Annotated in this window: 53 protein-coding genes, 1 tRNA gene and 1 pseudogene (2 of these 55 only partly in view); 11 read left to right on the top strand and 44 right to left on the bottom strand. The window is 65.3% G+C overall.

Annotated elements, in window-relative coordinates; genetic code table 11:
- The 10 genes from B0E47_RS03565 to B0E47_RS03520 form a co-directional block, all read right to left on the bottom strand.
- Positions 1–1,029, bottom strand: the 5' portion of a protein-coding gene (locus B0E47_RS03565; protein ID WP_077512601.1) for an ABC transporter permease. It extends 279 nt beyond the left edge of the window; 1,029 of the gene's 1,308 nt are visible here — the first part of the coding sequence; it begins with the start codon at positions 1,027–1,029; its stop codon lies off the left edge, out of view.
- A 141-nt stretch (positions 1,030–1,170) separates the two neighbouring features.
- Positions 1,171–2,415: an FtsX-like permease family protein gene (locus tag B0E47_RS03560; RefSeq protein WP_077512599.1), complete on the bottom strand. Its 1,245-nt coding sequence runs from the start codon at positions 2,413–2,415 to the stop codon at positions 1,171–1,173.
- Between the two features lie 10 nt (positions 2,416–2,425).
- Positions 2,426–3,763, bottom strand: coding sequence for an ABC transporter permease (locus tag B0E47_RS03555; protein ID WP_077512597.1), 1,338 nt, complete (start codon positions 3,761–3,763; stop codon positions 2,426–2,428).
- A 150-nt stretch (positions 3,764–3,913) separates the two neighbouring features.
- Positions 3,914–5,170 carry an ABC transporter permease gene (locus tag B0E47_RS03550; protein ID WP_077512595.1) on the bottom strand — a complete coding sequence of 419 codons (1,257 nt, stop codon included), beginning with the start codon at positions 5,168–5,170 and terminating at the stop codon, positions 3,914–3,916.
- A 166-nt stretch (positions 5,171–5,336) separates the two neighbouring features.
- Positions 5,337–6,653, bottom strand: a complete 1,317-nt coding sequence (locus B0E47_RS03545) for an ABC transporter permease (protein ID WP_077512593.1) — start codon at positions 6,651–6,653, stop codon at positions 5,337–5,339.
- Positions 6,654–6,783: 130 nt separating this feature from the next.
- Positions 6,784–8,022: an FtsX-like permease family protein gene (locus B0E47_RS03540; RefSeq protein WP_077512591.1), complete on the bottom strand. Its 1,239-nt coding sequence runs from the start codon at positions 8,020–8,022 to the stop codon at positions 6,784–6,786.
- Positions 8,023–8,032: 10 nt separating this feature from the next.
- Positions 8,033–9,343: an ABC transporter permease gene (locus tag B0E47_RS03535; RefSeq protein WP_077512589.1), complete on the bottom strand. Its 1,311-nt coding sequence runs from the start codon at positions 9,341–9,343 to the stop codon at positions 8,033–8,035.
- 176 nt (positions 9,344–9,519) lie between these two features.
- Positions 9,520–10,242: an ABC transporter ATP-binding protein gene (locus tag B0E47_RS03530; RefSeq protein ID WP_077512587.1), complete on the bottom strand. Its 723-nt coding sequence runs from the start codon at positions 10,240–10,242 to the stop codon at positions 9,520–9,522.
- Between the two features lie 223 nt (positions 10,243–10,465).
- Positions 10,466–11,737: an efflux RND transporter periplasmic adaptor subunit gene (locus B0E47_RS03525; RefSeq protein WP_077512585.1), complete on the bottom strand. Its 1,272-nt coding sequence runs from the start codon at positions 11,735–11,737 to the stop codon at positions 10,466–10,468.
- Positions 11,738–12,002: 265 nt separating this feature from the next.
- The gene (locus tag B0E47_RS03520; protein WP_077512583.1) at positions 12,003–12,974 is read right to left on the bottom strand and encodes an aldo/keto reductase; all 972 of its coding nucleotides are present in this window, start codon (positions 12,972–12,974) and stop codon (positions 12,003–12,005) included.
- Between the two features lie 222 nt (positions 12,975–13,196).
- Between B0E47_RS03520 and B0E47_RS03515 the strand changes: the two genes are divergently transcribed.
- The gene (locus B0E47_RS03515; protein ID WP_254422786.1) at positions 13,197–14,171 is read left to right on the top strand and encodes an alpha/beta hydrolase; all 975 of its coding nucleotides are present in this window, start codon (positions 13,197–13,199) and stop codon (positions 14,169–14,171) included.
- A gap of 22 nt (positions 14,172–14,193) precedes the next feature.
- On the opposite strand, the gene B0E47_RS03510 is transcribed toward B0E47_RS03515, so the two are convergent.
- The 5 genes from B0E47_RS03510 to B0E47_RS03495 form a co-directional block, all read right to left on the bottom strand.
- Complete coding sequence (locus tag B0E47_RS03510) at positions 14,194–14,583, bottom strand: VOC family protein (RefSeq protein WP_077512579.1); 390 nt, start codon at positions 14,581–14,583, stop codon at positions 14,194–14,196.
- A gap of 91 nt (positions 14,584–14,674) precedes the next feature.
- Positions 14,675–15,133, bottom strand: coding sequence for an aldehyde-activating protein (locus B0E47_RS03505; RefSeq protein WP_077512577.1), 459 nt, complete (start codon positions 15,131–15,133; stop codon positions 14,675–14,677).
- A 59-nt stretch (positions 15,134–15,192) separates the two neighbouring features.
- The gene (locus tag B0E47_RS03500; protein ID WP_217318891.1) at positions 15,193–15,579 is read right to left on the bottom strand and encodes a VOC family protein; all 387 of its coding nucleotides are present in this window, start codon (positions 15,577–15,579) and stop codon (positions 15,193–15,195) included.
- Between the two features lie 83 nt (positions 15,580–15,662).
- Positions 15,663–16,031, bottom strand: a complete 369-nt coding sequence (locus tag B0E47_RS16690; RefSeq protein ID WP_139351319.1) for a hypothetical protein — start codon at positions 16,029–16,031, stop codon at positions 15,663–15,665.
- A 68-nt stretch (positions 16,032–16,099) separates the two neighbouring features.
- A complete protein-coding gene (locus B0E47_RS03495; protein WP_217318890.1) occupies positions 16,100–16,705 on the bottom strand; it encodes a dihydrofolate reductase family protein in 606 nt (201 codons plus the stop codon).
- A gap of 136 nt (positions 16,706–16,841) precedes the next feature.
- Between B0E47_RS03495 and B0E47_RS03490 the strand changes: the two are divergent.
- Positions 16,842–17,036: pseudogene (locus tag B0E47_RS03490) on the top strand (IS5/IS1182 family transposase); the annotation flags it as partial.
- Positions 17,037–17,216: 180 nt separating this feature from the next.
- Here B0E47_RS03490 and B0E47_RS03485 read toward each other — a convergent pair.
- From B0E47_RS03485 to B0E47_RS03450, 8 genes are all read right to left on the bottom strand, one after another.
- The gene (locus B0E47_RS03485; protein ID WP_139351318.1) at positions 17,217–18,008 is read right to left on the bottom strand and encodes a hypothetical protein; all 792 of its coding nucleotides are present in this window, start codon (positions 18,006–18,008) and stop codon (positions 17,217–17,219) included.
- Positions 18,009–18,564: 556 nt separating this feature from the next.
- Positions 18,565–19,089, bottom strand: coding sequence for a phosphatidylglycerophosphatase A (locus tag B0E47_RS03480; protein ID WP_077512571.1), 525 nt, complete (start codon positions 19,087–19,089; stop codon positions 18,565–18,567).
- On the bottom strand, positions 19,086–20,054 hold the full coding sequence (thiL, locus tag B0E47_RS03475; RefSeq protein ID WP_077512569.1) for a thiamine-phosphate kinase: 969 nt from the start codon (positions 20,052–20,054) through the stop codon (positions 19,086–19,088). Before thiL ends, B0E47_RS03480 begins: the two co-directional genes overlap by 4 nt.
- A 17-nt stretch (positions 20,055–20,071) precedes the next feature.
- A complete protein-coding gene (locus tag B0E47_RS03470; RefSeq protein ID WP_077512567.1) occupies positions 20,072–20,617 on the bottom strand; it encodes a GNAT family N-acetyltransferase in 546 nt (181 codons plus the stop codon).
- Entirely contained in the window at positions 20,617–21,063 is a 447-nt protein-coding gene (gene nusB, locus B0E47_RS03465; RefSeq protein WP_077512565.1) for a transcription antitermination factor NusB, read from the bottom strand. The genes B0E47_RS03470 and nusB overlap by 1 nt, the downstream gene beginning before the upstream one ends.
- Positions 21,063–21,524, bottom strand: a complete 462-nt coding sequence (ribE, locus tag B0E47_RS03460) for a 6,7-dimethyl-8-ribityllumazine synthase (RefSeq protein ID WP_077512563.1) — start codon at positions 21,522–21,524, stop codon at positions 21,063–21,065. Before ribE ends, nusB begins: the two co-directional genes overlap by 1 nt.
- A gap of 41 nt (positions 21,525–21,565) precedes the next feature.
- Complete coding sequence (gene ldcA, locus B0E47_RS03455) at positions 21,566–22,516, bottom strand: muramoyltetrapeptide carboxypeptidase (RefSeq protein WP_077512561.1); 951 nt, start codon at positions 22,514–22,516, stop codon at positions 21,566–21,568.
- Positions 22,517–22,628: 112 nt separating this feature from the next.
- Positions 22,629–22,907 carry a DUF2007 domain-containing protein gene (locus tag B0E47_RS03450; protein ID WP_077512559.1) on the bottom strand — a complete coding sequence of 93 codons (279 nt, stop codon included), beginning with the start codon at positions 22,905–22,907 and terminating at the stop codon, positions 22,629–22,631.
- A 119-nt stretch (positions 22,908–23,026) separates the two neighbouring features.
- Here B0E47_RS03450 and B0E47_RS03445 point away from each other — a divergent pair, with 119 nt between their 5' ends.
- The 4 genes from B0E47_RS03445 to B0E47_RS03430 all read left to right on the top strand — a co-directional run bounded on the left by B0E47_RS03445 (position 23,027) and on the right by B0E47_RS03430 (position 28,127).
- A complete protein-coding gene (locus B0E47_RS03445) occupies positions 23,027–24,790 on the top strand; it encodes a glutamine--tRNA ligase/YqeY domain fusion protein (protein ID WP_077512557.1) in 1,764 nt (587 codons plus the stop codon).
- Positions 24,791–24,802: 12 nt separating this feature from the next.
- Positions 24,803–25,363 (top strand): nucleoside deaminase, encoded by a 561-nt coding sequence (locus B0E47_RS03440; RefSeq protein ID WP_077512555.1) that lies wholly within the window; start codon positions 24,803–24,805, stop codon positions 25,361–25,363.
- The gene (locus B0E47_RS03435) at positions 25,360–26,073 is read left to right on the top strand and encodes a VTT domain-containing protein (protein WP_077512553.1); all 714 of its coding nucleotides are present in this window, start codon (positions 25,360–25,362) and stop codon (positions 26,071–26,073) included. The genes B0E47_RS03440 and B0E47_RS03435 overlap by 4 nt, the downstream gene beginning before the upstream one ends.
- A 218-nt stretch (positions 26,074–26,291) precedes the next feature.
- Complete coding sequence (locus tag B0E47_RS03430) at positions 26,292–28,127, top strand: hybrid sensor histidine kinase/response regulator (protein ID WP_254422785.1); 1,836 nt, start codon at positions 26,292–26,294, stop codon at positions 28,125–28,127.
- Between the two features lie 75 nt (positions 28,128–28,202).
- On the opposite strand, the gene B0E47_RS03425 is transcribed toward B0E47_RS03430, so the two are convergent.
- From B0E47_RS03425 to B0E47_RS03330, 20 genes are all read right to left on the bottom strand, one after another.
- Positions 28,203–28,278: transfer RNA gene (locus B0E47_RS03425), tRNA-Lys, on the bottom strand.
- 78 nt (positions 28,279–28,356) lie between these two features.
- Positions 28,357–29,043 (bottom strand): 7-cyano-7-deazaguanine synthase QueC, encoded by a 687-nt coding sequence (queC, locus tag B0E47_RS03420; RefSeq protein WP_077512548.1) that lies wholly within the window; start codon positions 29,041–29,043, stop codon positions 28,357–28,359.
- Positions 29,044–29,177: 134 nt separating this feature from the next.
- Positions 29,178–29,870, bottom strand: coding sequence for a 7-carboxy-7-deazaguanine synthase QueE (gene queE, locus B0E47_RS03415; RefSeq protein WP_077512546.1), 693 nt, complete (start codon positions 29,868–29,870; stop codon positions 29,178–29,180).
- 8 nt (positions 29,871–29,878) lie between these two features.
- Positions 29,879–30,697: a tol-pal system protein YbgF gene (gene ybgF, locus B0E47_RS03410; protein ID WP_077512544.1), complete on the bottom strand. Its 819-nt coding sequence runs from the start codon at positions 30,695–30,697 to the stop codon at positions 29,879–29,881.
- 41 nt (positions 30,698–30,738) lie between these two features.
- Positions 30,739–31,245: a peptidoglycan-associated lipoprotein Pal gene (gene pal / locus B0E47_RS03405; RefSeq protein ID WP_077512542.1), complete on the bottom strand. Its 507-nt coding sequence runs from the start codon at positions 31,243–31,245 to the stop codon at positions 30,739–30,741.
- A 255-nt stretch (positions 31,246–31,500) separates the two neighbouring features.
- On the bottom strand, positions 31,501–32,817 hold the full coding sequence (tolB, locus tag B0E47_RS03400; RefSeq protein ID WP_077512707.1) for a Tol-Pal system beta propeller repeat protein TolB: 1,317 nt from the start codon (positions 32,815–32,817) through the stop codon (positions 31,501–31,503).
- Between the two features lie 8 nt (positions 32,818–32,825).
- Complete coding sequence (gene tolA, locus B0E47_RS03395; protein ID WP_077512540.1) at positions 32,826–33,770, bottom strand: cell envelope integrity protein TolA; 945 nt, start codon at positions 33,768–33,770, stop codon at positions 32,826–32,828.
- Positions 33,757–34,221: a protein TolR gene (tolR, locus tag B0E47_RS03390; protein ID WP_077512538.1), complete on the bottom strand. Its 465-nt coding sequence runs from the start codon at positions 34,219–34,221 to the stop codon at positions 33,757–33,759. The genes tolA and tolR overlap by 14 nt, the downstream gene beginning before the upstream one ends.
- A gap of 14 nt (positions 34,222–34,235) precedes the next feature.
- Entirely contained in the window at positions 34,236–34,922 is a 687-nt protein-coding gene (gene tolQ / locus B0E47_RS03385; protein ID WP_077512536.1) for a protein TolQ, read from the bottom strand.
- A 37-nt stretch (positions 34,923–34,959) separates the two neighbouring features.
- A complete protein-coding gene (gene ybgC / locus B0E47_RS03380) occupies positions 34,960–35,376 on the bottom strand; it encodes a tol-pal system-associated acyl-CoA thioesterase (RefSeq protein ID WP_077512534.1) in 417 nt (138 codons plus the stop codon).
- Positions 35,369–36,427, bottom strand: a complete 1,059-nt coding sequence (gene ruvB / locus B0E47_RS03375) for a Holliday junction branch migration DNA helicase RuvB (protein ID WP_077512532.1) — start codon at positions 36,425–36,427, stop codon at positions 35,369–35,371. The genes ybgC and ruvB overlap by 8 nt, the downstream gene beginning before the upstream one ends.
- Before the next feature lie 183 nt (positions 36,428–36,610).
- Entirely contained in the window at positions 36,611–38,506 is a 1,896-nt protein-coding gene (locus B0E47_RS03370) for a potassium transporter Kup (protein WP_077512530.1), read from the bottom strand.
- 42 nt (positions 38,507–38,548) lie between these two features.
- The gene (locus B0E47_RS03365; protein WP_077512528.1) at positions 38,549–40,471 is read right to left on the bottom strand and encodes a potassium transporter Kup; all 1,923 of its coding nucleotides are present in this window, start codon (positions 40,469–40,471) and stop codon (positions 38,549–38,551) included.
- A 15-nt stretch (positions 40,472–40,486) separates the two neighbouring features.
- Positions 40,487–41,083, bottom strand: a complete 597-nt coding sequence (gene ruvA, locus B0E47_RS03360; RefSeq protein ID WP_077512706.1) for a Holliday junction branch migration protein RuvA — start codon at positions 41,081–41,083, stop codon at positions 40,487–40,489.
- A 37-nt stretch (positions 41,084–41,120) separates the two neighbouring features.
- Positions 41,121–41,684 (bottom strand): crossover junction endodeoxyribonuclease RuvC, encoded by a 564-nt coding sequence (gene ruvC, locus B0E47_RS03355; RefSeq protein ID WP_077512526.1) that lies wholly within the window; start codon positions 41,682–41,684, stop codon positions 41,121–41,123.
- A gap of 28 nt (positions 41,685–41,712) precedes the next feature.
- The gene (locus B0E47_RS03350) at positions 41,713–42,441 is read right to left on the bottom strand and encodes a YebC/PmpR family DNA-binding transcriptional regulator (RefSeq protein WP_077512524.1); all 729 of its coding nucleotides are present in this window, start codon (positions 42,439–42,441) and stop codon (positions 41,713–41,715) included.
- A gap of 86 nt (positions 42,442–42,527) precedes the next feature.
- On the bottom strand, positions 42,528–43,157 hold the full coding sequence (locus B0E47_RS03345) for an alpha/beta hydrolase (RefSeq protein WP_077512522.1): 630 nt from the start codon (positions 43,155–43,157) through the stop codon (positions 42,528–42,530).
- Between the two features lie 40 nt (positions 43,158–43,197).
- On the bottom strand, positions 43,198–44,970 hold the full coding sequence (gene aspS / locus B0E47_RS03340; protein ID WP_077512521.1) for an aspartate--tRNA ligase: 1,773 nt from the start codon (positions 44,968–44,970) through the stop codon (positions 43,198–43,200).
- A 140-nt stretch (positions 44,971–45,110) separates the two neighbouring features.
- A complete protein-coding gene (locus B0E47_RS03335) occupies positions 45,111–45,659 on the bottom strand; it encodes a DUF3011 domain-containing protein (protein ID WP_077512519.1) in 549 nt (182 codons plus the stop codon).
- Positions 45,660–45,751: 92 nt separating this feature from the next.
- Positions 45,752–46,078, bottom strand: coding sequence for a zinc ribbon domain-containing protein (locus tag B0E47_RS03330; protein WP_077512517.1), 327 nt, complete (start codon positions 46,076–46,078; stop codon positions 45,752–45,754).
- 480 nt (positions 46,079–46,558) lie between these two features.
- Here B0E47_RS03330 and B0E47_RS03320 point away from each other — a divergent pair, with 480 nt between their 5' ends.
- The 3 genes from B0E47_RS03320 (at position 46,559) to ggt (ending at position 52,384) form a co-directional block, all read left to right on the top strand.
- Positions 46,559–47,290: a CsgG/HfaB family protein gene (locus B0E47_RS03320; RefSeq protein ID WP_077512513.1), complete on the top strand. Its 732-nt coding sequence runs from the start codon at positions 46,559–46,561 to the stop codon at positions 47,288–47,290.
- Between the two features lie 765 nt (positions 47,291–48,055).
- On the top strand, positions 48,056–50,545 hold the full coding sequence (locus tag B0E47_RS03315; protein WP_077512511.1) for a TonB-dependent receptor: 2,490 nt from the start codon (positions 48,056–48,058) through the stop codon (positions 50,543–50,545).
- 63 nt (positions 50,546–50,608) lie between these two features.
- Complete coding sequence (gene ggt / locus B0E47_RS03310) at positions 50,609–52,384, top strand: gamma-glutamyltransferase (RefSeq protein ID WP_077512509.1); 1,776 nt, start codon at positions 50,609–50,611, stop codon at positions 52,382–52,384.
- Between the two features lie 42 nt (positions 52,385–52,426).
- On the opposite strand, the gene clpB is transcribed toward ggt, so the two are convergent.
- On the bottom strand, positions 52,427–55,012 hold the full coding sequence (clpB, locus tag B0E47_RS03305) for an ATP-dependent chaperone ClpB (RefSeq protein ID WP_077512507.1): 2,586 nt from the start codon (positions 55,010–55,012) through the stop codon (positions 52,427–52,429).
- A gap of 333 nt (positions 55,013–55,345) precedes the next feature.
- Between clpB and B0E47_RS03300 the strand changes: the two genes are divergently transcribed.
- Positions 55,346–56,653 carry a tetratricopeptide repeat protein gene (locus tag B0E47_RS03300; RefSeq protein ID WP_077512505.1) on the top strand — a complete coding sequence of 436 codons (1,308 nt, stop codon included), beginning with the start codon at positions 55,346–55,348 and terminating at the stop codon, positions 56,651–56,653.
- Positions 56,650–56,731: the 5' portion of a 2OG-Fe(II) oxygenase gene (locus B0E47_RS03295; RefSeq protein WP_254422784.1), read on the top strand. It continues 524 nt past the right edge of the window; only the first 82 of its 606 coding nucleotides appear in the window; the start codon lies at positions 56,650–56,652; the stop codon falls past the right edge of the window. The genes B0E47_RS03300 and B0E47_RS03295 overlap by 4 nt, the downstream gene beginning before the upstream one ends.

Below are 56,731 nucleotides of genomic sequence, written 5' to 3'. Positions count from 1 at the left end.
ACGCACGCCCAGTTCGGCGGCGCGGCGCATGAACTTGGCCAGCATCAGTCCTACCGTGTTGACCAGGCATACCAGCAGGAAGCCGAACGCCAGTCCGGTCTGCAGACGCACGTCGCCCGGCACCACCATCTGATAGTCGAGCCACTGCATCACGTTGCGCAGGCGCACATTCGGCGCACGCTGGAAGCGCCCCAGCGCCTTCTGTTCCTGTGAGTAATGCACCAGGAATTCCTTGTAGGCCGCCGCCTTGGTCGGCGTATCCAGTTGCACCCAGAACTGCAGCCACACGCAATCGTCGGATGGCAGGATGTTGCCGACGCCGCCACCGCCGTTGCCCCAGCAGTCGGTCGAGCCATTGCGATCCAGGCGCAAGTCCAGCATGGTCTGCAAAGGCAGGAACACCTGCTCGCCATAGTCGTAGCTGCCGGTATTCAGGTCATAGAAGTGCGGGTTGGGCCGCCACTTGTCGAGCACCCCCACGATGCGCCAGTCCACCCCGGCCATGCGCACGATGCGCCCCACGCTGTCGGCGCCTCCGAACAGCTTGTCGTTGAGCGAGCGCGCGATCACGACCTCGCGTACCTTGGCCTCGCCATCGGCTTCCGTCCAGGCGTGCCCGAACAAAAACGGTGCATCGAACATCGGGAAGAAATCCGGTGTGGTATAGCGTGCCTCCACGTAGAACGGATCCAAGTCGGTCTTCTGCGGGTCCAGCGGCACCGAGCCCCCGCTCATCAGCGCCTGATGATCCGCGCGCCCGGCATGCAGCAGGTTCAGTCCGTCGATCAGGGTGACCTGCTCCGGTGGCTCCTTGTTCGGCTGCATGCCCTTGAGATCCTGCGGATCGATCTGCGGGTAATAGATTAGTGCGCTCTTCCCCGGCAGCGGATCGCCCGACAGCACATGCAGTACGGTGAGCATGGTCATGCTGGCGCCGATGCCCAGCGCGATCGCCAGCACCATCAGCGCGGTGAGCGACTTGTTGCGCTTCAGGCTGCGCAGAGCCAGGTCGAGGTAGTAACCGAACATTCCGTCCTCCTGAATATTGCTCCCCTCCCCCATCGGGGGAGGGGCAGGGGGAGAGGGTTCGGCCAGCGCACAACGCTGCGCTTCGAACGTACCCTCTCCCGCCCTCTGGGCACCCTCCCCGAAGGGGGAGGGAAAAAACATTCACGTCGCTCTTGTCGCCACCACGGGCGGCACGTGCGACGCACGCCGTGCCGGCCCCCATACCGCGAACTGGCCCAGCGCCAGTACCGCCAGCACGCCGACGAGCAGATAAGCCGGCGGCAGTCGCGGCATCGCGTAGTGCGCCATCAGCCACAGGTTCAGCAGCGCCGCCAGCAGCGCGCCGAGCACCACGCCAACGCCGGCGATCAGCAGGTTTTCGACCTGGAAGTAGCGCACGATGTCGGCCTTGCGCGCGCCCAGCGCCCGGCGCACGCCGATCTGCTTGCGCCGTTGGCCGACCCAGAAACTGGTCAGGCCGACGATGCCGGCGGCGGTGACGCCGAGCAGGATCACGCAGATCACCGTCATCAGCAGCGCCATCGCGTGATCGGCGCGATAGATCTTGGCGCGGATCTGCGACAGCGACTGGATGCCCCAGCTTTCCGGCATCACGCGCAGTGGATTGACGGCCAGCAATGCCTTGCGTGCCTCGCGCATCACCGCCTGTTCGCGCCCCGGCCGCGCGCGTAGCGCATAGCTGGCCGAGGCACCATCCAGACGCACCGGCTCCAGCACCGAGTTGTAGTCCCAGCTGCTGCCCCAGGCCTGGGTGGTCGGCGTCTGCAGGCGCTCGACGATGCCGACGATGGCGGCCGGCTTGCCATCCTGGTAGATCGTCTTGCCCAGCGCATCGCCTTGCGGGAACAGTTTGTCGGCCACCGGCTGGCTGACGATGACCACCGGCGACACCGCGTCGCCGGAGATGCCGTGATGCAGGATTTCATCGACCTTGAAATCACGCCCGGCGACCAGGCGCACGCCCAGCGTCGGGCGCAGGCGCTCGTCGCCGTAGTAGTAGGCAGCGGTCACGTTCAACCCGCTCTGCTGCGGGTTCAGGCTGAGGTTGCCGCTGTAGATCATCCCCTGCAGCGGCATGCTGGTCGACGCCGCCGCATCCTGCACATCGGGCAGCGCGCGCAGCGTGGCCAGGTCCGCTCGCTGCATCGCATCGAGTTTTTCGATGGCCGCGGCATCGTCGCCGCTCGGCGCACCGAACCAGGTTTGCGAGATGCGGATCAGGCCATCCTCGACCGCGCCGGTGGGGCGGCTCGCCCGTTCGATGCGCTGCTGGATCAGGAAGATCGCGTTGCACACGATCGCCAGCGTCAGCGCGATCTGCAGCACGATCAGCACGACGCCGGCCTTGTGCCGTCGCAGCGCGGAGATGACGGGATGCAGGCTCATCGACGCATCCTCAATGGGTTTTCAACTGCCACGCGGGCAGCACGCGCGCGGCGCGAAAGGCGGGATACACGCCGGCCAGCACGGCGGCGAGCACCGCAACCAGCAGGGTCAGCGCCAGCAGCGACGGATCGATCTGCGCGAGATCGGCAAGCCGCGGCGGCAACATCCGGTTCACGCCGAACACGCCGATGCCGGTCAGCAGCAGGCCGAGCGCGCCGCCACCGACGCCGATCACCGCCGCCTCGGTCAGGTATTGCGCATGGATCGCGCGACGCGATGCGCCCAGCGCGCGGCGCACGCCGATCTCGCCGCTGCGGCGCAGGAACTTGGCCAGCAGCAGGCCGGCGGTGTTGACCAGGCACACCAGCAGCAGGCCCAGCGCCACCAGCAGCGACACGCGGGTATCGTCCGGCACCACGTGCTGGTATTCGAGGAAGCCGCGCAGGTCGCGCAGGCGGTTGTTCGGTGGCCAGCCGAAGCGGCCAATCGTCTGCTGGCTGCGCGCGTAATCGTCCAGATACTGCCGATAGCGCTGCACTGCCGCCGCATCGTCCAGCTCGACCATGTAGGCCAGCCACACGCAAGCCGACTGCTGCAAACCTGCATAACCCGCGCCGGGCTGCGTGCCCTTTGGGCAATTGACCGCGCCGACATTCTCCATGCCGCTGGCGATGGCGCGCTGCAAGGGCAGGAACAGCGCCGGACCGTCGCTGCTGAAGCCACCGGTGTCGACCACGTCGAAGAACATCGGTTGCGGGTTCCACGGCTTCATCACGCCGATCACCCGGTAATCCCTGCCGTCCAGGTCGAGGCTGCGCCCGACGCTGTTGGCGCCGCCGAACACCTGCTGGTTGAGCGTATCGCTGATCACCACCACCGGCGCGCCCTGCGTGTCGTCATCGGCGCTCCAGCCGCTGCCGTAGCGGAACGGCACGTCGACCAGCGGAAAGAATTCGTCGTACACCGCGAACCCGAATACCGGAATCGGACTGTGCCCCGTGCCGGTCGGCAACACGGTCGGCCCCACCGCATAGATCGCCGACTGCCGGCTGCCGCGGTGATCGTGGATCAAGGCCATGGCATCGGCGTAAGTCAGCGCATCCGGCGGCTCGTTCGTGCCGCTGCGCGCGCCCGGCCCCGACATCTGCACCGGCCCCCATGCGTCGATCTGCGGCACGAACAGCTGCGCCGATTTCCATGGAATCGGATCGCCGGATACACCGCGGAACACCGCATACGTCGTCATCGATCCGGCCACCCCGAAGCCGATCGCCAGCATCATCAATGCCGTCAACCCCGGGCTGCGCCGCAGGCTGCGCAGTGCCAGGCCGAGATAGTAGGCGAACACCCCGTTACCCCGCCATCCGTGCGAACCGCACGTCCACTGCAGGAGCCCGCTCGCGGGCGATGCTCCTGGTCTTGCTCCCATTCGCACCGGGCCAATGCCAAGGCATCGCCCGCGAGCGGGCTCCTACGCACGGGGATGGCCGGGGCGTCATCACGCGGCCCTGGTCGCCGATACAGGCGACACGTTGGACGCGCGGCGCGCCGGCACGAACACGGCGGCCTGACCCAGCACCAGCACCGCGATCACGCCGACCAGCACGTAGAGAACCGGCATGCGGGTCATCTCGTAATGCGTCATCAGCCAGGCGTTGAGGCCGAGCGCCAGGATCACCCCGATCACCGCACCGACGCCGGCAATCAGCCCGTTCTCGATCTGGAAGTAGTGCAGGATGTCGATCTTGCGCGCGCCCAGTGCACGGCGCACGCCGATCTGCCGATGCCGCTGGCCGACCCAGAAGCTGGTCAGGCCGACGATGCCGGCGGCGGTCACCGCGATCAGGATCAGGCAGATCACGCCCATCAGCACCGCCATGCCCACGTCGGCGCGGTAGGCCCTGGCGCGAATATCGGAAAACGGCCGCACGCTGTCGTCATCAAGCACACGCAGCGGGTTCACCTTGTACAACAGAGGCGTCACCGCGTGCATCACCGCATCCAGCTGGCCGGGCCTGGTGCGCACGGCATAGCGCGCGAAGTTCGCGTCCAGCCGGGTCGGTATCAGGGTGGAGTTCCACGCGAAGTCGCTGCCGAAGCTGCCGCTGGAGGGGATCTGCATGCGCGTCACCACGCCGACGATCGTGGTCGGTGCGCTGCTGCCATCGCTGTACATCACCTTGCCCACGGCACCGCCCTTGGGGTACAGCTTGTCCGCCAGCGCCCTGGTGATGATCGCCACCGGGCGATCGCGATTTTCGCGAAATCCCTGGTGCTGGACGTCGCCCGCGTTGAAGGCGCGACCGGCCACCAGCTTCAGGCCCAGCGTGGGGAACACCTGCTCGTCGGTGAAGTAGTAAGCGGTGCGGGTCCCCGTCTTGTCGCCGATCTCGGCACCGGACTTGAGCGAGACCGAACCGGTCCAGGAGGAGTTGAGCAAGGGCAGCGAATTGATCGGTGCGACCGAGGCCACGCCGGGCAGGTTGCGCAAGGCAGCGAGGTCCTCGCGCTGCATCGCGTCGAGCTTCTCCACGCCATCCGGCGTGTCCGCGCTGGGCGCGCCGACCCATTGCTGGCTGACGAAGAACAGGTTGCTCTCGTCCAGCCCGGTGGCTCGATTCACGCGCTGGATGCGCTGACCGATGATGAAGATCGCGTTGCACACGATGGCCAGGGTCAGCGCGATCTGCAGCGCGATCAGCACGGTGCCGGCCTTGTGCTTGCGCAATGCGGCGAGGATGGGATGCAGTTTCATGGCGTTACTCCGCAAACGTGTAGGTCTATATGTTCCGTTCGTCCTGAGCGTAGGCCCGGAGGGCCGAAGTCGAAGGACCCGACGCTTCGACTTCGTTCGCTGCGCTCACTACGCTCAGCGCGAACGGTTTCATGGCGTTCTGCCACCCTGGACATGCGCACCATCCTCAGTTCGATTTCAACTGCCACGCGGGTTGCACGCGCGAGGCACGGTAGGTGGGATACAGGCCGGCCAGCATCGTGGCGACCACGGCCACCAGCAGGGTGAGCGCGAGCAGCGACACATCCAGCCGCGCCAGCGCGGCGATGTCCTTGGGCAGCACCCAGCCCACGCTCGCCACGCCGGCACCGGTAAGCACCAGGCCGAGCACGCCACCGGCGGCACCGACGATGCCGGCCTCGGTGAGGAATTGGGTGTAGATCGCGGCACGCGGCGCACCCAGCGCGCGGCGCACGCCGATCTCGCTGCTGCGCCGCAGGAACTTCGCCAGCAGCAGGCCCACCGTGTTCACCAGACACACCAGCAGCAGACCCAGCGCCACCAGCAGCGACACCTTGGTGTCGCTGGGCACCACATGCTGATTGTTCAGCCACGCCGGCACGTCGAGCAGGCGATTGTTCGGCGCCCAGGCAAAGCGCCCCGCCTGCTGCTGATCGCGCGCATAGCCGTCCAGATAGTTGCGGTACGCCTGCACCGCCGCCGCGTCGTCCAGCTCCGCCATGAAGGCGATCCACGCACAGGCCGAATGCTGCAAGCCGACGAAGCCCGACTCCTTGGGCACCGCGTTGCAGTTGGTGTTGCCGTCGTTCGAAATATTGGCCTGGATCGCCGTCTGGAACGGCAGGAACACATCGTCCGCATCGGTGGCGAAGCCGCCGCTGTTGACCACGTCATAGAAGCGAGGCTGCGGATTCCAGTGATCGAGCACGCCGACCACGCGATAGTCCCTGCCTTCGATGTTGACGCTACGGCCCACGCTGTTGGCACCGCCGAACAGCTTCTGGTTGAGCTTGCTGCCGATCACCGCGACCTGCGCACGATTCGTGTCGTCGCTCGTGCTCCAGCCACTGCCGAACTCGAACGGCACATCGAGCATCGGAAAGAACTCGCCATAGACCGCGTGCCCGCTGACATTCAGCGGATGCTTGCCGGCATCCGCCGGTACCACCGACGGCGAGATCTGGTACATCGCCGACTGCAACTTGGCGCGGTGGTCGCGCATCAGGGCCACCGCGTCGGTGTAATCCATCGCATTCGGAGGCGAGCCGTCTGCGTTGCGGCCATTCGGACCCCACATGTCGATCTGCGGCACGAACAGCTGCGCGGATTTCCACGGGATCGGATCGCCCGACACCGCGCGGAACACCGACCACGAGGTCATCGATGCCGCCACGCCGAAACCGATCGCCAGCACCATCAGCGCGGTGAGGCCGGGGCTACGCTTCAGGCTGCGCAGGGCCAGTTCAAGATAGTAGGCAAACATTTCGCATCACCTCAATGGATTCATTTTTCCTGTAGGAGCCCGCTCGCGGGCGATGCTCTTGCTCTGACGCACAACCTAGATCAAATCAAAAGCATCGCCCGCGAGCGGGCTCCTACGTGTTCTTCGTTCATCACACCGATCGTGTAGCCTCCACCGGCGATACGCGCGAGGCACGCAGCGCCGGCGCGAACACCGCACCCTGCCCCAGCAGCAGCAAGGCGAGGATGCCGACGCCTACATAAAGCAGTGACATCCGATCCATCTCGAAGCGGGTCACCATCCACAGGTTGATGCCGATCGCCAGCACCGCGCCCACGATCACACCGGCAAGACCGATCAGCAGGTTCTCGGTGAGGAAGTAGTGCAGGATGTTGTTGCGTGTGGCACCCAGTGCACGCCGCACGCCGATCTGCTTGCGCCGCTGGCCGACCCAGAAACTGGTGAGACCGACGATGCCCGCCGCGGTGATCGCCAGCAGCACGGCGCTGATGATGCCCATCAGGATCGCCATGCCGCGGTCGCTGTCGTAGGCACGGTGGCGGATCTGCGCGTAGTCGAGCAGGCCATCCTTCGGATCGATGATACGCATGCGATCCTGCGCGAACAGCGCCTTGGGCGCCGCGCGCATCGCGGAGGCGAGCTGGCCGGGCCTGGCGCGCACGATGTAATAGATCCCGCGCGAGTCATCCGGACGCCCCGGCCAGATCAATGACTGCCCGGCGTAGGGCTTGTTCCACTGGGAGGTGCCCTGCCGATGCAGGCTGTCGACGATGCCGATGATCGTGGTGGGGGTCGCGCTCATGGCATAGAAGCTCTTGCCCAGTGCCGAGCCGCCCGGGAACAGTCGATCGGCCAGGGTCTTGCTCACGATGACCACCGGCGGAAAGACCGCCTGCTGGGTACTCGTCATGAGGACTTCGTCGGAACGGAAATTGCGTCCGGCGATCAGCCGCAATCCCAGCGTGTCAAGCAGGTGCTCGTCACCCACGTACACCGCGGAATCGGTGGTCGGCTTGACCTGATCGGGGGTGAGCGTGACGAAATTGTCCGAGCCTACGCCTGCCAGCGGATAGCCGCTGGCGGGGGCGGCATCGCGCACGCTGGGCAGTTGTCGCAGCGCGGCCATGTCGGCCTGCACCTGCGCGTCGATCTGCTGCGTCGACTTGTCGACCGCCCACTGGTTGGTGATGACGAATACATCGGCTTCGTCGACGCCACTGCGCTGCGACAGATTGGCCAGCCTCTGGTGGATGATGAACAACGCGTTGCAGACGATCGCCAGGGTCAGCGCGATCTGCAGCGCGATCAGCAACGTGCCCGCCTTGTGCCGGCGCAGCGCAACCAGGATGGGTTTGATCTGAAGGCTCATCGTCATCCCCTCAGCTGGACTTCAGCTGCCAGGCCGGCTGCACGCGCGCCGCGCGCCAGGCCGGATAGAACGCCGCGAGTACGGTCGCGATGACCGCCACCAGCAGGGTCAATCCCACCAGCGAGAGGTCGAGCTGCGCCAGCTTCGCGATCTGCGGCGGAAACAGCACGCCTACGCCGGCTACCCCGAACGCGGTCAACAGCAGGCCGAGCACGCCACCGGCCAGACCCACCGTCGCCGCCTCGATCAGGTACTGCGTGTAGATCTCCCGGCGCGAGGCGCCCAGCGCACGACGCACGCCGATTTCGCCGGCGCGACGCAGGAACTTCGCCAGCAGCAGGCCGATGGTGTTGATCAGGCAGATCAGGAAGAAACCCAGCGCCACCAGCAAGGAGATGCGGCTTTCCGGCGGCACCACGTGCTCGTGATCCAGCCACTGCATCACGTTGCGCAGCCGCACATTGGGCGCCCAGGCGAAGCGGCCGGCCCGTTGCTGGTCGGCGGCATAGCTCTCGAGGAAGCGGCGGTAATGCGCGACGTCGGCGGCGCCGTCCAGTTCCACCCACGGGGTGATCCATACGCAGTTGCTCTGCAGGTAGTCCTCCCAACCGGTGAAGGTGAGGCTGCCGCGGCAGCTGTTGCGACCGCCGGTACGCGCCTTCAGATCCAGCGCGCGCGAGAACGGCATGTAGAAGTCCGAGGCGTCCTTGAAGCCGCTGGTGCTGAACAGGTCGAAGAAGCGCGGCTTGGGATTCCAGTGACCGGTCACGCCCACCACGCGGTAATCGTGGCCGTTGAGATTGACCATATGGCCCACGCTGTCGGCACCGCCGAACAACTTCTGGTTGAGCTGGCCGCTGATCACCACCTCGGCGCTGCGCGCCTGGTCGTCCTGCGCGCTCCAGCCGCCGCCGTACTGGAACGGCACTTCGAACATCGGGAAGAAATCGCTGTCGACCGCGTAGCCGTTCGCGGCAAGGGGCAGATCACGGTCGCCACCCGGCATCACCGACATCAGGAGCGGATACAACAGCGTCTGGCGCTTCGCCTGTTGCGCACGCATCAGCGCCATCGCGTCCACGTAGTTCAGGGCCTCCGGCGGCTCGCCCTTCTCGTTCTGTTGCGGACCCCAGCTGTCGACCTGCGGGATGAACAGCTGCGCGGATTTATCGGGGATCGGATTGCCCGACACCGCGCGGAACACGGAATACGTGATCATCGAGGCGGCCACGCCGAAACCGATCGCCATCACCATCAGCGCGGTGAGTGCGGGATTGCGGCGCAGGCTGCGCAAGCCGAGTTGGAGGTAATGACCGAACACGCCGTGTTTGCTCCATGAGCGAAGTGATCCCGCTCCGCGCGATCCAATCGCCGCGGAGGGTGCTGGAGTGAGGGTGACACCTGATCGTTCTGGCTGATTGCCAACGATCCGGCGCATCCCCTCAACCCGCGTTTTTCCCGGCGCTGCCGAGGGTGGAAGGCCGTCCTGTCGCGCCGTCAGAGCTGTCCCTGGCTCGCGCCTGCACCCGCATGCGTGTGGAAGCGCGGCTCCTCGGCCAGATCGACCACCTGGCCATCGATGATGTGCACGTTGCGCTGGGCGCGGGCGGCCAGTTCCGGGTCATGCGTGACCATCACGATGGTGGCGCCGTCGCGATGGATCTCTTCCAGCAGCTCCATCACGCCGCGGGCCATCTGGGTGTCGAGGTTGCCGGTGGGCTCATCCGCCAGCAGCAGGCGCGGGCTGCCGGCCAGCGCGCGGGCGATCGCCACGCGCTGCTGCTGGCCGCCGGACAGTTCGGCCGGGTAATGCTTGGCGCGCGAAGCCAGGCCGACCCGCTCGAGCGAGTCCATGATGCGCTGCTTGCGCTCGGCCGATTTCATGCCGCGGTAGCGCAACGGCACCTCGATGTTGTCGAACACGCTGAGGTCGGGAATCAGGTTGAAGGCCTGGAAGATGAAGCCGATCTTCTCGTTGCGGATCTTCGAGCGCGCGTTGTCGTTGAGGTTGCTGACCTCGATGCCGTCGAGGTGATACTCGCCGCCGGAGAAGGTCTCGAGCAGGCCGGCGATGGTCAGGAAGGTGGTCTTGCCCGAACCGGACGGGCCGGTGACGGCGACGAACTCGCCCTCTTTCACGTCGATGTTGAAATCGCGCAACGCATAGGTCTCCACCACTTCGGTGCGGTAGACCTTGGACAGGTGAGTCATCTTCAGCATGGCTTGGTTCCTTCGGTGGTGGAGATCTTGAGCCCCTCTCCCCATGGGAGAGGGGTTGGGGTGAGGGTGCGGTCGAAGCGGAAGTCCCCCGCTCCGCCCGAACCCTCATCCGCCCTGCGGGCACCTTCATTCGGCACATCCATGTGCCTCACCCTTCGGGCGGCTTTCGCCGTGCAAATCGGCTCTCCTGCCGATTTGTCTCCCAAGGGGAGAAGGAAATTCGTCAGTTGCTGATCGCGACCTTCGCCGCGCCCTTGAAGTTGTCGGTACCGGAGATCACGATCTTGTCGCCTTCCTTCAGGCCCTCGAGGATCTCCACCTTGTCGATGCTGGAGGCGCCCACGCGGATCGGGGTCTTGGTGGCGATGCCGTCGCGCACCAGGTAGGCATAGCTGCCGCCGGATTCGTCGACGAAGGAGCCGCGCTGCACGGTCAGCACGTTCTCGCGCCGATCCAGCAACACGCGCACCGACAGGCGCTGGTTCTGGCGCAGCTGCTTCGGGGTGGCGCCGTCGAAACGCAGGCGGGCGGCGACCTGACCGTTGACCACTTCAGGCGAGATCGCACTGACGATGCCCTTCCAGGTGTGGCCGTTGCCGCTGATCTCGCCGGTCATGCCGATGCCCAGGTCGCGCGCGAAGCTTTCAGGCACCTGCATCTCCACCTGCAGCGCGGACAGGTCGATCACGCTGAGCAGTTGCGCGTCCTTGGCCACCGTGGCCTTTTCGGCGATGAACAGCTGGCCGACCTGGCCGTCCACCGGCGATTTCACGTTGAGGTCGTCGACCTGGCGCTTGAGGTCGGTCACCAGCAGCAACTGGCGGTCGTGCGCCAGCTTCTTCGACTGGATGTCGAAGTTGAGGCTGGCATTGTCCATGCCCAGGTCGCCCTGCGCATGCGAGACGGCGATGTTGGCCTTGTCCAGGGTGTCCTTGGCGCGGTCGACATCCATGCTGGGCACGGCGCCCTCGTGGAACGCCTTTTCGTAGCGGGCAAGATCGCGCTGGGCGGTCTGCTGGTCGATCTTCGCGTTGTCGTAGGCCTTCTGCAGGGCCGAACGCTGCTTGCGCGCATCGATTTGCGCGCGCAGGTAATCCACCTGCATCGCGTCGGCGTTGCTCTGCTCCTGGGCCAGCTTGTTGGTCAGCTCCGGGCTGTCGATGGTGGCCATCACCTGGCCCTTCTTCACCGTGTCGCCCGCGTGCACCTGCAGGGTCACCGCGCCGCCCGAGGTGGCGTACAAGGTGGGGCTCACCGCCGCGACGACCTTGCCCTCGGCGGCGATGTCGCGCACGAACAGGCCGCGCTCGACGGTGGCGAACGACAGCCGCGAGGCGCTCACCGAACTGGAGGCGGAGAACAGCCGGCCGATGCCCGGCGCCAGCCATACCAGCAAGCCCAGCACGACCACGCCGACGCCGCCGAGGATCAGCTGACGCTTGCGATTGGGTTTGACCTCGACCAGCCGGTCGGTTGCGGAGGTATCGCGGATCATCGTTCAGTCCCTGGCCACGTGCAGTGCGGCTACGCAGGTAACTCTGCAATCCGCGTGCCACGCCGGCCAGACCGAATCAGGCTCGTCAATTCAACTACTTGCGATCTTCCGGCGAGCGCGGACCGGTGTCCGCGGACACTTCCCGGACAGGTGGACGCCAGTCGATCCGCCGGTCGCCCGCCGACGCGGTGCCGGCGTTACGCAACCTCGCCGCGGGCGGGCCGGCTGGCCGGTTGCCTGCCAAGCGGCGACACCTCGCAGCCGCTCATCCGGCCACGGCCTGCTGCATGCGCCGGGCGATCGACGCATCCAGCCGCGGCAACAAGTCCAGCGCGTCCAGGTTCTGCGCCAGCTGCTCGCGCTTGCTGGCACCGAGCATCACCGTGGATACGTGCGGGTTCAGCAGGCACCAGGCGATCGCCAGTTGCGCCAGGCTGGTGCCCAGCTCGTCCGCGATCGGCTGCAGCGCGCGCACCTTGCCCAGGTGCGCGTCGCCCTCGCCCAGCACGCCCTTGCGCAACCATTCATAGCCCGGCTGCGCCAGCCGCGAATCGGCCGGGATACCCTTGTCGTACTTGCCGCTCAGCAGACCCGAACAGAGCGGCGACCAGATCGTGGTGCCCATGCCGTACTTTTCGTACAGCGGCGCGTACTCCACTTCCACCCGCTCGCGATGCAGCAGGTTGTACTGCGGCTGCTCGACTATCGGCGCGTAGAAACCGTTCTCCAGGGCGACGTGATGCGCCTCCTCGATCGCCTCCGCCGGCCATTCGCTGGTACCCCAATACAGCACCTTGCCCTGGCGGATCAGCGTATCCATCGCCGCCACGGTCTCGGCGACCGGCGTCTCCGGGTCGGGGCGATGGCAGAAATACAGGTCCAGGTAATCCACACGCAGGCGCTGCAAGGCCTGGTGACAGGCCTCCATCACATGCTTGCGCGACAGCCCGCGCTGGGTCGGCAGCGGATTGTCGACGGCGCCGAAGAACACCTTGCTGGAGACGCAGTAGCTGTCGCGCGGGAAGCGCAGATCGGCCAGCACATCGCCCATCACCTGCTCGGCCACGCCGTTGTTGTAGGTCTCGGCGTTGTCGAAGTAATTGACCCCGCGCTCGTGCGCCAACGCCAGCATGTCGCGCGCCTGCGCGCGCCCCACCTGCTTGCCGAAGGTGACCCAGGCGCCGAAGGACAGCGCGGAAAGTTGCAGGCCGGATGTGCCGACGCGACGGTATTGCATGGGGGACTCCTTAAGCGAACGGGGAACGGAAAGCATGCCACGTCTGTCGTCACGATGATGTCCATGCCCGGGCGCAGACTGGGCCAATGGGCTGCGAAACCTCCATGCCATGCCCCGCCCGGGAATCGGCGTGTCATCCGATCGCCGGGATCGCCCGTTGTCATTCGCTGGATGCACGCACCCGCTTGCCGAGCCCAACCCTTCCGCCATAAGGACAGCCGTTTGCCCACGCTGCGCCAGCCTCGCCTTCATCGCTGCCTCGCGTGCGTGCTCGCCGCTGGCGCGATGCTGTTGCTGGGTGGCTGCCGAACCATGCTGTTCGGCGCGCTCAACAGCACCGACCAGCACAAGGACATCCAGGTCGAGCGCAGCCTGCCTTACGCACCGGCGCAGCATCTGAGTCTGGACGTCTACCTGCCGGCGCATGTGCAGCACGCCCCGGTCGTGGTGTTCTTCTACGGTGGCGACTGGACGCATGGAAAACGCGAGTGGTACCGCTTCGTCGGCACCGCGCTGGCGGCAAAGGGCGTGATCGTGGTGATTCCCGACTACCGCAAGTACCCGCACGTTGGCCTGGACGGTTTCATGCAGGACGCAGCGCATGCGGTGGCCTGGGCGCACCAACACGCCGCAAGCCTCGGCGGCGATCCGCAAAGCCTGTTCGTGATGGGTCATTCCTCCGGCGCCCAGATCGCCGGCCTGCTCGCCACCGATCCGTCCTGGCTGGCCGCCGATGGCCTGTCGCTGCACGACCTGGCCGGCTTCGTCGGTCTCGCCGGCGTCTACGATTTCGTGCCGCTGCCGAAAAAGGAGGCTGACATGCGTCACCTCTTTGGCACGCAAGCCAGCGAACAGCGTCGAGCCGACCCGATGACCTTCGTGCGCGGCAACGACCCACCCATGCTGCTGTTGCAAGGCACCGCCGACCGCGAAGTCCGTGCCGCCGGCAGCGTCGCCCTCGCACGCAAGGCGCACGCTGTGCACGACGATGCCGAAGCGAGACTCTATCCCGGCATAGGCCACATGGATCTTCTTCTCGCGCTGTCGCGACCAATGCGTCATCACGCACCTACGCTGAGCGACGTGCTGGCCTTCATCCGTGCCCACGAGCGGAACACGCCGCCCCGAGTCGCCAGTCAATCAACGATGCATGTGAACACCGTGAATCCGATGGAAGCCGGAGACGTTGGCGGGTGACCGGAGCCGGCTGCCGCAAATATCATGGCGCTTCGAGCGCGCTGACCATGACGTAATAGCCGTCGGGATCACGCAGCGCAAACTCGCGGGTTCCCGTCCTGTCGTTCACACTGGGCTCCTCTTCGAGGGCGTCGACCAGAGTGCGCGCCCGCCGCAGTGCATCGTCAAAATCATCCACCCGGAAAAACAGCAGCAGCCCGTTGCCCGGTTCCGCACGGTCGGGGCTGGTCAGGGACGGATGCTCATGCTCGCCCCACGCGTGGAGGCAAAGCAGGATCGTGCCATCCGTGTCGAGCAACTGCCCCCAGTAGTCATGCGCCGGTCGCATTTCCGTTTGACCGAAAAGTGACTGATACCACTTGAAGCTGCGCGCGACGTCGGCAACACCAATGATGGTCCATGTACGTTTCATGGGATTCTCCTGGGCTCGACGCCAGGTTCAGAGACGGCACGGCGAAGATGGGATGGGGAAGTCCTCCCCTTCGATTCGCATGAGGCCGAAATCAGGCGATGGGCGGCACGCCCGGCACCAGCTCCACGTCGGGTATCCATAATTGCACCCACCTGCTCTTTTTCTCCTCCGGACTCAGCAAGCGCGGAGACACCGGTACCGACGACGCCAAGCCCGCCCACTCATCCAGGCAGCGCGCGTTGACGGCAGCAAACAGGCGGTTGTCGTGTTCGAATGTGACGGCCACGAGCACGCCGCACCGAGAACACAGCCGGAACAGCGCCGCCTCCGACCCTTGCCGACACGATCGTAACGCCTCGGGTTCCGGGACAAAAATCCGAAGCTCGCCGGCCGGATCGGAAACGTAAGCTGCACCGTGCTTTTGGCAAAAAGTGCAGTCGCACGCCCGTGGCGCAATATCGGCGACGGGAAGGCGGGTCCTGAACTCGATCCGCAGCGCGCCGCAATGGCAACCGCCATGAAGAGTGATTGATCGTTCGGCTGGCTGCATTGCTTCACCTGGTGCCAAGCGCTGGAATCAAGCGGCGGCGTAGCCGCCCATCCTGAACGTCAGGTGTTACCTTGAAAACGCCGATGGGTTGCGATTTGCCAGCGGTTGCCCCACGGATCTTCGACCATGGCGCGTCGATCTCCATATGGCATTTCCCCTGGCTGTTCAACTGGCTTCGCACCAAGCGACAGCGCCTTCTCGAAAGCCTGATCAGTATCGGCGACGTAGACATACAGGAATGAGCTTGTGGGTTGTCGCTCGACTATGCCACCGACCATGATCAGGCTCCTTCCGATTCTCATCTCCGAGGGCCTGTCAGTGTTGAAGATGCCTTCTGCACCGAAGACTTCCCGCAGAAAGCTCACACACTTCAACGGATCGACGACTGATAGCCGCGGAATGACGGGAGGCCAATCAAGCGGAATGTATGAGTCGTTCGAAGTCACGCGCGGTTCTCCTGTGACGCCTGACGCCTGACGCCTGAATTGAGCGGTGGCACAGCCGTCCGCCTTGAACGCATGGTTGGACCTCACTCTATGTCGAGCAACTCAACTTTGCCATGCTCGACGAGATTGGCGTTGCCGATGTTGGACACGTATGCGGAACACTTGCCAATTGCTTTGAGGCCGCCAGCAACGCCATCAGGTGCGATGCACGAACCTTGGCATTCGCTGGAGTTTGAGCAGACCTTGCCGGAGTCGGTGGTCTTGAGGTCGCAGGTTTTTGGCTTGCCAGGGTATGGCAGGCCGAGCGCAGTCCAATTGCCACCACGCGCACCGCACTCGGCCTCCGTTTGCGGAATTGATGGCTTTGCGACAGTTGCCACCAGCCTTTGGCCAGCACATGAGCTGACGATCAGAGCAATTGTGATAAGGACCAGCAAGCGCAGTGATGTCATGGTGTGAGGTCAAACGCTGGAGTCAAGCGGCGCCGGAAGCGTCCGCCTTGACATTGTTGGGGCGTGCTTCAAATCGATACCTCTCCAGGCCCTAGTGCGGCCTTCGCCGGCTCGTACGTGGCGATTACCACGCCAGCAGGTGTGGTGGTGCAGTTTGTCAGCCGCAGTCGCATGCCCACGTCGTCCGGGAACAACCGACGTCCCGTGCCGAGGACCAGTGGATGGATCATCAGCAAGTACTCGTCAATGAGATCCCTGGCCATCAGGGAAGCGATCAGTTCACCGCTTCCCATGATCGCCAGCACGCCGTTGGTTTGATCCTTGAGCGCGCGTACGGCTTCCGGAGTGTTGCCGCGCAGCAGCGTCGAGTTGGGCCAGGGGAGTGGCTCCTTGAAGGTGGTCGACGCGACGTACTTTGGCGCATTGTTGAGCGCCTCCTTGAATGGGCCGCCCTGGCTGTTCCAACTCGCCATCAGACCCTCATAAGTCCGCCGTCCGAAAAGCCATCCTGCAAAGCCGCCGCCGGCCGCCATCCGCTCGCCCATCGCCTTGCCCGCGGCATCTCCAGCCGACGTGGACTGCTGGGCCCAGCCGCCCTGCGTGAATCCGCCCCGGGTATCCTCATCCGGGCGCCCCGGTCCCTGCATCACCCCGTCCAACGTCAGATGGTTCATAACAACGACTCGACCCATTCTCCAGCCTCCTTCAACTTGTTGGTCAGGCCTGCGCCCTAAGGAAACTCTGATTTTGCTCCGCTGTCGAAGCATGCAAGTGCCCGAGGGAGTGTAGACGAGGCCCGATCAGCTGACCTTGGCGACGCAAGCGGACGGTGGATTTTAAGCACGCCGCAAGGCCCCGCGACGGGACGTATTCCCAGCCGAGATGGACAAGGTCGTGCCGTGGTCGGAGCTGTGCGCGGTGATTGAACCGTTCTATCCGAAGGCGCGGCCCGCGGGTGGGCGCCGCCCGGTGGGTTTGGAGCGGATGCTGCGCATCCACTTCCTACAGCAGTAGTGTGGGGGAAAGGTGTCAGGGACAATTCGGAACGACCAACAGTACGACCATCGGAGCATTCAAATTGTCCCTGACACCATTTTTGACACCATTTTTGAACTCAACCCATGGACAAGCACTCCGTGCGGATGATCAGACTTGCCGGCATGCGCCTCAAGACCACCGTCCTGCTCAATCAGCCTTGAAACTGGTCACCTTGAAAGTGATGTCCTGCGCGGCATTCTTGCGGCCGAGCAGGATGGCGAATCCGTAACGATCAAGATAGACCCTGTGCTCGTTGCTGATCACCACACCATTTTGATTGCTGACATGGCAATCGAGATCCCGCACAGAACCTTGTATTGCAGGGTTGATTTCGGAGGCGTCAAAAGTGCGGCCAAACACGCATTTCGACTCGGCGTGCCCGTAATTTCTTGTCTGCCAAACGTACCCGCTATCGTAGGAATACATGATTTCGTGGCCCATCGCCGCCGCATCGAAATGCGAAAGCAGATGAGTCTCAATGATTCCGTAGGCATTGGCTGCATTCAGCGGCACGTTCTGCGAGCGTACAGAATAGATATTCCTGTAACTCAGATTAAAGATCATCATGAGCTGAATATCATTACTGGAAAGCGTGCTCTTGGCGCTCACCAGACCATTTCCCTCATTCTCGTACAGATCATGATTGGTGAAGTGCTTTATGCTCGCACCTCCATTCTCCACGCTAGTGGTATAAGTATCGAGTAAAAGTCGATGAAAGCCTACCGGCTGGCTGTCTGCATTCATGATGGTCTTCAACACTTGACCCGGTAGCGCTGACGGCGTGAATTCGCTGCTCCGATAAGCGTCCACGTCTTGCAAGATCGTCTTGACCGGTACCAGCCCGTGATTCACCGGCCTCACCGTGTTCTGCGCGCAGCCGCCGAGCAGACTGATCACCACGATGCCAAACAGCCCACTGGCATTCCTTCCCATACGCATCATTATTCCCCTGTGAATAGTATTGATATGCGATATTGATCCATTTAATGGGACCTGACCGCGCGACGGGACAGCAGTATTTGCAGGAGTATCCAATAATCAATGTCATTGGAACTCTTTGCCGCAAAAACTTGCGTCATCGGCAACAACGAGCAACCGCCCGGAATGGATTATACGGAAGTCACGGCGAATTCGAGGCAGCCGCTGGCGCCTGCGGACCAGGTCGAATTTACAGATCGCCGGGTTGGGAACTCGGAACCCATCCGATTGCCACGCCTGATTTTCTGGCGATTCTCTGACAACCTCCGACGTGCGAGAAGACGCAGTGACTTTGGAAGTGGATGGACAACTTGATCCGCAAAGCCCGATGCCGGCGGTTCAACGGAACCGCCGCAAGACTCAGGTCCGTAACTGAGCGCTCCGAACGACTCAAGCACCCACTCTTTCACTGCATGTATGGTGAGGCAAACCCCGCCCCATGGAGTAGTTGCAGTGCCTGCTTCCAACATTCGCTGACATTCACGGGCAGCGCGTCAGCCTGTGAAGTGCAAAATTTTCAGCGCAACAACTGCAATCCAAGGCCGATCACCAAGCCCGCAAAAATACCGGCGACCACATCATCCACCATCACGCCCGTACCACCCTTGAGGTGCCGATCAAGGTAACGGATTGGCCACGGCTTCCACACGTCGAACAGGCGAAACAGCACGAAGCCGAGCACTAGCATCCACCAGTGGAAGCCGCTGGCGGGAAGCAGTGCTGGAAGCAGCAGCGGGATCAATGCGACCCACTGGCCGATGAATTCGTCCCACACCAGGCTGCGATGGTCGTCGACACCGAGTGCGCGGCCGGCCACGTCGCACGCCCACACGCCGATCACGAAGCCGACCAGCAGCACGATGAGGTAGATCCCCAGCGGCAGCTCGCGCAGCCACAACCATGGCAGCAGCGCGGCCAGCGAACCGAAGGTGCCTTGCGCCAGCGGGGTCAGGCCGGAGCCGAAGCCGCAGGCGAGCCAGCCGGCCGGGGTGGCTAGCAAGGCACGACGTTGTTCGGCGCTCAATTGCTTCCTGGCGTTCAAGCGAAATGCTCCCAGCCCGACGAGGTTGTATCCAGCCACGCACCGTCATGGCCGCGCACGCGCACGCCCTCGCCTGCCACGATGCGGCCGATCCGGGTGGCGCCGCCGCCGAGGCGGGCAAGGTCGGCCTGCACCTGGGCGAGCCGACTGGCGGGCACGCAGAAGCACAGTTCGTAATCGTCACCGCCGCTCAAGGCGAACTGCAGCGCGGCACCGTCGTCGTACAGACCGAGCAGGGCCGACGACCGCGGCAGCAGCGCGGCATCGATCTCGGCGCCGACGCCGCTTGCCGCGCAGATGTGGCCGAGGTCGGCGAGCAGGCCATCGGATATGTCGACGCAGGCATGCGCCTGGTCGCGCAGCGCGATGCCGGCCGCCAGGCGCGGGGTGGGACGGTTGAGCCGGCCGATCAGGAATTCGCGCAGGCTGTTCTGGCCATCGTCGTGCTGCGCGGGCTGTTGCAATACTTGCAGTCCGGCGGCTGCATCGCCGAGCGTGCCGGTGACCAGCACCGCATCGCCGATGCGCGCGCCGGCACGGGTCAGCGCCTTGCCCGGCGGCACGAAGCCATGCACCGCGACACTGATCGCCAACGGCCCGCGCGTGGTGTCGCCGCCCACCAGGGCGAGCCGGTGCGACTGCGCCAGTTGGGCGAAGCCCTCGACGAAGCCCTCGACAAAGACGCGGTCGGCATACGGCAGGGTCAGGCTCAGCAGGGCCCAGGCCGGACTGGCGCCCATCGCGGCAAGATCGGACAGGTTCACCGCCAGCGCCTTCCAGCCGATGTCGGCCGCGGCGGTGCCACGCGGAAAATGCACACCCTCGACCAGGGTGTCGATCGCCACCGCCAGTTCCTGACCGGACGGCACCGCCACGACGGCGGCATCGTCGCCGATGCCCAGGCGCACGTCGTCGCGCGGCTGCGCGGTGCGCTGGCGGATCAATTCGATCAGGTCGAATTCCATCGGCTGCGCGGCCGCCGTCAGCGCTTGAACACGAGGGTGGGACTGTCGTGGTAGGTGCTTTGCTGCCACAACGCGAAACCGGCCTTCTCGGCGACGCGAACGGAAGCCGGGTTTTCCGGCGAGATGATGCATACCACGGGCAGTCCCGGCCTTTGCGCGTCAGCCCAGGCGCAGGCGGCGAGCACCGCCTCGCTGGCATAGCCCTTGCCGTGCGCCTGCGGCGACAACACCCAGCCGCACTCGAGCATGCCGCGCAACGAGGGTTGCAGGTCACGCGCGAGATCGGCAAAACCGACGTCGCCGATGTAGCGGCCGCTGGCCTTCTCCTCGACGGCCCAGTAGCCGTAGCCGAGCAGGCTCCAAAACCCGCGATACTGCAGCAGGCGCTTCCACACTTCCTCGGCGGTGAAGGCGCGACCACCGATGTGGCGCACGACTGCAGGGTCGGACCAGATCGCCTGGCAGATCGCGTAGTCGTCGGCGCGGTGTGCGCGCAGGCGCAGCCGTGCAGTCTCGATCACCGGCACCGATGCGTCGGGGGAACCTGCGGCGATGCCGGCCATCAGCCGCGCTTCTCGACGGCGCGCAACTCGGCGGCGAGCTTGTCCAGCACGCCGTTGACGTAGCTGTGGCCATGATCGGCGCCGAAGCGCTTGGTGACCTCGATCGCCTCGTTGAGCACCACCCGATAAGGCACGTCGGGGCGGTACTTCAATTCGTAGGCAGCCAGCCGCAGCACGGCGCGCTCGATCGGGTCGACCTGCGCCACCTCGCGGTCGAGGTGCGGGCGCAGGCAGGTATCGAGCGCGTCGACGTTCTTCTCCACGCCATGCAGCAGATCCTCGAAATACTCGAGGTCGGCCACTTCCATGTCCTGCTCGTGACGAAACTGATCGATCACCGCATTCATGTGGCTGCCGCTCAACTGCCACGCGTACAACGCCTGCAGCGCGCGACGGCGGGCACGCGAACGCGCCTGCAGGTCGAGGCCGTGCACCGGCTGCGCCATCACAGTTTCCCGTACAGGTTGACCATCTCCAGCGCGGCCAGCGCGGCGTCGGCGCCCTTGTTGCCGGCCTTGGTACCGGCGCGCTCGATCGCCTGCTCGATGCTGTCGGTGGTCAGCACGCCGAACGCCACCGGCACGCCGGAGCCATGGGCCGCCTGGGCCAGGCCCTTGGCGCACTCGCCGGCAACGAAATCGAAGTGCGGGGTGGCGCCGCGGATCACCGCGCCCAGCGCGATCACCGCCACGTATTTGCCGGAATGCGCCAGCTTGTGCGCGGCCAGCGCGATCTCCCACGCGCCGGGGACACGGATCAGCTCGATCGCGTCGTCCTTCACCCCGTGGCGGACGAGCACGTCGCGTGCCCCGGCCACCAGCGGTTCCACGACGAAGCCGTTGAAGCGGCCGGCGACGATGGCAAAACGGCCCTTGGGCGTGGCGAAATCGCCTTCGATGGTCTTCATTTATGGATTTCCTGGGAGCGAACCCGTGCGGGCCGGCTATTTTACGGGTTTTCGGCAAGGCTGGCCGGAATCACGCCAGCAAGGTGCGGGTAGCCGCTCAGGTCCAGCCGTGCCGCGTGCCCATCGACACGCAGCCGCGCGGGGGCGCCGAACGGCAGGGTGAGCTGCTGCTCGGCGTGGCCGTGCGGCAGGCCGTCGAGCACCGGGATGCTGGCCACGGTGCGGATCTGCGCGAAGGCGGCGGCCAGGTCGTAGCCGTTGTCGCGGCTGCCGGGCTCGCACTGGCTGAAGTTGCCCAGCAGCAGCGCCCGCTGCCGACCCAGCACGCCGGACAGGTGCAGCTGGTAGAGCATCCGCTCGATTCGGTAGGGCGATTCGAACACGTCCTCGACGAACAGGATGCCGCCGTCGATGGCGGGGAACCAGGGCGTGCCCAGCAGGCTGCACAGCACGGCGAGATTGCCACCCCATAGCGGGCCGCCGAGATCGAGACGGGCTTCGGTACGAGTGCTCCACGCCACGCTCGCGGTCGGCGCGCTCAGCGTGGACCAGAACTGCCGCCAGCTGAACTCGCCGCGCGGTTCGGCCCCCAGATCCGCCAGCAACGGGCCGCTGAACGTACACAGGCCGCTCCTGGCGTGCAGCGCCATCTGCAATGCGGTGAAGTCGCTGTGACCGACCAGTGCCAGCGGCGCGTCGTGCAGGCGCTCGCGCAGGGCGTCGTATTCCAGATGCGGCAACAGGCGCGCCGCGCCGTAGCCGCCACGTGTGGCCAGGGCAATATCCGGCAAGGTATCCAGCGTCGCCAGGGCGTTGATGTCACCTGCCCGCTCGGCATCGCTGCCGGCGAAACGCAGCTCGGTTCGTTCGAGCACCTCCAGCCCATCCACCGTGCAGCCCGCCTCGCGCAGGCGGGCCACGCCGCGGGCCATGGCGGCGGGATCGTACGAATAGCCGGAGGGAGCGATCAGTCGGATACGGGCGGAATGCATCGGGGCTCTCGTCAATCGGGAATGGCACGCGCCAGGGCGTGCGATGTATGAGCGCAAGTATGCCGCTGCCCGCATGCCGATGGCATGGCGTTGCCCGGCCCGTTCGATGCGCTCAGCAGGGCATCGCCAGCGGGTCGTCGGGAAGCTCGTCGATGTCCTGTATCGCCAGGCGCGCTTCGCTCAGCGTGGCTTCGACCTCGCGCACGATCTCCTGCGCCCGGGGCAGGCTCGAATCGGGCACCATCACCGCGATGTAGTCCATCGCCGGCAGCTGGCCCACCCCGCCGGTGAGGTACTCGCCGGCGATATGGGCCGGGATATCGGCGGCCGCCAGCGCATCCTTGACCAGGTGGGCATCGAACAGGTTTTCGGCGCGGTAGACGATGTGCATGGCTGCACGCTAACCCGCGGCGCACGGCGTAGCAAGGCCGCGCCGGGCGCGATCCTGCGTCCGGTACGGGCGACAGGGTAAACTTGGCGGTTTCCGCCACCGCTCGCGAGCGCCGCCCGATGTCGAACGAAAACCCTGCCCCTGCATCCGCCCCGCCCGCCGCGGCCACGGCACCGCAGGATTTCATCCGGCAGATCGTGCGCGACGACCTGGCGGCGGGCAGGCACACGGCGATTCACACCCGCTTTCCGCCCGAGCCGAACGGCTACCTGCACATTGGCCATGCCAAGGCGATCTGCCTGAGCTTCGGCATCGCGAAGGAATTCAGCGGCTGGTGCAACCTGCGCCTGGACGACACCAACCCCGGCAAGGAAGACGCCGAGTTCGTCGAGGGCATCAAGGACGACGTGCACTGGCTCGGCTTCGAATGGCATGAGCTGCGCCATGCCTCGGACTATTTCGAGGTGTTCTATCGCTCGGCCATCAAGCTGATCGAAGACGGCGTGGCCTATGTCGACGACCTCGATGCCGAGCAGATGCGCGAGTATCGCGGCACGCTGACCGAGCCAGGCCGCCACTCGCCGTACCGCGAGCGCAGCGTGGATGAGAACCTCGACCTGTTCCGGCGCATGCGCGCGGGCGAGTTCGCCGACGGCAGCAAGACCTTGCGCGCGAAGATCGACATGGCCTCGGGCAACATCAACATGCGCGATCCGGCGATCTACCGGGTACGCAAGATCACCCACCAGAACACCGGTGATGCGTGGCCGATCTATCCGATGTACGACTACGCGCACTGCCTGTCCGATGCGCTGGAAGGCATCACCCATTCGCTGTGCACACTGGAGTTCGAGGATCACCGGCCGCTGTACGACTGGTTCGTCGACAAGGTCGATCTGCCGAACCATCCGCAACTTTGGCAGCCGTTACTCGATGCGAAGCTGCCCACGCAGCCGGCCAAGCCGCGCCAGATCGAGTTCTCGCGGCTCAACCTCAGCTACCTGGTCACCAGCAAGCGCAAGCTGGCCCAGCTGGTCGGCGAAAAGTTCGTGGACGGCTGGGACGACCCGCGCATGAACACGTTGCGCGGCCTGCGTCGGCGCGGCTTCACCCCGGCCGGGCTGCGCCTGCTGGTCGAGCGCGTGGGCGTGAGCAAGCAGAACAGCGTGATCGACTACGCCGTGCTGGAAGGCTGCATCCGCGAGGACCTGGACGCCACCGCGGCGCGCCGCATGGCGGTGCTCGATCCGCTGAAGCTGGTGCTGACCAACCTGCCCGAGGGCCACGAGGAAACGCTGAGCTTCCCGAATCATCCCAAGGACGAGGGCTTCGGCACGCGCGAGGTACCGTTCGCGCGCGAGGTGTGGATCGAACGCGAGGACTTCGCCGAAGTGCCGCCGAAGGGCTTTCACCGGCTGAAGCCCGATGGCGAGGTGCGCCTGCGCGGCGTCGGCATCGTGAAGTGCACCGACATCGTCAAGGACGCCGACGGCAACCTGACCGAACTGCACGGCACGCTCGATCCGGAAACCCGCCACGGCCTGCCCGGCGCCGACCGCAAGGTGAAGGGCACGATCCACTGGGTCGGCGCGAAACACGCGGTGGCCGCCGAGGTGCGCCTGTACGATCGCCTGTTCAGCGTGCCGGCACCGGACAGTGAAGAAGACGGCAAGAGCTGGCTGGATCACATCAACCCCGAGGCCAAGCGCGTGGTGCAGGGCTGGCTGGAGCCCGCGGCGGCGAACGTGGCGCCGGAACAGCGCTTCCAGTTCGAGCGCCTGGGCTACTTCGTGGCGGACCGCATCGACCATCGCATCGACGCGCCGGTGTTCAACCGCACGGTGACCTTGCGCGACGTCTGGGCCCGCAGCGCCGGCCAGTGAACGGAGGAGACGATGCTGCCCCTGCAGATTCACCTGACGCTGCCGCCGTGGATCGGCGACGTGGCCGACGCCAGCAAGCGCTACCCGAGCGATGAGGAACGCGTCGGCCTGGCGATCGAACTGTCGCGGCAGAACGTGGATCGCGGCGGCGGCGGCCCGTTCGGGGCGGCCGTATTCAACCGCGACAGCGGGCGGCTGGTCGCGGTCGGCGTGAACCGGGTGGTACCGCAGAGCTGCTCGATCGCGCACGCGGAAATGATGGCGATGATGATCGCCCAGCAGCGCCTCGGCCGGCACCGCCTGAACGAGGACGACGGCCACTACGTGCTGGCCACCAGCTCGCAGCCTTGCTGCCAATGCTATGGCGCCAGCGTCTGGGCCGGCATCGACGAATTGCTGATCGGCGCGCGCGCCGAGGATGTCGAGGAACTCACCGAATTCGATGAAGGCCCGCTGCCGGCCGACTGGATCGGCGAGCTCACCCGCCGCCGGATCGCCGTGCGCCGCGACATCCTGCGCGACCAGGCCCGCGACGTGCTCGCCAGCTACGGCGCCAGCGGCCCATCGTATTGAGCCGCTGGCGTGCCGCGCTGCCGCTGATCCTGCTGTTGCTGGCGGGCATCGTGCTGTTCGCCTCCGGCTCGCTCGAAGCGCTGACCCCACGCCAGCTGGTGGCCCATCAGGTCGAGCTGCACGCACAGATCGCGCTCCACCCCTGGCTCAGCCGACTGGCCTACATCGGGTTGTTGACGCTGACGGTGGCCACCGGCATTCCCGGCACCATCGTGATCATTCTCGCCGGCGGCTTCGCCTTCGGCGTGGTCGACGCCACCCTGACCTCATCGGTGGGGCTGACCCTGGGCGCGCTGATCCTGTACCTGGCCAGCCGCTATGCGTTCGGTCCCGGCAGCCGGCAGCCGCCGCCCCTGGTGGCGCGGCTGCATCACGGCTTCGAGCAGCATCCGGTGAGCTATACCCTGTTCCTGCGCTTCGTGCCGGTACTGCCGTTCGGTGCGGTGACCGTGGCGCTGGCCTGGCTGCGCTGTCCGCTGTGGCTGTTCCTCGGCGCCAGCTGGCTGGGCGGCACGGTGTCGCTGCTGTTCGAGACCTCGATCGGCGCCGGCCTGGGCGATGCGATGAGCCAGAGCGACAGTTTCGGGATCGGCTTGCTGCTGCACCGCGAGGTGTTGCTGCCGCTGGGCGCGATCGCCCTGCTCGCCCTGCTTCCGCTGCTGGTCGAAAGGCTGTGCCGACGCTACCGTGGCCGCGGAACGGGCGACTGAATCCTGCACTGGCGGATATCCGGACAGCTGCCAATCCGTCCATTTCGCGCTAGTGTTGTGCTGCATCCGGAACACCGATGCATGACATGGGCAGGCTGATCCAGGTCTGCTACCGGCAGGCCGGCGACGGATGATCCGACAGGGGTACGGGGCGAATGGATCTGGCGGGGAACTCGTGGCTGGCAAGACTGTGGCAGCGCACGTCACTGATGCAGCGCATGGCCTTCGTCGCCCTGGTGCCGACACTGGTCACGGCGGTCCTGCTGGTGACCCTGCTGACCCAGCGCCAACTGATCAACCTGCGCCAGATGGCCCAGACCAATGCCGACGCGATCGCCACGCAGACCGCAACAGTCTGTGTGCAGCCGTTGCGCGCCATGCGCCTGCGCGAACTGCTGCGCATTGCCGATTCGATCGGCGAGCTGCCGCACGTGACGCGGGTGCAGATTCGCACGGCCGACGGACAGATTCTGGCCGACCATCGCGCCAGCGACGACAACCTGCACGACGTCATGAGTGTCGTGCGCGAGGTGGTCGACAACGAGCAGACCGGACACGTGGCACTGGGCTCGGTGCTGGTCGACGTGAGCCTGCACGACGCGATCGTGGCGCAGCGCGCCAGCCTGCGCCACGCCTTGATCGCACTGCTGCTGAGCCTGCTGGTGGCCGGGGTGATCGGCTGGCAGGCGGCGCGCTGGATCAGCGCGCCGCTGCGTCATCTGGCTGGCGCGGTGCGGCAGCTCGGCCAGGGTGACCGGCCGGTCAGCGTGGCCGTCACCGACCATACCGAGATCGGTGAACTGCAGCGCGGCTTCAACCATGCCGCAGCCGCCCTGTTCGACATCCAGCGCGGCATGCAGGAACAGATCCGGCAGGCCACGCTGGAGCTGGCGCAGAAGAACACCGCGCTGGAGGCGGCCAGCGTGGCCCGCTCGCGCTTCCTGGCGGCCGCCTCGCACGACCTGCGCCAGCCGCTGTATGCGCTGACCCTGTTCTCGGCGGCGCTGGCGGTCGACGAACACGATCCGCAACGGCTGGATCGCATCGCCCATATCCAGGAATGCGTGCAATCACTCGATCACCTGTTCGGTGAACTGCTCGACCTGTCGCGGCTGGAAACGGGTGCTGTCCAGGTTGAGATCAGCGAATTTCCGCTCGACCGTGTATTTTCCGAGGTCAGCCGCACTTTCGGCATGGTGGCCGAGCAGCGCGGGCTGGTTCTCCAGATGCACCCGACCAGACTGTGGGTGCGCAGCGACCGCGTCATGCTGACCCGCATGCTCAACAACCTGATCAGCAATGCATTGCGCTTCACCCGCCACGGTGGCGCCCTGATCGGCGTCCGGCGCAGCGGCACGGGTCGGGTGCGGATCGAAGTGTGGGACACCGGCAGCGGCATCGCGCCGGAGCACCTGTCCAACGTGTTCGACGAGTTCTACCGGATCGAAGACCATTCCGGCGCCGGACTCGACGATGGATCGCATTCCGGCCTGGGCCTGGGCCTGGCTACCGTGCAGCGGCTCGCGCAGTTGCTCGACACCAGGGTACAGGCGAAGTCGCGGCTCGGTCGGGGCAGCGTGTTTCATTTCGAGCTGCCGCTCGGCAGCGTCGGCGCGTTGCCGGCCGCGGTGGACGACGAGATGCCCGGCGAACTGGCCGGCCGGCGCGTCCTGGTGGTGGACGACGATCCGGCGATCCTCTCCGGCATCCGCTTCCTGCTGCGCAGCTGGGGTTGCGAAGTGGCTGTGGCCGAGGATCGCCAGCAGGCGCGCGAAACGATCGAAAACTGGCCAGCGCCGGTCGACATCGTGATCTGTGATCTGCACTTGCGCTCGGGCGAAAGCGGCCTCGACGTTTTCGCCGAACTGGACAGGCTCTACGAGAACGATGACGAACAATCATTTGCGCGGTTGCTGGTGACCGGCGAAACGCGCGCCGACCACCTGCGCGACGTCATCGCGGCGAGGATTCCGCTCCTGTACAAACCCGTCTCGCCACAGCAGTTGCGCAGCGCCATGCTGGCGGCCCTTGTCGCCGCCCGGGGCGGGGGCTGAGTTCAGCGGACGGCGCTCGGCGACCTTTCCCGCCGCGCAAGAAAAACGGGGCGCCAAACTGGCGCCCCGCGGGGATGGTGGGTCGTCCGGGATTCGAACCCGGGACCAATAGATTAAAAGTCTACTGCTCTACCAACTGAGCTAACGACCCGGGTTGAAGGACCCGGTCTGGCCAGGCCAAGCCGGCGATTTTACGGCCTGTACCACAAGGGCACAAGCAAGCGCCGGCTCAAACGTAGCGGGTGGGATCGGCGATCCCTGCATCGCGGAAACCTTGCGCACGCAAGCGACATGCGTCGCAATGGCCGCAGGCCCGACCCTGCGCATCGGCCTGGTAACAGCTGACCGTGGCGGAAAAATCCACGCCCAGGCGTTTGCCCTCGCGTGCGATGTCGGCCTTGCTCATGCGCATCAGTGGTGCATGGATGCGGATACCGGCGCCCTCGACGCCGGCTCTGGTCGCGACATTGGCCAGCTTCTCGAACGCCTCGATGAAGGCCGGGCGGCAATCCGGATAGCCCGAATAGTCGACCGCGTTGACCCCGCACCAGATGTCGCTGGAACCCAGCACCTCGGCCCAGCCCAGGGCGATCGACAGCATGATCGTGTTGCGCGCCGGCACGTAAGTCACCGGGATGTCGGCGCTGTCGACGGTGTCCAGCGGCACATCGATATCGGCAGTCAGTGCCGAGCCGCCAATGCTGCGCAGGTCAATGCTCACGGTCTTGTGCTCGACCGCGCCGAGCATTTGCGACACACGGTCAGAGGCAGCCAGCTCCGAGTTGTGGCGCTGGCCGTAGGCCACGCTCAACGCATGCACCTGATAACCCTGTTCGCGCGCAAGCGCGATGGTGACGGCCGAATCCATGCCGCCGGAGACGAGCACGACGGCCTTGCGGAGGAATTTGTCAGACATGTATTGCATCCACTCGGGTGCGACCGGTCACCGGCCGGAAAACGCTTGTGAAGCGAGGAGTGAGTGAAGAGGAGTGAGTAGAGAGAGTGTGCGCAACGTGCCCTTCTCCCACTCCTCTTCACTCACTCCCAGCCTCAGTGCCCTGCCGCGTCGTTCCACAGCAGCTTGTGCAACTGCATCTGAAACCGCACATCCAGCTTGTCGGCGATGATCCACTCGGCCAGATCGCGCGGTTCCACCGCACCATGCACGGGTGAGAACAGCACCATGCAGCGATCGGCCAACGCGTGCTCGGCCAGCATCGCACGCGCCCACTCGTAGTCGGCGCGGCTGGCGATCACGATCTTTATCTGGTCGTGCGCCAACAGGCGGTCGAGGTTCGACCACAGGTTGCGCTGGCTCTCGCCCGAATCGGGCGCTTTCAGGTCCATCACCTTGCGCACGCGCGGGTCGACCATCGACACATCCAGCGCGCCGGAGGTTTCCAGCGACACCTCGTAGCCGGCATCGCACAATTTGCGCAGCAGGATCAGGCAACGCTTCTGGGCCAGCGGTTCGCCACCGGTGACACAGACGTGCTTCGCGCCATGGCTGGCGACCTCGGCCAGGATGTCGTCGATCGCATGCCAGTCGCCGCCATGGAACGAGTATTCGGTGTCGCACCACACGCAGCGCAGCGGGCATCCCGTGAGCCGGACGAACACGGTGCGCCAGCCGATCGCGTCGGCCTCACCCTGGATCGAATGGAATATCTCGGTGATGCGCAACCGTCCGGTCACGTCTTCGGCAACCGCGGCGGATGCCACCGATGCTTCTTCGCCACTCATCGCGAAACTCAGTTGCCGGACTGGAGCTGCAGGCGCTGCAGGCGCTCCCGCGCCAGGCTGGCCGAGTCCGACCCCGGATACTTGGCGATGACCTGCTTCAACGTGGCCTTGGCCGCATCGGTCTTCTTCAGCTCGATCTGGCAGTAGCCGACCTTGAGCATGGCATCGGGCAGCTTGTCGCTTTGCGGATACTGGCTGACCAGTTGCTTGAACGCATCCAGCGCCACCGCGTAGTTGGTGGTGACGAAGTAGGACTGCCCCAGCCAATACCAGGCGTTGGGCACCAGGGCGTGATTCGGATACTGCTGGATGAAACCGCGGAACTGGCGCGCCGCCGCCACGTAGTTACCCGCGCGGATCGACTGGAACGCGGTGTCATAAGCCGCCTGGGCCGCCGCCGGATCGGCATTGGCGCTGCTGGCCGGCGTGGAGGGCTGGCTTGATGTGCTGTTGCCGCCAGCACCCGCGGTCGCCGCCGAGCTCGAATTGCCGGGCTGCGCCTGCGGGTTGCTGCCACCCGTCGCGCCGCCGTTGTTGCCCGCATTGCCGCCCTCGAGACGCGCCAGGCGGGCGTCGAGATCGGCGTACTGGGCCTTGTTCTTGTCGTCGAGCTGTTGCAGATGATGCTGCAATTCCTCGACCTGTCCCTGCAGTTGCTGCAACTGCGACTGCACTTGCTGCAGCTGGTTGACCAGTCCGGTGCCGCCCTGGTCGCGACTCTGCGCCTGCTGCTCCAGCCGGGTGACGCGGTCGGCCAGGCTCAGGCGGGAATCCTGGGCAAGTGCCGGATACGCAAACAGCAAGGCGGACGCAATCGCGCCCGCCATGCCGTATCTGGCTGTAAAACGTCTAGCCAGTCGCTTCATCATTACTCAGCCGTGTAGACGATCTCGACGCGGCGATTCTTGCTCCAGCAATCCTCGTTGTGCTCACGGCACACCGGCTTTTCCTTGCCATAGCTGATCACGCTCATCTGGCTGGCCGAGGCGCCATTGGCCTGCAGCGCGCTGGAAACGGCACTGCCACGACGCTCGCCCAGACCCAAGTTGTACTCACGGGTGCCGCGCTCGTCGGTGTTGCCTTCCAGACGCATCTGGGCGGTCGGACGATCCTGCAGGTACTTCGCATGGCAAGCCATGATCTGCTGGAACTCCGGCTTGATCTCGGTCTTGTCGAAATCGAAGTACACGACGCGCTGACGCAGGCAGGCATCGGTATTGAGATCGGCCGGGGTGTATTTTCCATCGGAAGCCGGGGCCTGCTGCTGAGTCGGCTGTTCCACCGGCGGCTGCGGTTTGACTTCCTGTTTCTTGGAGCAAGCGGCCGCGCCTACGCAGAGCAGGGCGACCAGGGCGACGCGAACGGTCTTATTCATGGTGACGTTCCTTACGAGTTGAGTTCCGACAAACAAATGACGATTGGGGTTACAAACAGCTTCCGCCGGTTAACCGGCTGTTATTCTGACATGTGAAAGATCGACAGTGCGTGATACTGCACGGCCGCTCTAAACTGGTGAGGCCGCGACTAGCACGTCCCCCCCGGAAACCGACGCGCGCCAACGGCGCCGTTCGAGCCCTTTCCCTGGGCATCATGCCGCAGCGCGCTTATGCTGCGCGGCAGTATGGAAAAATCAACGCTCCCGGTAGGGGCCCCAGGCGGGTTCCTGGACGTTGCCCTCGGCAAGCTTGAGTCTCTCGCGAACCAGCCCGTCACTGGATACCGAATACAAAACCCCTCGGCTGCCTTCGGTTGCTGCATACAAAAGCATGCCGGCATTGGGTGCAAAACTGACCGCATCGTCCAGCGGACCGGGCGAGATGAAGCGCTGCTGCCCGCCCAGACTCTGGTCCTGAATAGCAATACGATACACGTTCCCGCTGCCCTGCACCATGGCGAGCTGCTTGCCGTCATAGCTGACCGAGGCCTTGGCGTTGTACTGCCCCTGGAATGTGATCCGCTGGGCGGTGCCACCGGCTGCCGGAATCTGGTAGATCTGCGGCCGGCCGGAACGATCGGAAGTGAAGTAGATGCTCTGGCCGTCGGGCGCCCACACCGGTTCGGTATCGATCGACAGGCTGTGGGTCAGCCGGGTTTCCTGGTGGCTGGCCAGATCGATCACGAAGATTTCCGGATTGCCCACATAAGACAGCGACACCGCCAGCTTCTTGCCGTCCGGTGACCAGGCCGGGGCGCCGTTGATGCCCTTGCGCGCCGACACCAGCTGACGCGCGCCGGTGATGATGTTCTGGATCCGGATCGACGAATTGCCATCCTCGAACGATACGTAGGCGATGCTCGAACCATCCGGCGACCACGCCGGCGACAGCAGCGACTCGCGCGAGCGCACCGCCACCTGCGGGTTGTAGCCATCCGAATCGGCCACGATCAACGAATAACTCGTCTTGTCGCCCAGGCCGACCGCGGTGATGTAGGCGATGCGGGTCCAGAACGCACCGCGCACGCCGGTGATCTTCTGATACACCTTGTCGGCGATCTGGTGCGCCACGCCACGCAGGTCGCCGGCCGGGCTGGTGAAGGTGCCCCCGAGCAGTTCCTGCTGCTTGTTGACGTCCCACAGCTCGTAGGTCACGTTGAGCGTACCGTTGCCGGCGTCGTTGATGCGCCCGACCACGATGTAATCCTGCTTGAGTAGGCGCCAGGTGGCGAACTTGATGTCCGAACCCTGCGACGGCGTCTCCACGATGTCGCTCTTGGCCAGCGACTTGAACTTGCCGGAGCGGTTGAAATCGTTGCGCATCACGTCGGCGACGTCGGTGGTGAGGGGCGTGCCGCCTTGCTGGGCAAACGGCACCACCACGATCGGGGTCGCGGTCTTGACGCCGCCCACGATATCGACCGTCAACGGCGACTGCGCGGCGACCGGGCCGACGAACAACGCCGCCACGGCCAGCAGGATAATGGCGAAACTTGAGCTGAGTTTGCGCATGGGCTTGATCACTGCGGCCTGAAGGTGAAGGTGAGGTTGCGTCGAAACACTTTTTCGAAACCCTTGTAGGGCAAGGTCTTGGTGCGCAATACCGCGTTCTCGACGGAGCGCCTGCCAGCTTCGTCGTAGGGGCAACTGGGGTCAACATTGGCGCTCAGAACGTCGCCGCCGGGTGATTGCACGATATGAACATCGCAGGGAACACTCGGCATGTTATCCGGACGCGTCCAGTTCGGTGTGACCGCATTCTGAATGGCCGCTACATATTCGCTGCTCAGGTCGCTGTCCGGGCTGTTGTTGCCGGTCTGCAACTGGCTGGCATTAGGCACATCGGAGCGGGCATTGTCCTGGGCGTTCTTGAGGTCCTCCATCTGCTGTCTGGCCTGCTTGGCCTTGCTGTCCAGCTGTCTGGTCTGGGCCGACGCCGCATCCATCTTGGCAAACAGGGCGTCGATCTTCTTTTTTTCCTCTTCCTTCTTCTTGGCCGCCTGGGCGTCCAGCTCGGACTGGCGCTGGCGCTCCTTCTCTTCCTGCACCTTCTTGGCCTCGTCGGCCTTCAGCGCGGCATCCTCGACCACGCGCTCCTGATCGACCGTATCGGGGTGCTTCGGCGGTGGCGGCAACTGGCTGACCGCCGGCTTCTCCGGTGGTGGCGGCGTGGGTGGGGTCACGCTGGGCGGCGGCGGCACCGTGTTGGGCACCGGCTTGACCTTGACCGCCTTCGGCGGCGGACTGCCGGTGGGCCCGATCAGGGTGGCCTCGATGATCGGACCCTGCAGGTGCAATGGCGCGGTGCAGGTGATCGGGTTCATCGACGCCGGCAAGCCGAGCGCAGTCACGAACGCCTCGTACTTCGAGCACGGCAGGATGGCGAGGAACAGGAACGCCACGATACCGATGTGCAGGATGGCGGAGAGTACGACCGCCTTCGGCGTCGCCCTACTTTCGTCCATGGGACGTGCTCTTGTCCTGATCGGTCGGCTCGCCTGGCTGGCCCATCAGGCCGACCTTGGCCACGCCGGCCTGCTGCAGGTCGGCCAGCACCTTGAACACGCCGCCGTAAGGGCCGCGCTCATCGCCGCCGACCAGCACGCTGACCTCGGGATTCTCGCGCACGAACGCACCCACCTTCAGCTTGAGCGTATCCGCGTCGACCAGCTCCTTCTTGGCGCCGCTGAGGGTCAGGTACATCTGGCCGTCCTGCAGTACCGAGACCAGCACGGGGTCCTTCTTCTGCTGCAGCGACTTGGCATTGGCCTGCGGCAATTGCACGTCGACGCTGGAGTTGAGCATCGGCGTGGTGACCATGAAAATGATCAGCAGCACCAGCATCACGTCGATGTAAGGCACCACGTTGATTTCGGATTTGAGCTTGTAGCGCTTCTGGCGCCCTGAGGTTCGCATGACTGCTGCTCCGCTCAGGCGACGTCGTCGGTCTGGATCTGCCGCTGCAGCACGGAGGAGAACTCCTCCTGGAACACGTCGTAGCGCGAGGCGATGCGCTCGACCTTGGTGGCGTAGCGGTTGTACGCCCACTGTGCCGGGATCGCCGCGAACAGGCCCATCGCGGTGGCGATCAGTGCCTCGGAGATGTGCGGGGCGACCACCGCAATGGTCACGTCCTTCATCTCGCCCAGGCCCTGGAACGCGCCCATGATGCCCCACACCGTGCCGAACAGGCCCACGTAGGGGCTGATCGAGCCGACGTTGGCGAGGAATTCCAGATTGCGCTCGAGCAGGCCGATCTCGCGCGTGCCGGCGACCTGCATCGCGCGCTCGGAACCCTCGATCACGCTGCGCGTATCGTGTGTCTTGCGTTGCCGTTGGCGGGCAAACTCGCGGAAACCCGACTCGAAGATGTTCTCGATGCCGCCGTTGTTGCCGCCGCGGTTGCTGACCTCGCGAAACAGCTGGGCGAGGTCGCCACCGGACCAGAAGCGCTCCTCGAACGCCTCGGCATCTTCCAGCGCCGCCTTGGTCTGCGTGTACTTGCGGATGATGATCACCCACGACAGGAACGAGCCCACGAGCAACACGGCCAGCACCAGTTGTACCGGCAGGCTCGAATCCGCGATCAGCGTGAAAACGTTCAGTCCACTGTTCATTGCTTGCAGGTTCTCCGCCGGTTCGGCTTGGGTGGGTCTAGGGTAAGGCTTGCGGGATCAGGTCGGACGGAATCTGCGCCGGGCGCATGCGCGCCAGGTCCACGCAGGCCACCCGCACGCTGGCGCGGATCAGGCAACTGCCGTCCGTCTTCGTGATTGTCTGGGCGAACAGGATACTGGCTGAACGCCACGCTTTGACTTCGACCGTTACCGACAGTTCATCATCCAGCAGGGCTGGCTTGAGGAAGTCGATCTGCATGTCGCGCACCATGAAGGCCAGCCCGGTGGCCTGCTTGAACGCCATCTGGTCGACCCCGAGCGCGCGCATCCACTCGCTGCGGGCGCGCTCCATGAAGCGCAGATAGCCCGCGTGATAGACGACGCCACCGGCGTCGGTGTCTTCCCAGTAGACCCGCACGGGCCAGTGGAACGGCGTGGCGGGCGACTCAGACATCACCGGCGTCGCCGGCGTCGCCGTTGAACAGATCCGCCACCGGCGCCTGCCGGGATGGCGGCACCAGGCCGAGGTAACGCCAGCCCCTGGGGCTGATCATGCGGCCGCGGGCGGTACGTACCAGGTAGCCCTGCTGGATCAGGTACGGCTCGACCACGTCTTCCAGCGTGCCGCGATCCTCGCTCAGCGCGGCAGCCAGCGACTCCACGCCGACCGGGCCACCGTCGAAGTTCTCCACGATCAGTCCGAGCAGGCGCCGATCCAGCTCGTCGAAACCTTCCGGGTCGATCTTCAGCATGTCCAGCGCCGCCTGTGCCGCCGCCAGCGTGATCTCGCCGCCGGCGCGCACCTCGGCGTAGTCGCGCACACGGCGCAGCAACCGGTTGGCGATGCGCGGCGTGCCGCGCGAACGGCGGGCGATTTCCTGCGCCCCTTCCGGTGCGCACACGATGCCGAGAATGCGCGCCGCGCGCCGCACGATCGCGGTGAGCTCCTCGGCGGTATAGAACTCCAGCCGCTGCACGATGCCGAAGCGATCGCGCAGCGGCGCAGTGAGCATGCCCGCACGGGTGGTCGCGCCGATCAGGGTGAATGGCGGCAGATCCAGCTTGATCGAGCGGGCACCCGGGCCCTCGCCGATCATGATGTCGATCTGGAAATCCTCCATCGCCGGATACAGCACCTCCTCGACCACCGGCGACAGCCGATGGATCTCGTCGACGAACAGCACGTCGTTCGCCTCCAGGTTGGTCAGCAGTGCGGCCAGGTCGCCCGCGCGCTCCAGCACCGGGCCGGAGGTGGAACGCAGGTTGACGCCCAGCTCGTTGGCGATGACGTGGGAGAGCGTGGTCTTGCCCAGCCCCGGCGGGCCGAAGATCAGCACGTGATCCAGCGCCCCGCCGCGCCTGCGCGCCGCCTCGATGTAGATCGACAGCTGCTCGCGCACCGTCTGCTGGCCCAGGTACTCGGCCAGCCGCTTCGGCCGGATCGTTGCCTCCAGCGCGTCGTCGTCGAGCTGGGCGGCGGCGGTGATGATACGGGCTTCGGTCATGCGCGCATTATGCCGGCTGCGCTCGACAAATGGAGAGAAAAGCCCGAGTCAAGGGCAGTTGCATGCCATGCGCCAAAGAAGTGCTTTCCTGCACTTCTTTGGCTCGCCAGGGCCGGGCTACGCCCAGCCCTGGCTCCGCGGATCCATCGTGGATCGCGGTAGAGGTCTGATCCGCTGCGCCGATCAGATCTCTACCTGCGTCCCCAGCTCGATCAGGCGATTGCCGGGAATCTGGAAAAACGCCGTGGCCGGCATCGCATTGCGCGAGAGGATCACGAACAACTTGTCGCGCCAGAACGCCATGCCGGGACGCCGCTTGTCCGCAATGACGGTCTCACGCGACAGGAAGAACGTGGTATCCATCATGTCGAACCCCAGCCCATCACGGGCGCACTGGGTCAGCGCCTGAGGCACGTTGGGGTCCTCGGCAAAACCGAAGCGCAGCGTCAGCGAGAAAAAATTCCCGCTCAGCGGCACGATGTGGATGCGTTCGTCCGGCTCGGCCATCGGGGTCTCCAGTATCTCCACCGTCAGCAACACGTTGCGCTCGTGCAGCACCTTGTTGTGCTTGAGGTTGTGCAGCAGGGCATGCGGCACCGCGTGGAGGTTGGCGGTGAGGAATACCGCCGTGCCGGGAACACGCAACGGCGGGTGCGCCTCGATGCTCTCGATGAACGGCGCCAGCGCCAGTCCACCCTGCTTGAGGCCGCGCAGCACCAGCTCACGACCACGCCGCCAGGTCGTCATCATGATGAACAACAGTACGCCCAGCACCAGCGGGAACCAGCCGCCGTGGGCGATCTTCAGGGCGTTGGCGGCGAAGAAGGCCAGGTCCACCGTCAACAGCAACACGCCGACCAGGGTCACCCAGAACCAGTTCCAATGCCAATGCTTGCGCGCCACTACCAGCGCGAGCAAGGTGGTGACGGTCATCGTTCCGGTCACCGCAATGCCATAGGCGGCACCGAGATTGTCGGAGCTCTGGAAGCCCAGTACCGCACCAAACACCATCACCATCAACAGCCGGTTCACCCACGGCACGAAGACCTGGCCCGACATTTCGCGCGAGGTATGCACCACCGCCATCCGCGGCGAATAGCCCAGCGACATCGCCTCGCGGGTCATGGAAAAGGCGCCGGAAATCACCGCCTGCGAGCCGATCACCGCCGCCGCCGTGGCAAGGGCGATCATCGGGTACAGCAGCGAGACCGGGACCATGTGATAGAACGGCCCTTCGATCGCCGCCGGATTGCTGAGCAACAAGGCGCCCTGGCCGAAATAGTTCAGCAGCAGCGACGGCAGCACGAAACCGAACCAGGCCAGGCGTATGGGTTTCTTGCCGAAATGGCCCATGTCGGCATACAAGGCCTCGGCGCCGGTAAGTGCCAGCACCACACCGCCGAGCGCGATGAATGCGCCGTAGCCATGGCGCATGAAAAACTGAAACGCATAGCCGGGGTTCAGCGCCGCCAGCACCTGGGGGTGCAGCACGATCTGGCGAATGCCCAGCACCGCCAGTACCAGGAACCACAGCACCATCACCGGCGCGAACATCCGGCCGACGATATGCGTGCCGTAGCGCTGCAGCGCGAACACCCCGGCCAGGATCAACAGCGCGATCAGCACCACGAATTGCGCCAGCGCCGGTTCGGCCACCTTCAGCCCCTCGACCGCGCCGAGCACCGTGATCGCCGGGGTGATGACGCCGTCGCCGTAGAACAGCGATGCACCGAAGATGGCGAGCACCGCCAGCAACCAGCGCCCACGCGCGGAGCCACTGCCGAGCGAGCGCTGCGCCAATGCCATCAAGGCCATGATGCCGCCTTCGCCCTTGTTGTCGGCGCGCATCACGAAGGTCACGTATTTCAACGACACCACGATCATCAGCGCCCAGAAGATCAGCGAGAGCACGCCGAGCACGGCCGCGGGTGTCGGCGTCGCACCGTGCGTGCCCAGCGTCTCCGCCATGGTGTACAGCGGACTGGTGCCGATGTCGCCGAATACGATGCCGATCGCGCCCAGCGCGAGGGTGCTCAGTCGTGGCGACGGACCGCTGGTGGTGGTAGCTGGAGTCTTCATGTCGGGAAAGATTCGCGCTGGGGGGGGGCGACCTGGAGGCCGCTAGATTTCCACCTGCGCACCGAGCTCGATCAGCCGGTTGCCGGGAATCTGGAAGAACGCGGTGGCCGGCAACGCATTGCGCGCCATGAAGGCGAACAGCTTGTCGCGCCAGCGCGCCATGCCCGGTCGGCGCTCGTTGGAGACGATGCTTTCGCGGGACAGGAAGAACGTGGTGTCCATCATGTCGAAACCCAGCCCCTCGCGGGAACATTGCGACAGCGCGAGCGGAATGTTCGGATCCTCGGCGAAGCCGAAGTGCAGCTCCAGGCTGTAGAAATCGTCGCTGAGGCGGGTGAGCTGGATGCGCTCGTCGGCATCGGCCACCGGCGTCTCGAGAATCGCCACCGTCAACAACACGTTGCGCTCGTGCAGCACCTTGTTGTGCTTGAGATTGTGCAGCAACGCGTGCGGCACGGCCTCCTGGTTGGCGGTGAGGAAGACGGCCGTGCCCGGCACGCGGATCGGCGGATGCTCGCTCATGTTCCTGATGAACGGCGCCAGCGCCAGGCCGCTCTGCTTGATCTCGCGCACCACCAGCTCGCGGCCGCGTCGCCAGGTGGTCATCACGGCAAACAGGACCAGGCCAAGCACCAGCGGGAACCAGCCGCCGTCGGGGATCTTCAGCGTATTGGCGCCAAAGTAGCTCAGGTCGATGGCCAGCAGCACCAGGCCAACCAGGATCACCACGGTGCGGCTCCATTGCCACATGCGGCGCGCCACGATCATGGTCAGGATGGTATCGATCGCCATCGTGCCGGTCACGGCGATGCCGTACGCACCGGCCAGCGCGTTGGACGAACCGAACCCGACCACCGTGGCGAGAACAGCCACCATCAGCGCGCGGTTCACCCACGGCAGGAAGATCTGCCCGATCGCCTCGCGCGAGGTATGCACCACCTGCATGCGCGGCAGAAAGCCCAGCTGGATCGCCTGCCGGGTCACGGTGAACGCGCCGGAGATCACCGCCTGCGACGCGATCACGGTCGCGGCGGTGGCCAGTCCGATCATCGGATACAGACCCCATGACGGCACCGAGTAATAGAACGGGTTGGCGATCGCATCCGGATGCACCAGCAGCAGGCCGCCCTGGCCGTAGTAGTTGAGCAGCAGCGCCGGCATCACGAAGCCGAACCAGGCCGCGCGTATCGGGAAGCGCCCGAAATGGCTCATGTCGGTGTACAGCGCCTCGGCACCGGTCACGCACAACACCACCGAACCCAGCGCGAGGATCGAGGTCTTGCCGTGCGTCATGAAGAACTGCACCGCGTACCAGGGATCGAGTGCCCACAACACGCCCGGCGCATGGATGATGTTGGATATGCCGATGACCGCCAGGGCGAGAAACCACAACACCATGATCGGCCCGAACAGGACGCCGATCCTCGCCGTGCCGTGACGCTGCAGCCAGAACAGTCCCAGCAGCACGACCACGGTGATCGGCACGACCCACTCCTTCAAGCCCGGCGCCGCCACCTGCAGGCCCTCGACCGCGGAGAGCACCGAGATCGATGGCGTGATCACGCCATCGCCGAAGAAAAGCGCCGCGCCGAGCAGGGCCATCAGCATGATTATCCGGCGCGCCCGTACCGACTTGCCGCTGGCGCGCTGCGCGAGGGTCATCAAGGCCATGATGCCGCCCTCGCCCTTGTTGTCCGCGCGCATGACCAGACTCACGTACTTCACCGCCACCACCATGATCAGCGACCAGGTGACCAGCGACAGGATGCCCAGCACCGTGCTGGGATGCGGATGCAAGCCGTGTTCCGGCAGGAAGGTTTCATGCATGGTGTACAGCGGGCTGGTGCCGATGTCGCCGAACACCACGCCGACCGCACCGAGGATCAGCGCCGACTTCGCACCATGAACCTTGCCTGCCTCGCTGGCGGCGGACGAAACCTCCTGATCCCGCGCTTGTTCGTTCATCGAAGTCCTGGCTGCCTAGCTGCCCAGCGCAGCACGCAGTGCCTTGCGGATGATGGATTCGGCGCTGTCGCCCTCGGCGGCAACCTTCTGCACCAGTCGGGTCACCTCCGCCGGCTTGTAGCCCAGCTGCTGCAGCGCCACGGTGGCTTCGCCCGCCGCATCCAGTGGCGCCGCCACCCCCGACATGGACACTCCGGCCGCCGTGGACAGGCCATCCAGGCGATCGCGCAACTCCACCACGATGCGCTCGGCCGTCTTCTTGCCGATGCCGGGAATCTTGGTCAGCGCGACCACGTCGCCGGCATGCACCAGCCGTGCAAAATGCTCGGTGGAAACACCGGACAGCACCGCCAGGGCAATCTTCGCGCCGATCCCGCTGACCTTGAGCAGGTTGCGGAACAGCACGCGCTCGCTCTCGTGCAGGAAGCCGTACAGGCTGACGCTGTCTTCCTTCACCGCGTGATGGGTGAGCAGGATCACTTCCTTGCCGAGGCCAGGCAGGTCGTAGATCGTCGACATCGGCGCCTCGACCTCATAGCCGACGCCGCCCACCTCGACCAGCAACGACGGCGGCTGCTTCGAGACCAGGATGCCGCGCAGTCGTCCGATCATCGGCGCCGCCTCCACATGAAATTTTTCGGCATCGCCTTCATCGGCGCCGTCTCCAGGCCGTGCGCGGAATGCCCACCCGGGCCAGGCTGGCGCGCGTGTGCGCGTGAGTCACCGCAATCGCAAGCGCATCGGCGGCATCGGCCTGCAGCGGCCCCTTCAGGCCAAGCAGGATCCCGATCATGTGCTGAACCTGGGTCTTGTCGCCACGGCCATTGCCGACCACGGACTGCTTGACCTCGGTTGCCGCATATTCGTGCACCACGATCCCCCGACTGACCACCGCGCAGATCGCGGCGCCACGTGCCTGCCCCAGCTTGAGTGCCGAGTCCGGATTGCGCGCCATGAACACGCGCTCGATGCCGCACTCGATCGGCTGGTGCGCGGCGATGATGTCACAGAGTTCGTCAAAGATGCGTTTCAGGCGCAGCGGGAAGCTTGCTTCGCCAGCCACCACCAGGGCAGCGTGAAATACGTGGGTAAGCCTTCCCGTGTCGTCCACGTCGATGATGCCGACGCCGGTACGCTGGCTGCCCGGATCGATGCCGATGATCCTCGCGGAGCGGGAATCGGTCGACGAATCCTGCCCTGTCCCGTTCCCCATTTCCGATTCCCCATTTCCCGCCTTGCTGCTAGCCATCGGTTGGCAGCAAGGCGTTGTGCGACACCTCGCTCACGTCGTCCAGCGAGTCGAGCTTGTCGAGCAGATCATGCAGGGGTTCGAGTGCCTCCGCCGGCACCTCGATCCGATTGTTGGGGCGCATCACCACGCCGGCGTGCACGGCGCTCAGGCCGGCAGCGATCAGCGCCTGCTGCATCGCTTCGAAATGTTCCGGCGCGCACAGCACGGTGCTCTCGCCATGCTCGCTGACCACGTCATCCGCGCCAGCTTCCAGCGCCGCTTCCAGCACCTTTTCCTCGGCCGCCGCGTCTCCAGCGGTGGCGAACACCAACTCGCCGCAGCGGGTGAACTGGAACGCCACCGAACCCGATGTGCCCAGGTTGCCGCCGTGCTTGGTCAATGCGTAACGCACATCGGCCACGGTGCGGGTCGGGTTGTCGGTGAAACTCTCGATGATCAGCGCGATGCCGGCCGGGCCGTAGCCCTCGTAGCGCAGCTCCTGCATGTCCGCGCCGCCGTCCGCCCCCGAGCCGCGCTTGACCGCACGCTCGATGGTGTCCTTGGTCATGTTCGCCGACAGCGCCTTGTCGATGGCCGCGCGCAACCGCGGATTGCCGGCCGGATCCGCGACGCCGGCGCGCGTGGCGACGGTGATTTCGCGGATCAGCTTGGTGAACACCTTGGCGCGCTTGGCGTCTTCGGCGTTCTTGCGACCTTCGATGGACGGGCCTCTACCCATACAATGCCTGCGCCTGAATTCAAATGAATGAACCGACGATTTTACCTGAATTCGAACCACGTGCCGGACTGCGACAACATGCTCGATCAGGCCCCGTCGAAATGCCCGTGGTGCAGAAAACAGGCGGTCTGCTGCGCCACCTCGGTCGAAAACAGCAGGCCAGTGTGGTTGGTCTCGATCACGCGATGATCGGCCAACCCGGGCAGGCGGGTTTCCTCCACCGCCACGGTGCCATCGTGCTCGCCGGCAAAATGGCCGAGCATGGCACCCAGGCCAAGCGGCGTGCGGCCGGCGATCATGCCGACCTCGCGCGGCCCGTCCCAGTGCTCGAAACCCTGTTCCAGCAACTCGCGATTGTGCCCCAGCAGGACTTCGCCACCCTTTCCCCACGCGGCGAACCCGCGCGCCGCGGCGCTGCCCTTCAGCGGCGAGCCCAGGCAAACGATGCGTCCCGACGGCAGCCCCCCCTTGAGACAGGCGCGCAAGGCCAGCAGGCCGCCGAGGCTGTGGCCGACCAGATGCACGGCATCGGCCTCTCCCGCCAGGTCGATCATGCGGGTCTGCAGTCGATCCAGGATGCGCTGCTGGGTGGCCGCCACACTGAGGTAGTCGAAGCGGTGCACGCGAAAGCCCGCCTCGATCAACCGACGATGCAGCATGGACAGCGCGAAGCCGCGCATCCACAGGCCGTGCAACAGGATCACGTGCTCGCTCATGGCATGTCGCCGAAAGACCGCACGGGGAATCGTCGGCGGATCAGCCGACTGTCTCCTTGCCCGCCGCCACACGCACATGCAGCTCTTTCAACTGCGTGTCGCTCACCGACGAGGGCGCATCGGTCATCAGGTCCTGCGCACTGGTGGTCTTGGGGAAGGCGATCACATCGCGAATGGATTCCGTGCCGGCCATCAGCGCGGCAATGCGGTCGATGCCGAAGGCGATGCCGCCATGCGGTGGCGCGCCGAACTTCAGCGCCTTCAGCAGGAAGCCGAACTTCGCCTCGGCCTCCTCGGCGCCGATGCCGAGCAGTTCGAACACCGCACTCTGCATGTCCGGCCGATGGATGCGGATCGAGCCGCCACCGATCTCATTGCCATTCAGCACCATGTCGTAGCCGCGGCTCACCGCCGTGGCCGCGTGCGCACGCAGGTCGGCAATGTCGTCGATCTTCGGCGCCGTGAACGGGTGATGCAGGGCCACATGGCGCTGCTCTTCGGCGTCGTATTCGAACATCGGGAAATCGGTGACCCACAGCGGCTTCCAGCCATCCTCGACCAGGCCGCGATCCTTGCCGACCTTCAACCGCACCGCGCCCATGAAGTCGGTGACGGTCTTCCACGCACCGGCACCGAAGAACACGATGTCGCCGGTCTGCGCCGCAGTGGCCTTGAGCACGCCATCCAGCGCCGCGTCGTCGAGGAATTTCGCCACCGGCGAATTGATGCCCTCGCGCCCTTTGGTCAGGTCCTCGACCTTGAGCCAGGCCAGGCCTTTCGCACCGTAGCGCGAGGCGTATTCGGTGAGACCGTCGATATCCTTGCGCGACAACGTGCTGCCGCCGGGCACGCGCAGCGCGGCGACGCGGCCCGCCGGATCATTGGCCGGCTCGGCGAATACCTTGAACTCGACGTGCTTCAGCACGTCGGCCACATCGACCAGTTCCAGCGCGATGCGCAGGTCGGGCTTGTCCGAACCGAAGCGGCGCATCGCATCCATCCAGGTCATGCGCGGGAACGCAGCATCGAGTTCGACGCCCTGCACGTCACGGAATACGTGGCGGATCAGTTCCTCCACGAAATCCTGCACATCCTTTTCCTCGACGAAGGCGAACTCCAGGTCGAGCTGGGTGAACTCGGGCTGGCGGTCGGCGCGCAGGTCCTCATCGCGGAAGCAGCGTGCGATCTGGTAGTAGCGGTCGAAGCCGGCCACCATCAGGATCTGCTTGAACAACTGCGGCGACTGCGGCAGCGCGTAGAACTGGCCCGGATGCACGCGGCTGGGCACCAGGTAGTCGCGTGCGCCCTCGGGCGTGGCCTTGGTCAGGATCGGCGTTTCCACGTCCTGGAAACCGCGCTCATCGAGGTATCGGCGCAGGGTCTGCACCAGCTTGATGCGCTTGCGCATCATCGCCTGCATCTCGGGGCGGCGCAGGTCGAGGTAGCGGTAGGTCATCCGCATGTCCTCGTTCGGGTTCTCGTGCAGCGCGAACGGCAGGTCCTTCGCGGCGTTGAGAATCTCCACGGTGTCGGCAACGAGTTCGACCGTGCCGGTCCTGAGCTTGTCGTTGACCGCGATGCGCTTGCGCAGGGTGCCGGTGACGCGCAGGCAGTATTCGTTGCCGATCTCGTTGGCGACGGCGAAGGTCGACGCGTTCTCCCGCTCGATCACCACCTGGGCCAGGCCCTCGTGATCGCGCAGGTCGACGAAGGCGACGTGGGCCTGCAGACGAATCTTGTTGACCCAGCCGCACAGGGTGACAGTCTGGCCGATCAGCGACTCATCGATGAGGCCGCAGTAATGCGTGCGCATGCGCTGGAAACTCCGGGCCGCGGGGCGGCGTGAACGAGTGAAAAGACCCGGAATATTAACATTGCTGCGGCAACGCCGAGACGACGATGCCCGGCCGGGCGATCAAGGCCCTGCGCCGGGCACGAGCCGCGGGTCCCTGGTTACCAGCGTCGATCCACCAGGAACTGACCACGGCAGCCGTGATCGACCCACACCCCGGCGCGATTCCATCCCCAGCTGGAACCCTCGGTGCAGCGCGCATCGGACATGCGCTTGACCAGTTGCACGCGGCCGCGGCGACCTACATCGACCATGCACATCTGATACTTGTTCTTGTTGCTGTCGCACTGCAGGCGGATCGACCGGTCCCAGCCCGGCCCCGGCTGCCAGCCGCCGGGGCCGTATCCCGGACGCCCATCATCCGGCCGCCCATGCCGGGCCTCGCCGAAGACGCCGCGACAGCCGCGATCCACCCACAGCCCCTGCCGGTCCACGCCCCAGCTCTGGCCGCGGACGCACGCCCCCTTGGATTCCTGCTTGACCAGTTCGGCATCCCGCCACGGCATCTGGCAGCGATTGAACTTGCCGTTGTTGCTTTCGCAGCGGACGCCCTGCCCGCGCTGTGCATGCGCGGGCGGAGCGGCCATCAACGAGCACACGGCGACGAGACCCGCCACAACCCCCGCCACGCCCAAGTTCGATATGGACATCGGTGCACCTCTTCATATAGGGAACACTACGCAGATTCGCCGGTCACGACAGCGATCGCTCCCGACAGGGTCAGGATAGCCGACCGGGTTCCTCAGTTGGTCGCGGCAGCCTTGTCGGTGCCTGTTCCGGTGGCAGGCGCCGGCGCTGCCGCCGGAGTCGCCGCTGCCGGTGTGTCCGCGGCCGGCTTGGATGCGTCGCCACCGCTGGCCTCGGCCAGATTGCGTTTCTTGTCGCCATCCTTCTTGAAATCGGTCTCATACCAGCCGCTGCCGGCCAGCCGGAACGAGGGCGCGCTCACCCGCCGCCGCAATTGCGCCGCCGCGCACGCCGGACAGACCGTGGGATCGCTGTCGGACAACTTCTGCAACCGATCGAAGCGATGGCCGCAGGCGTTGCATTCAAATTCGTAGATGGGCATGGATATTCCGTGGTTTCGGGCCGACCCGCAGCCGGCACGAATGCATTATCTGTGTGCCGAGGCCGATTTCAATGCAGCGCGGCCTGCAGCGTTCCGATGGCCGCCGGTCCAGGGATGGACCCGCCGCCAAGGGCATCGGGGGAGTCGTGAATACTTATGCGGACACGAGCACGGGTTGCCAAAGGCGGGGAACCTGGAGGCGGGGTCCGGTACCGACGGTAACAGGTTGGGCGTAAACGTCGAAGGCATCGTCTTGCTGGCATTCACCCTGCTTGATGGCAACCCCGGCACCCACCAGTACGGCACCTCATGCAAGAACGCCACGATGTGAGTGGCAGAGCGAATGCCTGCGGCGCATGATGTGCCCTCGACGGGCCGCACCATGAGGAAAGACCCGCCGTGGCGGTGATGACCGGCAGGGCCATCGTCTCGCCAAAACACTGGGGGCAGTGCCACGACCATCGACTGGAGGGGAGCATCATGAAATACACCAAAACTATCGCGCTCGGCACCGCAATTGCCTGGGCCATCACGGCGAGCGGTGCCGTCATGGCCCGCGAGGCACCTACCTTGACCGTCGCGGTGATCGACTTCACCAACAACAGCGATTCCGCCTCCTGGTGGCATGGCGGAGTCGGTACGCAGCTCGCCGACGTGCTCAGCAATGAACTGAGCGCCACCGGGGATTTCAAGGTCATCGAGCGACAGAAAATCAATTCGGTGCTGGCGGAGCAGGATCTCGCCAGCTCGTATCGGATGCGCCCCGGCAGCAGCCCCCATACCGGCAACATCACCGGCGCGCAGTATCTGGTGACCGGCAGTGTCGCCTCGTATACCGAAGACGCCGCCAAGACCGGTGGCGGCCTCAATTTTGCCGGCTTTCATGTCGGCGGTGGCCAGGCCAAGGCCTACGTGGCCATCGACTTGCGGGTGATCGATGCGGAAACCTCCGAGGTGGTGTTCTCACGCACCGTCGAAGGGCGCAGCACCGACAAGGCCATGAATCTCGGCGGCTATCTCGGCCATGGCGTCGGCGGCGATTTCGGCCATTCGGAGAAAACCCCTGCCAGCAAGGCCGTGCGCGCCGCCCTGATCGAGGCCACCGACTATCTCGACTGCGCGATGGTCAAACGCGACGGCTGTGAAGCCAAATTCGACCAGAAGGAACAGAAGCGTCGTCAGGGCGACAAGGACGCACTCGACCTCAACTGACCCGATCGACGCTCGCCGTCGGCGCATGCGTGATGGAAGCAGGCATGCGCCGTCTCGGCCGCCACCGATCCGCTGCTCGGCAACTGGCAGGCGCAGCCGGCGAAGTTCAGACCGGCCGCGCCGGCGCGAATCCAGGGCACGCATCCGCCCCGCAATCCATTCGATGCGCGCGAGTTTCTTCCCGCGCTTCCTGTTGCGCCTCAACGCGCTACAACACTCGTCAGCACTCCCGCTGACCGTCCTTGCCGCATCGACCGGAGGCGCGGACCGCGCGTCGTCACAAACTCTTCATCTTTGACAGAGCGTTCCGCGCGGGCCTACCTTCAAACACGCAAGGATCACGGCACCCGATTTTCATCATCGATCTCGTGTGCCAACCGCGATCACGGACCCTCGATCTGCGAACACTTCCTGGTTACTGCCCAAGGGGCCGCACCATGCAGACAAAATCGGGGCTGACACCGTCCATTATCGTCGCGACCGTCCTTGCATCCAGACGCAGACCGTCGACTCGACGCCCTTCGTCCTGATCAACGGCCCGAGTGTCCTCCCTCCACGAACTCGGGCAGCCATCCAACCGGCCCCAACCTGATTTGTGAGGCACCGTACCAGCAGGCGAACGCATGGACAGTTCGGGATTCACTGCGGTTGACGGAGATGGACAACGTACACTTTTGGACGTCTATACGGCTATTGACGCTTACGCGACATGGCATTAATCTCGACTTGCTGCAGAGCAACAAACCATCCTTCAGGGAAATATCCATGAGAAAGCGCCTTCAGACCATCCTCCCGGCCTCCCTTGCAGTCGCCGTGCTTTTCGCGCTGGGCAGCACCGTCGCCAGTGCGCAGGACAGTACCTCGCCGGCAACGGCGCCATCCCCCGGCAAGGCCCAGAACCTCAGTGCGGTGATCGTTACCGGCACGCGCTCGAACAGTCGTACCGAAAGCAGTTCGCTCACTCCCATCGACGTGGTTTCGGCCAAGGTGTTGCAGCAGACCGGCACCACCGACCTGCCGACGGCGCTCGCACGCATCATCCCCTCGCTGAATTTCCCGCGCCCTGCGGCCGCCGACACCGCGGACACGCAGCGACCGGCGCAGCTGCGCGGGCTGTCGCCTGATCAAGTGCTGGTGCTGGTCGACGGCAAGCGCTGGCATCAAGGCGCGATCCTGCTCAACAACGGCGTGATCGGCCGCGGTTCGCAGCCGGTGGATCTCAACACGATACCGCTGTCGGCGATCGACCATATCGAAGTGCTGCGCGACGGCGCCTCGGCGCAGTACGGCTCCGACGCGATCGCCGGTGTCATCAATATCATCCTGAAGAAGGGCGCCAAGGGAGGCGACGTCGAAGTGTCCGGCGGCCAGTATTCCGCGGGCGATGGCCGACAGTGGCAGGGCTCGGCCAACTTCGGCATTCCGTTGAGCGGCGACAAGGGCTGGTTGCGCATCGCCCTGCAGACCGGCAACGAGGACCACACCAATCGCGCCGGACCCGACAACCGCCCGGGCTTCCCGCAACTGGGGGTGAACTTTCGCCAGGGCGACCCGGATGTGCGCGACAACAACCTGATGCTGAACGCGCAGTACGACCTGACGCCGGATGTGCAGTTCTACGCATTCGGCCACTACGGTCGCCGCCAGAGCACGTCGCCGGCGTTCTTCCGCTATGGCATCAATTCACCCAAGCCGAACAATCCCCTGATCGGGCAGGTCTATCCCGACGGCTTCCTGCCGCTGGAACACGCCGACTCCACCGACCAGTCCCTCGTCACGGGCCTGCGCGGCACGGTTGACGGCTGGCGTTGGGATCTCAGCGGCAACTTCGGCCGCAACCGGGTCTCCTACGAAACGGTACACAGCCTCAACTACGCCTACTTGAACGACTTCGGCAGTACGCCGAGCGTGTTTAACGACGGCGTCCTCAGCGCCAAGCAGGAGAGCGTGGATCTCGACATCGCCAAGGAAGTTTCCACCGGCTGGTTGCCCAATCCGGTCACCGTGGCATTCGGCGCGCAATACCTGCGCCAGACCTATGTCATTGACGCCGGCTCGCTGCCATCCTGGTACGTCGGTACGTCGGGCGTTTCAGGCGGCGCACAGGGTTTCGCCGGCTGGCAACCCGACAATGCCGTCGATGCCTCGCGCCACGATGTGGCCGAATATCTCGACCTGGAAACCAACCTCACCGACAAGTTTGCCGTGGCGGCGGCCGTTCGTCACGAGCACTACAGCGACTTCGGCAACACCACCTCGGGTTCACTGTCCGGCCGCTTCGACTTCACCGACACTTTCGCCATCCGCGGCAGCGCTTCGACGGGTTTCCGGGCTCCCGCGCTGGGCCAGGAATATTTTTCGCAGACGTCCTCGCTGTTTTTCGCCAACGGCAATTCGGCGGGCCTACCCGCGGGCATCTACAACTCGGGCCTGGTGCCGGTGGGTAGCCCGATCGCGCAATTGCTGGGCTCCGAACCGCTGAAGCCGGAGAAATCGAGGAACTACACCCTGGGCACGGTCTGGAATCCCACCAGTGCGCTGACCCTCAGCCTGGACGTCTATCAGATCAAGATCCAGAACCGCGTCGCGCTGTCGGGCGCCATCTCGACCACCGCGCCGAACGTGGTGAGCTATCTGGCGGCGAACGGCATCACCAACCTCAACTTCCGCAGCATCGACTACTTCACCAACGCTGCCAGCACGCGCACGCGCGGCGTCGATCTCGTGGCTACCTACCTAGCCGACCTTGGCAATGCGGGAACGCTCGCCACCACCCTGAGCGCCAACTACAACCAGAACTCGGTGACCAGCGTCAAACCCAACCCGGCGGTCTTGAACAGCCTCGGTGTCAATTTCGTGCGCCTCAATCGGCAGGACATCAAGGGCTACCTGGCCAATTCGAGCCCGCGCAGCAAGCTCATCCTCAGCGAGCAGTACAACGTAGGCAACTGGGGAGTGACCGGCACGCTGACCCGCTACGGCAGCTACACCAGCTATGTCAGCAGCCTGGCCACCTACAACGCCGCCACCGGTGTGGTCGATCAGACCTTCACGCCCAAGTGGATCCTCGATCTGGCGCTGAACTACCACCTAGACAACTGGATGTTCACGCTGGGCGCCGACGACGCGCTCGACACCTACCCGGACCGGAACATTCCCAACAACACCAACAATGGCACCCTGCCGTACTCGACCTTCTCGCCGTTCGGCTACAACGGTGCCTACGTGTACGGCAAGGTGCGCTACAGCTGGTGAACAAGGCCTCACCCTCGATGTTCGCCATGCCTGGCGTCCGCAAGCCCTGACCGGGACCACCGCATGCGCATCGTACTTTTCGCACTGACCGCGATGGCCCTGATGGCCCCGGCGCTCGCCAGCCGGGCCGACCAGGCCAGTCCAGCCAGCAGGAGCATCCCCAGTCAGGCGCTGGATGCCAGCGCCCCGGCCACGACGCGGGCAGCCTTGGCCAAGGCTCGACCGGTCAGCGCCGGGCACGCGATGGTGGTCAGTGCGCAACACCTGGCCACCGCGGTCGGGGTGGACATCCTCAAGCAGGGCGGCAACGCGGTGGACGCCGCGGTGGCCGTGGGCTACGCGCTGGCGGTGGTGCATCCGTGTTGCGGCAACATCGGCGGCGGCGGTTTCATGCTGGTCCACCTGGCCAGCGGCAAGAGCGTGTTCCTGGATTTCCGCGAGAAGGCCCCGCTGAAGGCCAGCGCTGCCATGTACCAGGATGCCGACGGCAACGTGATCAAGGGCAAGAGCACGGGAACATGGTTGGGCGTGGGCGTGCCCGGCACCGTGATGGGCCTCGATGCGGCGCTGCAGAAGTACGGCACGATGCCGCTCTCGAAGGTGATCGCACCGGCGATCAAACTGGCCCGCGACGGTTTCGTGTTGCAGCAGGGCGACATCAACATCCTCAACGAGCGGGCCAAGGATTTCGCCAGGCACCCCCATGCCGCGGCGATCTTCCTCAACCATGGCAAGCCTTACGTGGCGGGTGAACGCCTGCGCCAGGACCAGCTGGCGCATACGCTGGAACAGATCGGGCAACGCGGCGACGCAGCGTTCTACCACGGCGACATCGCACGCGCCGTGGTCGCGGCCAGCCAGGCAGGCGGCGGCATCCTGTCGATGCAGGACTTCGCCGACTATTCAGTGAATTGGGACACTCCGATTCGTTGCGACTACCGCGGCTACACCATCGTTTCGGCGCCGCCGCCAAGTTCCGGCGGCACCACGATCTGCGAGATCCTGCAGATCATCAAGCCCTACCCGCTGGATCAGTGGGGCTACGGTTCGGTCAACAGCGTGCACTACCTGGTGGAGGCGGAGCGTCGCGCCTTTGCCGATCGCAATACCTACCTGGGCGATCCCGCCTTCGTGAAGAACCCGATCGACCAGTTGCTGTCGCCGGAGCACGCCGCGAAACTGCGCGCCGGCATCGACCCACACAAGGCCACCCCGTCATCCGCGATCAAGGGCAGCCTGGGGCCGGTCGAGGGCAACAACACCACGCATTACTCGGTGGTCGACGCCCACGGCAACGCGGTGGCCGTGACCTACACCATCAACTACCTGTTCGGTGTGGGCCGGATCGCCGGCGACACCGGCTTTTTCCTCAACAACGAGATGGACGATTTCACCTCCAAACCGGGCGTGCCGAACAGCTTCGGCCTGGTGCAGGGCAGGATCAACCGGATCGAGCCCGGCAAGCGCCCGCTCAGTTCGATGTCGCCGACCATCGTGCTGCGCGACGGCAAGTTGTACATGGTGACGGGCAGCCCCGGCGGCTCCACCATCATCTCGACCACGCTGGAGAGCTTCCTCAACGTGGCCACCTTCGGCATGAACATGCAGCAGGCGGTGAACGCGCCACGCCTGCACCAGCAATGGCTGCCGGATGTGGTGCTGGTGGAGCCGGGCCTGCTGGCCCCCCAGGTGCAAAGCCGGCTCGAGGCGATGGGCCACCACTTCAAGACCATCAGGTCCTGGGGCGCCGACGAAGCCATCCTGGTGAACCCGAAGACCGGCATGCTCGAGGGCGCCAACGATCGCCGCCGGCCGGCCGGATTGGCGGCCGGTTACTGAGCGCGAAAGATAGCGCCGGCAGCCGTCAATGGTGCGCAGGCTTCAGGCAAAGACCAGATGTCCGCCGGCCACCTCCACCCGGATGGTGTCGCCGGGCTGAAAGCGGGCTTCCAGGATCTGCTTCGCCAGCGGGTTCTCCAGCTGCTGCTGGATCGCACGCTTCAACGGCCGCGCGCCGTAAACCGGGTCGAAACCCACGTTGCCCAGCAAGGCCAGCGCCTCGTCGCTGACGTCCAGCTTCAACTGCCGCTCCGCGAGACGTTTTTCCAGATAAGCCAGCTGGATGCGGGCGATCGCGCGGATCTGCGTCTTGTCCAGCGGACGGAACACCACCAGCTCGTCCAGCCGGTTGATGAACTCGGGCCGGAAGTGCGCCTGCACCACGCCCATCACCGAGGCCTTCATCTGGGTGTACTGCTCCTCCGCGTCACCGCCGCTCTCGGCCGCGTCCTGGATCATCTGCGAGCCGAGATTGGAGGTCATCACGATCACCGTGTTGCGGAAGTCCACGGTGCGGCCCTGGCCGTCGGTGAGGCGGCCATCGTCGAGCACCTGCAGCAGGATGTTGAACACGTCCGGGTGCGCCTTCTCCACCTCGTCAAGCAGGATCACGCTGTACGGCCGGCGGCGTACCGCCTCGGTCAGATAACCGCCTTCCTCGTAGCCGACATAGCCCGGCGGCGCGCCGACCAGCCGGCTCACCGAGTGCTTCTCCATGAATTCGCTCATGTCGATGCGCACCATCGCATCGGTGGTATCGAACATGAACTCGGCCAGCGCCTTGCACAGCTCGGTCTTGCCCACGCCGGTGGGGCCGAGGAACAGGAACGAACCGTTCGGCCGGTTCGGATCGGACAGGCCGGCGCGCGAGCGGCGGATCGCGTCGGACACGGCATGCACCGCCTCGTCCTGGCCGACCACGCGCTTGTGCAGGTCATCCTCCATGTGCAGCAGCTTCTCGCGCTCGCCCTCGAGCATCTTGCTCACCGGAATGCCGGTCCAGCGGGCGACCACTTCGGCGATCTCGTCGGCGGTGACGCGGGTCTGCACCAGCTTGAAGTCCTGTGTCTCGGCAGCCTGGGCGGCAGCCAGCTGCTTCTCCAGTTCCGGCAGCTTGCCATACTGGATCTCGCTCATCCGCGCGTAGTCTTGCGCACGCTGTGCCGACTCCAGTTCCAGCCGAGCCTGCTCGATCTGCTCCTTTACCTTGGTGGTGCCCTGCAGCGCCGCCTTTTCCGACTTCCAGATCTCGTTGAGATCGGAGAACTCGCGCTCGAGTTTCTCGATATCGGTTTCCAGGTCGGCGAGGCGCTGCTTCGATTCGCTGTCCTTTTCCTTCTTCAGCATCTCGCGCTGGATCTTCAGCTGGATCAGCCGGCGCTCCAGCCGGTCGAGCTCCTCCGGCTTGGAGTCGATCTCCATGCGGATGCGCGAGGCCGCCTCGTCCATCAGGTCGATCGCCTTGTCCGGCAGCTGTCGATCGGCGATGTAGCGGTTCGACAGGGTGGCCGCCGCGACGATCGCCGGATCGGTGATCTCGACGCCGTGGTGCACCGCATAGCGCTCCTTCAACCCGCGCAGGATCGCGATGGTGTCCTCCACCGTCGGCTCGCCCACGAACACCTTCTGGAAGCGCCGTTCCAGCGCGGCGTCCTTCTCGATGTACTTGCGATATTCGTCCAGCGTGGTGGCGCCGATGCAATGCAGTTCGCCGCGCGCCAGCGCCGGCTTCAGCATGTTCCCCGCATCCATCGCACCATCGGCCTTGCCGGCACCGACCATCGTGTGCAGTTCGTCGATGAACAGGATCACCCGACCTTCCTGCTTGGACAGGTCGCTCAACACAGCCTTCAGGCGCTCCTCGAATTCGCCACGGAATTTCGCGCCGGCGATCAGCGCGCCCATGTCCAGCGCCAGCACGCGGCGACCACGCAGCCCTTCCGGCACTTCATCCTTGATGATGCGCTGGGCCAGTCCTTCGACGATCGCCGTCTTGCCCACGCCGGGCTCGCCGATCAGGACCGGGTTGTTCTTGGTACGCCGCTGCAATACCTGGATGGTGCGGCGGATCTCCTCGTCGCGACCGATGACGGGATCGAGCTTGCCCTTTTCCGCGCGCTCGGTGAGGTCGATGCAGTATTTCTCCAGCGCCTGGCGCTGTTCCTCGGCGTTCTCGCTCTGCACCTTTTCGCCGCCGCGCAGCTTGTCGATCGCCGCTTCCAGGTTGACCCTGGTCGCACCGGCCGCCTTCAAGGCCGCGCCAAGCTCGCCCTTGTCATCCAGTGCCGCCAGCACGAACAGCTCGCTGGCGATGTACTGGTCGCCGCGCTGCTGCGCCAGCTTGTCGGTGAGGTTGAGCAAGCGGGTGAGGTCGTTGCCGACGTTGATGTTGCCTTCCTGCCCGCTCACCCTGGGCAAGCGCTCCAGGATCGCATTCACGCGCTGCTGCAGCGCCGGCACGTTGACCTGCGCCTGGGTCAGCAAGGGCCCGGTCGAGCCGCCCTGCTGACCGAGCAGCGCGGCCATCACGTGCGCCGGCTCCAGCATGTTGTTGTCGCGGCCCACGGCCAGCGACTGCGCATCGGCCAGCGCCTGCTGGAAACGCGAGGTGAGTTTGTCCATCCGCATAAATCACTCTCCGTCAGGATGAAGGGTCGGGCTTGTGCCTGAACATTCCCGCGAGATGCGGACGCGAGCTGTCGATTCAAGCCAGTAAGCCGAATCGGTGCAGCTGATTCGGATGGCGAGCCCTTCCCATGCGGTCGGTCGTGACGGCCAAATCGATGTCCGTGAAATGTGCCGGACGGGCGCTGCGTCCGGCCGGCTTCCTGCCGGATGCCGACCGAGGCAAGCCCGACTTCGATGGCGCCCCACGGCTCGCCCTGCGCGGGACGCGACAAGCCCACCGAAGCCCTGACAGCGTGCTATTTTGGCGCCGGATGAGCACACCCGGCCATCACCATGCCCCATGACCATCTGTCAGCAAGTCCACCGGTCAGGCAGGCGCTGGATGCCGCGCGGCTGGCGCTGCGCGAGGGTCGGCCGACCGATGCCGAGGAAACCATGCAGGGCGTGCTCGCCACCGAGCCGGAAAACATGGAGATCCTGCGCGTGTTGGGACATGCCGCCCTGGCGCGCGGAAACGCAGGCGCCGCCATCGAATGGCTCAATCGCGCCGCCGCTTTCGATCGAAACGATATCGCCCTGCTGCTGGATCTTGGCGTCGCTTACCGCATCGCCGAGCGCATGGACGCGGCACGCTATGTGCTCGAGCGCGCGCTTGAACTCAGTCGGGGACGCGACACCGCGGCACGCCTGCTGCTTGCGCAGGTTCTGGAACAGGATCGGCGCCCGGAACTCGCCCTGCTGCACTACTTCCGGGCGATCCTGGACGCCCAGCATGCCGGTCGCTGGCTCGACGACGAGACCACCGAGCCAGGACTTCGAGCGCTGGTTCGGCACGCCATGGCCTATGTCGCCCACGACCGGCGCGCATGGCTGGCCGCGTCACTGCAGCCATGGCGGAACGACAGCTCCCCGGGCGGCCTCGATCGTGTGGAGCGATCATTGGCGACCTACCTGCGCGAGTGCAACGACCCGCCGGACAATCCGCGTCAGCGCGCCGGCATTCTTTACGTTCCCGGCCTCGACGCGACGCCCGTACTTGAAAATGCCCACTTCGAGTGGATGAGCACCCTGTTGACCCGCGTGGCCGGTGCGATGGCGGAGATCGAGGCCTGCCTTCGCTCCGCTCACGCCGAAGATTCCGCCGCGGCGCCATTCAGCCTGATCCAGACGCCCACCGCCGCACCGGACGACGAGCGTTGCGTGTCGCTGCTTGCCGGTGGCCACGTGACGGACACCGCCCGGTTGCATGCACCGCAACTGCTCGCCTGCCTGGCCGACACCCCGCTGGCGAAGATCCCGCACTACGGTCCGGAGGCTTCGATTGTCTGCATTTCTCCCGGCGTCCGCACGCCGGTACGCCGTGGGCCAAGCAATGCGCATTGCCGGGTGGCGATCGCCCTGCCCGGCAGTGGCCGCAGCGAGATCGTGGTCGGCGGCGAGACCTTCGCGTTGCAGGAAGGAAGCGGCATGGTGTTCGACCCCAGCTTCGGCGCCGCCTGCTTCAATCCGGGTGACGGCGAGGTCCGCCTGCTCCGGTTCGACATCTGGCATCCACGACTCCGCAAGCTTGAACGCGACGCGCTGACGGCACTGATCCTGGCCATCGTCGACTTCGACACCCGACTGCAGGAGCTGGCTTGAACACCACCGACAGCAGCGCCCGAGCGGCCGACATTCCCGCCAAGCGGGATCTCGCACGCTATGTACAGTGGTTCGACA

The organism is Rhodanobacter sp. B05 (assembly GCF_002001085.1).
Taxonomy (GTDB): domain Bacteria; phylum Pseudomonadota; class Gammaproteobacteria; order Xanthomonadales; family Rhodanobacteraceae; genus Rhodanobacter.
This window is presented reverse-complemented; position numbering and strand designations above follow the sequence as displayed.

What these genes read in the sequence shown, in the direction of transcription:
- B0E47_RS03560 (WP_077512599.1), bottom strand. Translation starts at nt 2,415, where the DNA reads ATGAGCCTGCATCCCGTCATCTCCGCGCTGCGACGGCACAAGGCCGGC.
- B0E47_RS03550 (WP_077512595.1), bottom strand. Translation starts at nt 5,170, where the DNA reads ATGAAACTGCATCCCATCCTCGCCGCATTGCGCAAGCACAAGGCCGGC.
- B0E47_RS03545 (WP_077512593.1), bottom strand. Translation starts at nt 6,653, where the DNA reads ATGTTTGCCTACTATCTTGAACTGGCCCTGCGCAGCCTGAAGCGTAGC.
- B0E47_RS03540 (WP_077512591.1), bottom strand. Translation starts at nt 8,022, where the DNA reads ATGAGCCTTCAGATCAAACCCATCCTGGTTGCGCTGCGCCGGCACAAG.
- B0E47_RS03530 (WP_077512587.1), bottom strand. Translation starts at nt 10,242, where the DNA reads ATGCTGAAGATGACTCACCTGTCCAAGGTCTACCGCACCGAAGTGGTG.
- B0E47_RS03525 (WP_077512585.1), bottom strand. Translation starts at nt 11,737, where the DNA reads ATGATCCGCGATACCTCCGCAACCGACCGGCTGGTCGAGGTCAAACCC.
- B0E47_RS03520 (WP_077512583.1), bottom strand. Translation starts at nt 12,974, where the DNA reads ATGCAATACCGTCGCGTCGGCACATCCGGCCTGCAACTTTCCGCGCTG.
- B0E47_RS03510 (WP_077512579.1), bottom strand. Translation starts at nt 14,583, where the DNA reads ATGAAACGTACATGGACCATCATTGGTGTTGCCGACGTCGCGCGCAGC.
- B0E47_RS03505 (WP_077512577.1), bottom strand. Translation starts at nt 15,133, where the DNA reads ATGCAGCCAGCCGAACGATCAATCACTCTTCATGGCGGTTGCCATTGC.
- B0E47_RS16690 (WP_139351319.1), bottom strand. Translation starts at nt 16,031, where the DNA reads ATGACATCACTGCGCTTGCTGGTCCTTATCACAATTGCTCTGATCGTC.
- B0E47_RS03495 (WP_217318890.1), bottom strand. Translation starts at nt 16,705, where the DNA reads ATGAACCATCTGACGTTGGACGGGGTGATGCAGGGACCGGGGCGCCCG.
- B0E47_RS03485 (WP_139351318.1), bottom strand. Translation starts at nt 18,008, where the DNA reads ATGCGTATGGGAAGGAATGCCAGTGGGCTGTTTGGCATCGTGGTGATC.
- thiL (WP_077512569.1), bottom strand. Translation starts at nt 20,054, where the DNA reads ATGGAATTCGACCTGATCGAATTGATCCGCCAGCGCACCGCGCAGCCG.
- B0E47_RS03470 (WP_077512567.1), bottom strand. Translation starts at nt 20,617, where the DNA reads ATGGCCGGCATCGCCGCAGGTTCCCCCGACGCATCGGTGCCGGTGATC.
- nusB (WP_077512565.1), bottom strand. Translation starts at nt 21,063, where the DNA reads ATGGCGCAGCCGGTGCACGGCCTCGACCTGCAGGCGCGTTCGCGTGCC.
- ribE (WP_077512563.1), bottom strand. Translation starts at nt 21,524, where the DNA reads ATGAAGACCATCGAAGGCGATTTCGCCACGCCCAAGGGCCGTTTTGCC.
- ldcA (WP_077512561.1), bottom strand. Translation starts at nt 22,516, where the DNA reads ATGCATTCCGCCCGTATCCGACTGATCGCTCCCTCCGGCTATTCGTAC.
- B0E47_RS03450 (WP_077512559.1), bottom strand. Translation starts at nt 22,907, where the DNA reads ATGCACATCGTCTACCGCGCCGAAAACCTGTTCGATGCCCACCTGGTC.
- B0E47_RS03445 (WP_077512557.1), top strand. Translation starts at nt 23,027, where the DNA reads ATGTCGAACGAAAACCCTGCCCCTGCATCCGCCCCGCCCGCCGCGGCC.
- B0E47_RS03440 (WP_077512555.1), top strand. Translation starts at nt 24,803, where the DNA reads ATGCTGCCCCTGCAGATTCACCTGACGCTGCCGCCGTGGATCGGCGAC.
- B0E47_RS03430 (WP_254422785.1), top strand. Translation starts at nt 26,292, where the DNA reads ATGGCCTTCGTCGCCCTGGTGCCGACACTGGTCACGGCGGTCCTGCTG.
- queC (WP_077512548.1), bottom strand. Translation starts at nt 29,043, where the DNA reads ATGTCTGACAAATTCCTCCGCAAGGCCGTCGTGCTCGTCTCCGGCGGC.
- queE (WP_077512546.1), bottom strand. Translation starts at nt 29,870, where the DNA reads ATGAGTGGCGAAGAAGCATCGGTGGCATCCGCCGCGGTTGCCGAAGAC.
- ybgF (WP_077512544.1), bottom strand. Translation starts at nt 30,697, where the DNA reads ATGGCGGGCGCGATTGCGTCCGCCTTGCTGTTTGCGTATCCGGCACTT.
- pal (WP_077512542.1), bottom strand. Translation starts at nt 31,245, where the DNA reads ATGAATAAGACCGTTCGCGTCGCCCTGGTCGCCCTGCTCTGCGTAGGC.
- tolB (WP_077512707.1), bottom strand. Translation starts at nt 32,817, where the DNA reads ATGCGCAAACTCAGCTCAAGTTTCGCCATTATCCTGCTGGCCGTGGCG.
- tolA (WP_077512540.1), bottom strand. Translation starts at nt 33,770, where the DNA reads ATGGACGAAAGTAGGGCGACGCCGAAGGCGGTCGTACTCTCCGCCATC.
- tolR (WP_077512538.1), bottom strand. Translation starts at nt 34,221, where the DNA reads ATGCGAACCTCAGGGCGCCAGAAGCGCTACAAGCTCAAATCCGAAATC.
- tolQ (WP_077512536.1), bottom strand. Translation starts at nt 34,922, where the DNA reads ATGAACAGTGGACTGAACGTTTTCACGCTGATCGCGGATTCGAGCCTG.
- ybgC (WP_077512534.1), bottom strand. Translation starts at nt 35,376, where the DNA reads ATGTCTGAGTCGCCCGCCACGCCGTTCCACTGGCCCGTGCGGGTCTAC.
- ruvB (WP_077512532.1), bottom strand. Translation starts at nt 36,427, where the DNA reads ATGACCGAAGCCCGTATCATCACCGCCGCCGCCCAGCTCGACGACGAC.
- B0E47_RS03370 (WP_077512530.1), bottom strand. Translation starts at nt 38,506, where the DNA reads ATGAAGACTCCAGCTACCACCACCAGCGGTCCGTCGCCACGACTGAGC.
- B0E47_RS03365 (WP_077512528.1), bottom strand. Translation starts at nt 40,471, where the DNA reads ATGAACGAACAAGCGCGGGATCAGGAGGTTTCGTCCGCCGCCAGCGAG.
- ruvA (WP_077512706.1), bottom strand. Translation starts at nt 41,083, where the DNA reads ATGATCGGACGACTGCGCGGCATCCTGGTCTCGAAGCAGCCGCCGTCG.
- ruvC (WP_077512526.1), bottom strand. Translation starts at nt 41,684, where the DNA reads ATGGGGAACGGGACAGGGCAGGATTCGTCGACCGATTCCCGCTCCGCG.
- B0E47_RS03350 (WP_077512524.1), bottom strand. Translation starts at nt 42,441, where the DNA reads ATGGGTAGAGGCCCGTCCATCGAAGGTCGCAAGAACGCCGAAGACGCC.
- B0E47_RS03345 (WP_077512522.1), bottom strand. Translation starts at nt 43,157, where the DNA reads ATGAGCGAGCACGTGATCCTGTTGCACGGCCTGTGGATGCGCGGCTTC.
- aspS (WP_077512521.1), bottom strand. Translation starts at nt 44,970, where the DNA reads ATGCGCACGCATTACTGCGGCCTCATCGATGAGTCGCTGATCGGCCAG.
- B0E47_RS03335 (WP_077512519.1), bottom strand. Translation starts at nt 45,659, where the DNA reads ATGTCCATATCGAACTTGGGCGTGGCGGGGGTTGTGGCGGGTCTCGTC.
- B0E47_RS03330 (WP_077512517.1), bottom strand. Translation starts at nt 46,078, where the DNA reads ATGCCCATCTACGAATTTGAATGCAACGCCTGCGGCCATCGCTTCGAT.
- B0E47_RS03320 (WP_077512513.1), top strand. Translation starts at nt 46,559, where the DNA reads ATGAAATACACCAAAACTATCGCGCTCGGCACCGCAATTGCCTGGGCC.
- B0E47_RS03315 (WP_077512511.1), top strand. Translation starts at nt 48,056, where the DNA reads ATGAGAAAGCGCCTTCAGACCATCCTCCCGGCCTCCCTTGCAGTCGCC.
- ggt (WP_077512509.1), top strand. Translation starts at nt 50,609, where the DNA reads ATGCGCATCGTACTTTTCGCACTGACCGCGATGGCCCTGATGGCCCCG.
- clpB (WP_077512507.1), bottom strand. Translation starts at nt 55,012, where the DNA reads ATGCGGATGGACAAACTCACCTCGCGTTTCCAGCAGGCGCTGGCCGAT.
- B0E47_RS03300 (WP_077512505.1), top strand. Translation starts at nt 55,346, where the DNA reads ATGCCCCATGACCATCTGTCAGCAAGTCCACCGGTCAGGCAGGCGCTG.